This window comes from Massilia sp. IC2-476, from assembly GCF_020707295.1.
Classification (GTDB): Bacteria; Pseudomonadota; Gammaproteobacteria; order Burkholderiales; family Burkholderiaceae_D; genus Telluria.
In genome coordinates, this window is the sequence record NZ_JAJFER010000009.1 from 1 (window position 1) to 55,234 (window position 55,234).

56 protein-coding genes and 1 pseudogene (1 of these 57 cut by a window edge) are annotated in these 55,234 nt (G+C 66.2%); 30 read left to right on the forward strand and 27 right to left on the reverse strand.

The genetic code is table 11. The annotated features are described in order from the left end of the window. Positions 1-203: 203 nt before the first annotated feature. Positions 204-1,325 carry a glycosyltransferase gene (locus tag LK539_RS20625; RefSeq protein WP_227802942.1) on the forward strand — a complete coding sequence of 374 codons (1,122 nt, stop codon included), beginning with the start codon at positions 204-206 and terminating at the stop codon, positions 1,323-1,325. A gap of 296 nt (positions 1,326-1,621) precedes the next feature. On the opposite strand, the gene LK539_RS20630 is transcribed toward LK539_RS20625, so the two are convergent. After that, positions 1,622-1,999 carry a KGG domain-containing protein gene (locus LK539_RS20630; protein ID WP_267877538.1) on the reverse strand — a complete coding sequence of 126 codons (378 nt, stop codon included), beginning with the start codon at positions 1,997-1,999 and terminating at the stop codon, positions 1,622-1,624. 174 nt (positions 2,000-2,173) lie between these two features. After that, positions 2,174-3,253, reverse strand: coding sequence for a mechanosensitive ion channel family protein (locus LK539_RS20635; RefSeq protein WP_227802943.1), 1,080 nt, complete (start codon positions 3,251-3,253; stop codon positions 2,174-2,176). Between the two features lie 152 nt (positions 3,254-3,405). Between LK539_RS20635 and LK539_RS20640 the strand changes: the two genes are divergently transcribed. Next, on the forward strand, positions 3,406-3,831 hold the full coding sequence (locus tag LK539_RS20640; RefSeq protein ID WP_227802944.1) for an NUDIX hydrolase: 426 nt from the start codon (positions 3,406-3,408) through the stop codon (positions 3,829-3,831). 125 nt (positions 3,832-3,956) lie between these two features. Here LK539_RS20640 and LK539_RS20645 read toward each other — a convergent pair whose 3' ends face one another. Next, a complete protein-coding gene (locus LK539_RS20645) occupies positions 3,957-6,278 on the reverse strand; it encodes an ATP-binding protein (RefSeq protein ID WP_227802945.1) in 2,322 nt (773 codons plus the stop codon). Between the two features lie 211 nt (positions 6,279-6,489). Here LK539_RS20645 and LK539_RS20650 point away from each other — a divergent pair, with 211 nt between their 5' ends. Next, positions 6,490-7,323, forward strand: a complete 834-nt coding sequence (locus LK539_RS20650) for a phytanoyl-CoA dioxygenase family protein (protein WP_227802946.1) — start codon at positions 6,490-6,492, stop codon at positions 7,321-7,323. 34 nt (positions 7,324-7,357) lie between these two features. Here LK539_RS20650 and LK539_RS20655 read toward each other — a convergent pair whose 3' ends face one another. From LK539_RS20655 to LK539_RS20670, 4 genes are all read right to left on the reverse strand, one after another. Further along, complete coding sequence (locus LK539_RS20655) at positions 7,358-7,630, reverse strand: hypothetical protein (RefSeq protein ID WP_227802947.1); 273 nt, start codon at positions 7,628-7,630, stop codon at positions 7,358-7,360. Between the two features lie 65 nt (positions 7,631-7,695). After that, positions 7,696-7,965, reverse strand: coding sequence for a DUF5985 family protein (locus tag LK539_RS20660; protein WP_227802948.1), 270 nt, complete (start codon positions 7,963-7,965; stop codon positions 7,696-7,698). 4 nt (positions 7,966-7,969) lie between these two features. After that, positions 7,970-8,227 carry a DUF5985 family protein gene (locus LK539_RS20665; RefSeq protein WP_027864053.1) on the reverse strand — a complete coding sequence of 86 codons (258 nt, stop codon included), beginning with the start codon at positions 8,225-8,227 and terminating at the stop codon, positions 7,970-7,972. Further along, the gene (locus LK539_RS20670; RefSeq protein WP_227802949.1) at positions 8,228-8,620 is read right to left on the reverse strand and encodes a hypothetical protein; all 393 of its coding nucleotides are present in this window, start codon (positions 8,618-8,620) and stop codon (positions 8,228-8,230) included. Between the two features lie 173 nt (positions 8,621-8,793). Between LK539_RS20670 and LK539_RS20675 the strand changes: the two genes are divergently transcribed. The 5 genes from LK539_RS20675 to LK539_RS20695 all read left to right on the forward strand — a co-directional run bounded on the left by LK539_RS20675 (position 8,794) and on the right by LK539_RS20695 (position 13,735). Further along, the gene (locus LK539_RS20675; RefSeq protein ID WP_227802950.1) at positions 8,794-9,591 is read left to right on the forward strand and encodes a DNA/RNA non-specific endonuclease; all 798 of its coding nucleotides are present in this window, start codon (positions 8,794-8,796) and stop codon (positions 9,589-9,591) included. Positions 9,592-9,602: 11 nt separating this feature from the next. Continuing rightward, entirely contained in the window at positions 9,603-9,860 is a 258-nt protein-coding gene (locus tag LK539_RS20680; RefSeq protein WP_227802951.1) for a hypothetical protein, read from the forward strand. Positions 9,861-9,965: 105 nt separating this feature from the next. Then, positions 9,966-10,391, forward strand: a complete 426-nt coding sequence (locus LK539_RS20685) for a DUF2382 domain-containing protein (protein WP_227802952.1) — start codon at positions 9,966-9,968, stop codon at positions 10,389-10,391. Positions 10,392-10,419: 28 nt separating this feature from the next. Beyond that, entirely contained in the window at positions 10,420-11,634 is a 1,215-nt protein-coding gene (locus LK539_RS20690; RefSeq protein WP_227802953.1) for a YsnF/AvaK domain-containing protein, read from the forward strand. Positions 11,635-11,869: 235 nt separating this feature from the next. Then, complete coding sequence (locus LK539_RS20695; RefSeq protein ID WP_227802954.1) at positions 11,870-13,735, forward strand: hypothetical protein; 1,866 nt, start codon at positions 11,870-11,872, stop codon at positions 13,733-13,735. Between the two features lie 84 nt (positions 13,736-13,819). On the opposite strand, the gene LK539_RS20700 is transcribed toward LK539_RS20695, so the two are convergent. Further along, a complete protein-coding gene (locus tag LK539_RS20700) occupies positions 13,820-14,809 on the reverse strand; it encodes a diguanylate cyclase (RefSeq protein WP_227802955.1) in 990 nt (329 codons plus the stop codon). 138 nt (positions 14,810-14,947) lie between these two features. Continuing rightward, positions 14,948-15,847: a sensor histidine kinase gene (locus tag LK539_RS20705; RefSeq protein WP_227802956.1), complete on the reverse strand. Its 900-nt coding sequence runs from the start codon at positions 15,845-15,847 to the stop codon at positions 14,948-14,950. 214 nt (positions 15,848-16,061) lie between these two features. Between LK539_RS20705 and queE the strand changes: the two genes are divergently transcribed. From queE to LK539_RS20750, 9 genes are all read left to right on the forward strand, one after another. Next, positions 16,062-16,697 (forward strand): 7-carboxy-7-deazaguanine synthase, encoded by a 636-nt coding sequence (gene queE / locus LK539_RS20710; RefSeq protein WP_227802957.1) that lies wholly within the window; start codon positions 16,062-16,064, stop codon positions 16,695-16,697. A 24-nt stretch (positions 16,698-16,721) separates the two neighbouring features. Further along, positions 16,722-17,171, forward strand: coding sequence for a 6-carboxytetrahydropterin synthase QueD (gene queD, locus LK539_RS20715; protein ID WP_227802958.1), 450 nt, complete (start codon positions 16,722-16,724; stop codon positions 17,169-17,171). Beyond that, positions 17,161-17,655 (forward strand): tRNA adenosine(34) deaminase TadA, encoded by a 495-nt coding sequence (gene tadA, locus LK539_RS20720; RefSeq protein ID WP_227802959.1) that lies wholly within the window; start codon positions 17,161-17,163, stop codon positions 17,653-17,655. The genes queD and tadA overlap by 11 nt, the downstream gene beginning before the upstream one ends. A 119-nt stretch (positions 17,656-17,774) precedes the next feature. Beyond that, positions 17,775-18,701 carry an alpha/beta fold hydrolase gene (locus LK539_RS20725; RefSeq protein WP_227802960.1) on the forward strand — a complete coding sequence of 309 codons (927 nt, stop codon included), beginning with the start codon at positions 17,775-17,777 and terminating at the stop codon, positions 18,699-18,701. Then, positions 18,698-19,627, forward strand: coding sequence for a muramoyltetrapeptide carboxypeptidase (ldcA, locus tag LK539_RS20730; protein WP_227802961.1), 930 nt, complete (start codon positions 18,698-18,700; stop codon positions 19,625-19,627). Before LK539_RS20725 ends, ldcA begins: the two co-directional genes overlap by 4 nt. A gap of 142 nt (positions 19,628-19,769) precedes the next feature. Next, on the forward strand, positions 19,770-21,371 hold the full coding sequence (locus tag LK539_RS20735; protein WP_227802962.1) for an ABC-F family ATPase: 1,602 nt from the start codon (positions 19,770-19,772) through the stop codon (positions 21,369-21,371). Between the two features lie 129 nt (positions 21,372-21,500). Further along, entirely contained in the window at positions 21,501-22,646 is a 1,146-nt protein-coding gene (nadA, locus tag LK539_RS20740) for a quinolinate synthase NadA (RefSeq protein WP_227802963.1), read from the forward strand. Beyond that, on the forward strand, positions 22,643-23,515 hold the full coding sequence (nadC, locus tag LK539_RS20745; RefSeq protein WP_227802964.1) for a carboxylating nicotinate-nucleotide diphosphorylase: 873 nt from the start codon (positions 22,643-22,645) through the stop codon (positions 23,513-23,515). The genes nadA and nadC overlap by 4 nt, the downstream gene beginning before the upstream one ends. Beyond that, positions 23,512-23,835: a hypothetical protein gene (locus LK539_RS20750; RefSeq protein ID WP_227802965.1), complete on the forward strand. Its 324-nt coding sequence runs from the start codon at positions 23,512-23,514 to the stop codon at positions 23,833-23,835. Before nadC ends, LK539_RS20750 begins: the two co-directional genes overlap by 4 nt. 10 nt (positions 23,836-23,845) lie before the next feature. Here the strand turns inward: LK539_RS20750 and LK539_RS20755 are convergent, their stop codons facing one another. The 4 genes from LK539_RS20755 to nadB all read right to left on the reverse strand — a co-directional run bounded on the left by LK539_RS20755 (position 23,846) and on the right by nadB (position 28,396). Then, a complete protein-coding gene (locus LK539_RS20755) occupies positions 23,846-24,853 on the reverse strand; it encodes an alpha/beta fold hydrolase (RefSeq protein ID WP_227802966.1) in 1,008 nt (335 codons plus the stop codon). After that, positions 24,850-25,743: an NAD-dependent protein deacetylase gene (locus LK539_RS20760; RefSeq protein WP_227802967.1), complete on the reverse strand. Its 894-nt coding sequence runs from the start codon at positions 25,741-25,743 to the stop codon at positions 24,850-24,852. The genes LK539_RS20755 and LK539_RS20760 overlap by 4 nt, the downstream gene beginning before the upstream one ends. 84 nt (positions 25,744-25,827) lie before the next feature. Next, entirely contained in the window at positions 25,828-26,727 is a 900-nt protein-coding gene (locus LK539_RS20765) for a DMT family transporter (RefSeq protein WP_227802968.1), read from the reverse strand. Positions 26,728-26,767: 40 nt separating this feature from the next. Further along, positions 26,768-28,396: an L-aspartate oxidase gene (nadB, locus tag LK539_RS20770; RefSeq protein ID WP_227802969.1), complete on the reverse strand. Its 1,629-nt coding sequence runs from the start codon at positions 28,394-28,396 to the stop codon at positions 26,768-26,770. A gap of 159 nt (positions 28,397-28,555) precedes the next feature. Here nadB and LK539_RS20775 point away from each other — a divergent pair, with 159 nt between their 5' ends. Together LK539_RS20775 and pnuC are read left to right on the forward strand one after the other, a co-directional pair. Beyond that, the gene (locus LK539_RS20775) at positions 28,556-29,056 is read left to right on the forward strand and encodes a pyridoxamine 5'-phosphate oxidase family protein (RefSeq protein WP_227802970.1); all 501 of its coding nucleotides are present in this window, start codon (positions 28,556-28,558) and stop codon (positions 29,054-29,056) included. A 62-nt stretch (positions 29,057-29,118) separates the two neighbouring features. After that, on the forward strand, positions 29,119-29,712 hold the full coding sequence (pnuC, locus tag LK539_RS20780) for a nicotinamide riboside transporter PnuC (protein ID WP_227802971.1): 594 nt from the start codon (positions 29,119-29,121) through the stop codon (positions 29,710-29,712). Here the strand turns inward: pnuC and LK539_RS20785 are convergent. Then, on the reverse strand, positions 29,709-30,059 hold the full coding sequence (locus LK539_RS20785; RefSeq protein WP_227802972.1) for a hypothetical protein: 351 nt from the start codon (positions 30,057-30,059) through the stop codon (positions 29,709-29,711). The two genes, pnuC and LK539_RS20785, sit on opposite strands and share 4 nt — an antisense overlap. Positions 30,060-30,120: 61 nt before the next feature. After that, a complete protein-coding gene (locus tag LK539_RS20790) occupies positions 30,121-30,564 on the reverse strand; it encodes a DUF411 domain-containing protein (protein WP_227802973.1) in 444 nt (147 codons plus the stop codon). A gap of 107 nt (positions 30,565-30,671) precedes the next feature. On the opposite strand from LK539_RS20790, the gene LK539_RS20795 reads away from it, so the two are divergent. Next, positions 30,672-31,844, forward strand: coding sequence for a tyrosine-type recombinase/integrase (locus LK539_RS20795; protein WP_227802974.1), 1,173 nt, complete (start codon positions 30,672-30,674; stop codon positions 31,842-31,844). A 12-nt stretch (positions 31,845-31,856) separates the two neighbouring features. Here the strand turns inward: LK539_RS20795 and LK539_RS20800 are convergent, their stop codons facing one another. After that, the gene (locus LK539_RS20800) at positions 31,857-32,135 is read right to left on the reverse strand and encodes a hypothetical protein (protein ID WP_227802975.1); all 279 of its coding nucleotides are present in this window, start codon (positions 32,133-32,135) and stop codon (positions 31,857-31,859) included. Positions 32,136-32,210: 75 nt separating this feature from the next. Then, entirely contained in the window at positions 32,211-33,716 is a 1,506-nt protein-coding gene (locus LK539_RS20805; protein ID WP_227802976.1) for a hypothetical protein, read from the reverse strand. Positions 33,717-34,041: 325 nt separating this feature from the next. Between LK539_RS20805 and LK539_RS20810 the strand changes: the two genes are divergently transcribed. Further along, a complete protein-coding gene (locus LK539_RS20810; protein WP_227802977.1) occupies positions 34,042-34,911 on the forward strand; it encodes a protein phosphatase 2C domain-containing protein in 870 nt (289 codons plus the stop codon). 181 nt (positions 34,912-35,092) lie between these two features. Here LK539_RS20810 and LK539_RS20815 read toward each other — a convergent pair whose 3' ends face one another. Then, positions 35,093-35,521 (reverse strand): hypothetical protein, encoded by a 429-nt coding sequence (locus tag LK539_RS20815; RefSeq protein WP_227802978.1) that lies wholly within the window; start codon positions 35,519-35,521, stop codon positions 35,093-35,095. Positions 35,522-36,252: 731 nt separating this feature from the next. On the opposite strand from LK539_RS20815, the gene LK539_RS20820 reads away from it, so the two are divergent. Continuing rightward, entirely contained in the window at positions 36,253-37,251 is a 999-nt protein-coding gene (locus LK539_RS20820) for a tyrosine-type recombinase/integrase (protein ID WP_227802979.1), read from the forward strand. Between the two features lie 21 nt (positions 37,252-37,272). Here LK539_RS20820 and LK539_RS20825 read toward each other — a convergent pair whose 3' ends face one another. The 6 genes and pseudogenes from LK539_RS20825 to LK539_RS20850 all read right to left on the reverse strand — a co-directional run bounded on the left by LK539_RS20825 (position 37,273) and on the right by LK539_RS20850 (position 43,825). Beyond that, on the reverse strand, positions 37,273-38,421 hold the full coding sequence (locus LK539_RS20825; RefSeq protein WP_227802980.1) for an NADH:flavin oxidoreductase/NADH oxidase: 1,149 nt from the start codon (positions 38,419-38,421) through the stop codon (positions 37,273-37,275). A gap of 114 nt (positions 38,422-38,535) precedes the next feature. Next, positions 38,536-39,126 (reverse strand): hypothetical protein, encoded by a 591-nt coding sequence (locus tag LK539_RS20830; protein WP_227802981.1) that lies wholly within the window; start codon positions 39,124-39,126, stop codon positions 38,536-38,538. A 10-nt stretch (positions 39,127-39,136) separates the two neighbouring features. After that, a complete protein-coding gene (locus tag LK539_RS20835) occupies positions 39,137-40,321 on the reverse strand; it encodes a zinc-dependent alcohol dehydrogenase (protein WP_227802982.1) in 1,185 nt (394 codons plus the stop codon). 130 nt (positions 40,322-40,451) lie between these two features. Then, positions 40,452-41,270, reverse strand: a pseudogene (locus tag LK539_RS20840) (zinc-binding dehydrogenase); the annotation flags it as partial. Next, positions 41,174-41,488 (reverse strand): PAS domain-containing protein, encoded by a 315-nt coding sequence (locus LK539_RS24505; RefSeq protein ID WP_227802983.1) that lies wholly within the window; start codon positions 41,486-41,488, stop codon positions 41,174-41,176. The pseudogene LK539_RS20840 and the gene LK539_RS24505, both read right to left, overlap by 97 nt. Before the next feature lie 141 nt (positions 41,489-41,629). Continuing rightward, positions 41,630-43,825, reverse strand: coding sequence for an OsmC domain/YcaO domain-containing protein (locus tag LK539_RS20850; RefSeq protein WP_227802984.1), 2,196 nt, complete (start codon positions 43,823-43,825; stop codon positions 41,630-41,632). Positions 43,826-44,145: 320 nt separating this feature from the next. Here LK539_RS20850 and LK539_RS20855 point away from each other — a divergent pair, with 320 nt between their 5' ends. Together LK539_RS20855 and LK539_RS20860 are read left to right on the forward strand one after the other, a co-directional pair. Next, on the forward strand, positions 44,146-44,997 hold the full coding sequence (locus LK539_RS20855; RefSeq protein WP_227802985.1) for a flagellin: 852 nt from the start codon (positions 44,146-44,148) through the stop codon (positions 44,995-44,997). Between the two features lie 210 nt (positions 44,998-45,207). Next, entirely contained in the window at positions 45,208-46,848 is a 1,641-nt protein-coding gene (locus LK539_RS20860; RefSeq protein WP_227802986.1) for a DUF4394 domain-containing protein, read from the forward strand. A gap of 18 nt (positions 46,849-46,866) precedes the next feature. Here the strand turns inward: LK539_RS20860 and LK539_RS20865 are convergent, their stop codons facing one another. Next, on the reverse strand, positions 46,867-47,577 hold the full coding sequence (locus LK539_RS20865; protein ID WP_227802987.1) for an anti-sigma factor domain-containing protein: 711 nt from the start codon (positions 47,575-47,577) through the stop codon (positions 46,867-46,869). Next, positions 47,574-48,134: a sigma-70 family RNA polymerase sigma factor gene (locus LK539_RS20870; protein ID WP_227802988.1), complete on the reverse strand. Its 561-nt coding sequence runs from the start codon at positions 48,132-48,134 to the stop codon at positions 47,574-47,576. Before LK539_RS20870 ends, LK539_RS20865 begins: the two co-directional genes overlap by 4 nt. A gap of 206 nt (positions 48,135-48,340) precedes the next feature. Here LK539_RS20870 and LK539_RS20875 point away from each other — a divergent pair, with 206 nt between their 5' ends. The 4 genes from LK539_RS20875 (at position 48,341) to LK539_RS20890 (ending at position 52,338) form a co-directional block, all read left to right on the forward strand. Next, on the forward strand, positions 48,341-50,227 hold the full coding sequence (locus tag LK539_RS20875) for an AI-2E family transporter (RefSeq protein WP_227802989.1): 1,887 nt from the start codon (positions 48,341-48,343) through the stop codon (positions 50,225-50,227). Positions 50,228-50,366: 139 nt separating this feature from the next. Continuing rightward, on the forward strand, positions 50,367-51,326 hold the full coding sequence (locus LK539_RS20880) for a chemotaxis protein (protein ID WP_227802990.1): 960 nt from the start codon (positions 50,367-50,369) through the stop codon (positions 51,324-51,326). A gap of 197 nt (positions 51,327-51,523) precedes the next feature. Then, a complete protein-coding gene (locus tag LK539_RS20885; RefSeq protein WP_227802991.1) occupies positions 51,524-51,721 on the forward strand; it encodes a hypothetical protein in 198 nt (65 codons plus the stop codon). A gap of 65 nt (positions 51,722-51,786) precedes the next feature. Continuing rightward, complete coding sequence (locus tag LK539_RS20890; protein ID WP_227802992.1) at positions 51,787-52,338, forward strand: putative glycolipid-binding domain-containing protein; 552 nt, start codon at positions 51,787-51,789, stop codon at positions 52,336-52,338. Here the strand turns inward: LK539_RS20890 and LK539_RS20895 are convergent. Continuing rightward, on the reverse strand, positions 52,302-52,745 hold the full coding sequence (locus LK539_RS20895) for a MarR family transcriptional regulator (RefSeq protein ID WP_227802993.1): 444 nt from the start codon (positions 52,743-52,745) through the stop codon (positions 52,302-52,304). The genes LK539_RS20890 and LK539_RS20895 overlap by 37 nt on opposite strands. A gap of 84 nt (positions 52,746-52,829) precedes the next feature. Between LK539_RS20895 and LK539_RS20900 the strand changes: the two genes are divergently transcribed. Next, positions 52,830-53,558, forward strand: coding sequence for a siderophore-interacting protein (locus LK539_RS20900; RefSeq protein WP_227802994.1), 729 nt, complete (start codon positions 52,830-52,832; stop codon positions 53,556-53,558). Between the two features lie 90 nt (positions 53,559-53,648). Further along, positions 53,649-55,234, forward strand: partial view of a U32 family peptidase gene (locus LK539_RS20905; protein ID WP_227802995.1) — the 5' portion only. Its footprint extends 385 nt past the window's final position; only the first 1,586 of its 1,971 coding nucleotides appear in the window; its start codon is at positions 53,649-53,651; the stop codon falls past the right edge of the window.

The following is a 55,234-nucleotide window of genomic DNA, read 5'->3' on the forward strand; positions in this document are numbered from 1 at the left end:
GAAAATATTGGGAAATTTGCATGTTACGATTCGGGGGTCCGGTGCGCTGATACGCGTTTCCGGGGACTGGCACTGAGAGAAAAACCTGCCAGGCTTTGCCAACAACTATAGCGCCCCGAAGGCGAAATGAATTGAATATGCCGACCTTGATCGTGTTTTGCCACCTCCGTTGGGACTTCGTTTTCCAGCGCCCACAGCACCTGATGACCCGTCTGGCGGAACACTACGATATCCTGTTTGTCGAGGAACCGGTGTACAGCGAAGGAGAGGCATACCTGAAGAAGACGGCGGTGGCGCCGAACATCACGGTGTGCCGTCCGCATACCGCGATCCATGCGCCAGGCTTCCATGACGACCAGCTCCCGACCCTGCAGACCCTGCTGGCCGACCTGGTGCCCGCCGGCGAACAGCCGATCGTCTGGTTCTACACCCCGATGGCCCTGCCGCTGCTGCAAGGCCTGAACCCGTCCAAGATCGTGTACGACTGCATGGACGAACTGGCGATGTTCAAGAACGCACCGAAGCAGCTGCTGCAACGCGAAAGCGCGCTGCTGAACATGGCCGATGTGGTCTTCACCGGCGGCCCGAGCCTGTACCAATCCAAGCGCGACCGCCACGCCAACGCCCACTGCTTCTCGAGCAGCGTCGACGCCAAGCACTTCCGCCAGGCCCAGGACCGCGATATCTCGCATCCGGACCAGGAACACATCCCCCATCCACGCCTGGGCTTCTACGGCGTGATCGACGAGCGCCTCGACGTCGAGCTGGTCTCGAAGATGGCCGACGCCCATCCTGAATGGCAGATCGTGATGGTCGGCCCGGTCGTGAAGATCGACCCGGCCTCGCTGCCGAAGCAGCCGAACGTGCACTACATGGGCCAGCGCGGCTACGACCAGCTGCCGCAGTTCCTGGCCGGCTGGGATGTCTGCCTGCTGCCGTTCGCCATGAACGACTCGACCAAGTTCATCTCGCCGACCAAGGTGCTGGAGTATATGGCAGCCGAACTGCCGGCTGTCTCGACCCCGATCACCGACGTCAAGGTCCCGTACGGCGACGTGGTGGCCGTGGCCGCGACCGCGGAAGAATTCATCGCCGCCTGCGAACGCCAGCTCGCGCTCACCGAAGCCGAGCGCCAGGCGATGGCCAAGCGCATGCGCGAAGTGGTCGCCGGCACCTCCTGGGACCTGACCGCATCCCGCATGCACGAGCTGATCGAACAGGCCGTCCCGGGCCGCCACGCGCGCCTGCCGGCCGCCCCGGACGCCGCCCGCGCGGACGTGCTGCCGGTGAAATCGGCCAAGGTGCCGGTCGCGAAGACGGCCTGACAGGGTAAGCGGCCAGCGCACGGGTGACCGGGCGCTGGCTGGCGACGGCGCGGCGGCGGTTCCCTCGGGGGCCGCCGCCGTGTTCTTTTCTGCTCCATCTTGTCGTAGGGTGGTCGGCTATGCCGACCGCGCGTCCAAAACAAGCCAGCATCACGGCTGCTCATACCCTTGCTGCACGCACGGTCGGCAAGCGTGATCTGGTCCACTGGACCAGATCACCCCTACAAAAACAACCGGCGGAGCATCCTGAGATGCTCCGCCGGCCTTGATGGTGCTGCGACGTTCAGGCGATCCGCTTAGCGGTTACCGCCACGTCCGCCGCCGTTGCCGCCGCCATTGCCACGATTGCCGCTCTGCTGGTTGCCGTCATTCTTGTGGCTCATGCGGCCGGCCTCGCGCGCTTCTTCCGAAGTGAACTCGTGTGCATTGCCCGATGCGTGGGCCGCGCGGCCGCCCTGCGAAGCGATTTCGCGCTGGCGCTGCGGGTCCATCGAGGCGAAGCCGCGGTTGCTGGAGCCGCCGCTTTGCGAATTGCCGCCGCTGCCGCTCTGCGCGCTGCCACGGTTGCCGCCGCCGGATGCGCGGCCGCCCTGCGAGGCGACTTCACGCTGCTCCTGCTTGTCCATGGAGGCGAAGCCGCGCTTGCTGTTGTTTCCCTGGTTGTTCGATGCCATGATTGATCTCCTTTATCGATGACAGGGTTGGTAGGTAGCCCTTCCGCCTGCGCCCCGCGTCCTGCGTGGCGTGTTCCGGAAGAGGTGAGACCATCATAGGCCAGCGGTCTCGGCCGGGGTATAGGACTGTCCGGCCCGGCGCTGTAGGACCGCTCCGGCGCATACGAACGGGGCCTAATGCTTTGTCAGAACGCCAGCGGCATCGGCCGGCGGCCAGCCTCCGGCCGGGTCGCGGTGGTCGGCCACGCGCACCACCGACAGCGGGTGCGCGAACTGGATGCCCTCGCGCTGGAAGGCGCGGTAGATGTGCAGCAGGATGTCCTGCTGGGCGTCCATGTGCAGGATGTAGTCCGGGCTCTTGAAGTGGTAGACCACCTCGAAGTCGAGCGACCAGTCGCCGTAGCGGAAGAAGTGGGCGCGCTCGAAGTTGACGTCGCTGCGCGCCGCGACGATCTCGCGGATCATGGCCGGGATGGCCGTCACCTGGGCTTCGCTGGTGCCGTAGGCCACGCGCAGCACAAAGGCGACGCGGCGCGATTCCATGCGCTTGTGGTTGTGGATCCGGCTCCTGAGCAGCTCCCCGTTGGAGAACACGATCTGCTCGCCGCCCAGGCCGCGCAGGCGTGTCGTCTTCAGGCCGATGTATTCGACCGCGCCCAGGGCGTCGCCGACGATGATGAAGTCGCCGACTTCGAAGGGCTTGTCGAGCATGATCGAGAGCGAGGCGAACAGGTCGCCGAGGATGTTCTGGGTGGCCAGGGCCACCGCGATGCCGCCGATGCCCAGGCTCGCTACCAGGGTGGTGATGTTGAAGCCGAAGTTATCCAGCATCATGAGGAAGGCCACGGTCCACACCAACAGGCGCAGCATGAAGAACAGGATCGTGCTGGAAGCCTTGCGCGCGCCGTCGCCCGGGGTGGCAAGCAGCTGGCTGCGCCAGCCGCGCAGTGCGGTGTCGCCCCAGATGCCCAGCTGCAGGACCAGTCCGGCCACCGCGATGCGCGACACCACCAGGCGCCAGCTTTCCGGCATCACCAGGAAGATGCTGCCGAGGTAGATGCCGATCGCCAGTTGCGGCGTGATGAAGGTGCGGCGCAGCATCTTGACTACCAGGTCGTCGACCCGGGTGACGGTGCGCTGCGACAGGTCGCCCAGGCGGCGCAGGACGATCATGCGCAAGAAGAACATTGCCGCGGTCGCGCCGATGCAGACGCCGAGGGCCAGCGCCCAGTTTTCCAGATCATTATTGTGCAACAAGAATTCCATCCGCTACCCCATCTGCATGACAGCCAAAAGGGGACAGTGTGCGGTCCGGGCGGCTTGCGGCGCGCACAATTGACAGTGCCCGTGGCAGGCCGATACAGTAAGTCCACCACATTACCCAAGCTGCCCGCGGGCGGCATCGCATGGCCAAACATACCGTCTCCTGCGGCACCCTGATCGTCAACCCGCGGCGCGAGCTGCTGCTGTGCCACGTGACCCACACACCGAAATGGGATATCCCGAAGGGCATGCGCGACCCCGGCGAGACCGAGCTGGAAGCGGCGATGCGCGAACTGCGCGAAGAAACCGGCCTGCTGTTCGAGGCCGCGGCCTTTCGCGAGCTCGGCCCCTTCGCTTACCGCCGCGACAAGCGCCTGCACCTGTTCATGGTCGAATCCGGGCCCGGCCTCGACAGCCTTGCGCACCTGCACTCCAGCACGAGCTTCCCGCACCACGTGACGGGCGTGCCGACGCCCGAGATGGACGGCTACCGCTGGGCGAGGCGGGACGAAGTGGGCGGCCTGTGCTGGCCGCGCATGGGCGAAGTGCTGCTGTCGATCGACTGGTGAAACATCGCCGTTCGTAGGGTGGGCGGATCTTCCGCCCACGCGGTCAAGCAGCAAAGTCCTCTACCGCGTGGGCGGAGAATCCGCCCACCCTACATCAAGGCAGGTGCCCGAATCTCAGCCCAATCTCAGGCCAGCACTTCCTCGATCGCCGCCGTGGTGGCGGGCTTGGTGAGGTGGTGGTCAAAGCCGGCGCGGGCGGTGCGCTCGCGGTCGGCCACGCCGCCCCAGCCGGTCAGCGCTACCAGGCGCACCCCGGCGTAGGCCGGTTCGCTGCGGATCGCGCCGGCCACGTCGTAACCGGACATCCCCGGCATGCCAAGGTCGAGGAACACGACTTCGGGCTGGAACCCGGCCATCATGCGCAGCGCCTGGTGGCCATCGTTGGCGACCAGTGCCTGGTGCCCGAGCTGGCCCAGCACGGCCGCCAGGGTCTCGGCGGCGTCGCGGTTGTCGTCCACCACTAGCACACGCCGCACGGGGCGCTCCTCGGCAGTGCCGGCTGATGGCCCGCTCGCGACGGGAGCCTGCTGTGGCGCAGGCGCCAGCGGCAGGCGCACCGTGAACACGCTGCCGGCATTGGTGCCGGCGCTGGCCGCGTGCACGCTGCCGCCGTGCAGCTCGACCAGGCTGCGCACCAGCGACAGCCCGATTCCGAGCCCGCCGGCGGCGTGGCGGCGGCCTTCGCCGATCTGGGTGAACATGGTGAATACGTCTTCCAGACGCGCCGGATCGATGCCGATGCCGTTGTCCGACACCGCAATCACCGCATCGACGCCGTCACGCTCGGCCGCCAGCACGATGCTGCCGCCGCGCGGCGTGTAGCGGGCCGCGTTGTTGAGCAGGTTCGACACCACCTGGGTCAGGCGGGTGGCGTCGGCGTCCACCACCAGCGCTTCGTGCGGCAGGCGCAGGTCGATGTGGTGGCGCGCCGCCTCGATCAGCGGCATGCTGGTCTCGACCGCCGCCGACAGTACGCCGGCCAGGTCGATGCGCTCGCGCTTGAGCGCGATCTGGCCGCGCGTGATGCGGGCCACGTCGAGCAGGTCGTCGACCAGGTGGACCAGCTGGCCGAGCTGGCGGTCCATGATCTCGTGGATGCGCGCCACCGCGGCTGGATCGGCCTGGTGGCCGCCTTCGCTGCGGATGAACTGCAGGCCGCTGCGCAGCGGGGCCAGCGGATTGCGCAGCTCGTGGGCGAGGGTGGCCAGGAACTCGGTCTTGATCCGGTTGGCTTCCTCCAGGTCGGCCGCCATCTTGCGCAGCGCTTCCTCACTCCTGCGGCGCTCGGTGATGTCGTTGAATACCACCGCCACGCGGTGCTGCTCGGGCGGGCCGATGCGGGCGGCATACACGTCGAACCAGCGCCCCAGCTCGCGCGCCTCGTTCATGTAGCGCACGGGCTCGCCGGTGGCGACCACGCGGGCGTACAGCTCGAACCAGTGGCGTTCCAGGCGCGGCGCCAGCTGGCGGATCGTGCGGCCGACCGCGTCGACCAGGCCGGTATGCTTCTCGAAGGCCGGGTTGGTCTCCACGAAGCGGTAGTCGCAGGGTTGTCCGGCGCTGTCGTACAGCATCTCGATCACGCACACGGCCTCGTCGATCGAGTCGAACAGGGTACGGTAGCGTTCTTCGCTCAGGCGCAGCTGCTGTTCGGCTTCGAACTGGCGCGAGGCATCGATCACCACGCCCCGCATCCGCGTGACGCTGCCGGCGGCGCTGCGGACCACGTTGCCGCGCGCGATCACCCAGCGCCAGCCGCCTTCGGCGCGCACCCGGAAGGTGGCGTCATAGGGCTTGCCGCTCGCCACCGTATCGGCCAGGAGGGCCTGCACCACAGGCAGGTCGTCCGGGTGCACGGTCTCGAAGCAGCGCGCTGCCGATGCACCCTCCTTCAGAACATCGGGGATGCTGAACAGCTCGGCCATGCGGGTGTCGCCGATGACGCGGTCGGCCTCCAGGTCCCAGGACCAGATCGCCAGCTCAGCCTCCGCGATGATGGCTTCCAGGCGCGCACGGGCGTCGATGAGGGCCGCCTCGGCGCGGCGTCGCTCGGCCGTCGCCACGAAGGCGTCGATGTAGAAGCGCAGCTTGGCGCGCAGGATGACGGGGGACAGCGGTTCGGTCAGCACCGCGACGGCGCCGGCCTCATACAGGGACTCGACCGGGAAGGCGGTGTCGCCTGGTACCCCGATCGCCACCAGCGGCGTATGGGCTGAGCGCCGCGTGGCGCGCACCTGGCGCACGGTGGCGGCTTGCGCCGCGGCGTCGCCGGCATAGCCGACCAGCACCAGGGCGAAGTCCTGGCGTGCTAGCCGCGCCAAGCCCTCGACCGGCGACCGGACATGCTCGATCGTTTCGCCGAGTTCGCTGGCGACGCGCTCCAGGACCTGGTCCGGCAGCGGGCGTTCGCAAATGAACAGCACGCTGGCGTGGCCAGGCGCCGTCAAGGGTGTCCCCAGCGGTAGGTTGATCGTCGCATGCGTGCTTCCTCCTCGGTCTGGGCGTCAATCTACGGTCCCGATGCCTTCCTGTCAACGCCCGCGGGATGGGTAGCGCCGGGCTCGCGACGCGCCTTGGCGATTGCCAGTAGTATTTGCGCTCTCAGGGCAGCACGCCGGCCAGGCGCGCGGCCATAGGCCAGACAGAGGAGGAAAAAACATGGACAGCGGAGCAGCCGCACAATACGACGTGGCCGACATCATGCGCGGCATCTATGGGGACGGGATCATCGCCTGCCGCGGCGCCTTCAGCCGCGAGCTGATCGGCGAACTGCGCGCCGACATCGACCGCCTGTTCGAGGAAGCGCTGGGGCGCGAGGGCGGGGCGCTGAACCGCGGCCCGAACCGCTACTACGTCGAGGTGCATCCGGAGCGCCTACGCTCCTTCGTGACGATCGCCGCCCACCCCTGGATCCACGCGGTGTGCAGCGCGGTGCTGGGGCCGGAGTGGCGCATCGTCGAAGTCGGCTTCGACGTGCCGGGCCCGGGCGCCATGCACCAGCCCTGGCACCGCGATTTCGCCTCGCCGCCCGAAACCGTGCAGGGCCGGCGCCTCAGTTCGCTCGCCTTCAATCTCACCACGGTCGACGTGACCGAGGACATGGGACCGTTCGAGATCGCGCCCGGCACCCAGTGGGACCTGTATGAGGGCGACCCGATGTTCCCGGACAAGTCCCTATACCCGCGCTACGAAGCGCTGGCCCAGCGCAAGCTGCCGAAGGTAGGCGACATCTCGGCGCGCTCCGCGCTGACCATCCACCGCGGCACCGCCAACCGTTCGAACCTGTCGCGTCCGGTGCTGGTGGTGGGCGCCGACGCGCCGGACGCCACCAACGCCATCAAGCACGACCTGCAGATGTCGCGCGCCTATTACGACAGCCTGCCGGACGGGGTGCGCCGCCACCTGAACTGCCGCGTGGTCGACCAGCTCGAGCCGATCTACCAGGCGCATACGATCGAGGGCCTGAAGATGGGCGTGACGATGGGGGGGTGAAGTGGGGAAGGGCCGCTGCCGGCGGCCCAAGGGATTACTCTTTGTCCGGCACGCCCTGCGAGGGCACCGGGGTCTTGAGCGCGTCAGGCACGGCGTCGGCAATGCCGTTCTCGGGCAGTTGGCCGACGCGGCGCGCTTCGTCGGAATGCTGGTCGAGGCTCACTTCTTCGGCCACGTCGAAGCGGCCGTCCTCGGCGCCTTCTTCACCGGGAAGCAGGTTCTCGGAACGCTGGTCCTGGCCGCCGCCGGCGATCGGGTTGTCGTTTGGCTTGGCCGGGTTCTGTCCTGGCTGGGTGGGTGGGGCCATGCTGTCCTCCTGTTGACGGTTTATCATGGCCCATTATCGCGCCGCCCTCCGGCGGCGGGCGCACGCTAGTCGCGCCAGTCCTTGGGCGGCAGGTTCTTCTCCACGATCGCCCACACGATCAGCCCGTAGGCCAGCACCCGGATCAGGTAGTGCGCCGGCGAATCCTCGCCCGCCTCGTTCAGTACCGCCGAATACACGCGGTGCAGGCCTTCGATGAAGAAGGACAGGGCGAAGTACAGGAAGAAGCGGTCGCCGGTGTTGCGCCAGAAGCGCAGGAAGAACAGGGCGATGGTGAGCGAAGCCATCGAGATCGCGCCATACATCATCTGGATCATCGCTTCACTCCTTCTCGTAGATCAGGCCGTAGAGCAGCAGCAGGCAGGCGACCAGGGCGCTGATTACGCGCAGCGGCATGAAATCGACATTCGGGAACACGATCTTGTCGAAAATCAGGAACAGATTGTTGAACGTCATCACTGCGAAGCACAGCCCGCTCCAGAACAGGAGGCGGTAGCGCGTCCGCCGGTAGCTGGCAAAGAGCAGCCAGGTACAGGCCAGCGAGGTCAGCATGCACAAGGTATAGATGAGTTCGCCCATTTAATGTTCCTTACGCAGGCGGAAGGCGTCGGCGAACTGCTGCGCCTTCCGGTCCAGTGTGGAGTGGATCAGGTTGGTGATGTCTACCAGGTGGCGCGAATACAGCTCGGCCAGGTTGTCGACGCGCTCGCGCAGGGCCTCGCTCGCCGGGGCGTAGCAATAGCGTTGCGCCTGTGGCCCGGGGCAGGGCGCGGCCATGCCGGCCCGGCACAGCTCATCGAGAAGGCCCTGGGCCGTGCGTTCGCTAGTGTACAGGCGGCCGGCGAGCATCTCCCCGGTCCATTCCTGGCCAGGATTTGCACGCAGCAGCAGCAGCGCTTCGAGGAAGGGCACGGAGGGCACGCTCGTCAAGACGAAACGGCGCAGGTCCTCTGGGATCGGCTGACGATTCATTCGCTTCGGGTGAAATTTCCCAAAAGGAATCTTTTGTTGAGAAAGGCAAAAGTCTAACGTATTCTTGCTGGAAACGCATTTCCAATCGTGCGCATGTATTTTTGCGGTTGTGTTTGACGGCCCTCAAGGACGCTCGGCTACAATGCGCTATCGATAGTTTTGATTAGCTCAACATGTTCCACGCCTTACTGGCCCGTCTTGCGCGCTTCTCCTTTGCGGGCGCACTGCTGGCCGCCGGCGCCGTCCAGGCCGCCGGTTGTCCTTCCCACTACCTGGATGGCCGTGCGCCTGAAATCCGCAACCCGAAGCTGGGCGCCGCCACCCGCGAACTCTGTTACAGCGAATTCGGCGTCATGCATTCGGGCGTGACCCGCACCGCGCTGTGGTCGGCCGAACACCTCGCGCCGAGCCAGCTGGAGGCCGCCGAGGGCCTGGACCGCGACAATGCCTTCCATCCCGAGCCGCGCCTGCCGCGCGGCCAGCGCGCCGAGCTGTCCGACTATGCCCGCAGCGGCTTCGACCGCGGCCACCTGGCGCCGAACGGCGACATGCCGGACCGGCGCGCCCAGCGCGAGAGCTTCTCGCTGGCGAACATGGTGCCGCAGGACCGCGAGCACAACCGCCACATCTGGGCGCCGATCGAAGGCGCGGTGCGCAAGATGGCCAAGCGCGAAGGCTCGCTGTACGTGATCACCGGCCCGGCCTTCCTCGGCAACAGCCTGCAAAAGGTCGGCAACGTACTCGTGCCTACCCACCTGTACAAGGTGGTGTACAGTCCCCGCCAGAAGGCGGCCGCCGCCTGGTTCGTGGAGAACCGCGGCGACGCGCCGATCCAGGTGATCCCGGTGGCGGAGCTCGAACGCATCGTCGGCATCGAACTGCTGCCCTCCCTGAGCCGGCAGCAAAAGGAGCGCATGCTCGCGCTGCCGAAGATCCGCCAGGGCAAGAGCCGCGACCGGAACCGCTACTGACCGGAGAAGCCATGAGCAGGAAAAAAAGTTTTACCCCCTACGCCAACGAAGCCGACGTGCTGGAGATCGGCAATCTGATGCTGGAAAACCGTCTCGACCGCATCACCATCTCGGGCGACCTCGACCTGACCGCCGACCAGGCCGGCCTGGAAGCGGCGCGCCGCCTGCACGCGCAGCTGGGCGAGATCGTCGCCGCCCTCGAGGCGCGCGAGCTGCCGGAACAGCTGCCGCCGCCCGCCGTCAAGACGGTCGACAATCCCTTCTCCTGACCCTGCCGCCCCGGCCGGCATGCCGCCCGTCAAGGGTGTGCGCTGCCGGCGATGTTTGGAGTACGCTGGTCCGCTCTCGCATTTGCGATACCGAGGAGGCGGCAGATGTCCAGCAATTCCCACGAATCCATAGGCCAGGACGGTCTGCGGATCCCCGTGATCGAGGAGCAGCTCGCAGTCGGCACCCGCGTGGTCGACACCGGCCGCGGCGTGCGCATCCATAAGACCGTTACCGAACAGCCGGTCACCATCGACGAGCGCCTCATGCGCGACGAGATGGAGGTCCGGCGGGTGGCGGTCGACCGTGTGGTGGACGCCGGCGAAACGCCGGCGCCACGCTACGAGGGCGACACCCTGGTCGTCCCCGTGCTCGAGGAAGTGCTGGTGGTGGAACGCCGCCTGCGCATCAAGGAAGAGCTGCACATCACCCGCATCCAGCGCGAAGAGCGCTACCACGACACCGTCCCGCTCAAGGCCGAGCGGGTCGAGGTCGAGCGCTTCGACGACGCCGGCGCGCCACCTTCACCTTGACTCAACCCCTGTTTCCGGAGGTCTTACCATGCAACACACGCTTGTAGCTGTCTTCGACAACCGTACCGACGCCCAGAATGCCCTGAACGAACTGCTGTCCTCGGGCTTTTCCAGCACTGACGCGCGCCTCTCCGGCGGCGACGCCGGCAGCACCACGGCGGCATCGTCCGGCGCCGATGACGACGTCGGTATCGGCGGTGGCATCAAGAGCTTCTTCAGCAACCTGTTCGGCACCGACAACAGCGATCACGCCAACCGCTACGAAGGCGCCGTGACCCGCGGCCAGCACGTGCTGACCGTGACCGCGGACTCCTTGCCGGAAGTCGAGCGTGCGGCCGATCTGATCGAGCGCTACGGCCCGACCGACATCGACGAGCATTCCGACGGGGTCGGCTCTATGGGTGCGGGCGCGCTGCTCGCCGGCAGCGGCAGTGGCATGAGCTCGTCCTCGATGTCGTCCCAGTCGTCCGGCCTGCAGTCGGACACGCTGCAGTCCGGCTCGCAACAGGGGCTCGCCGGCGGCGCCTCGCTGCAGCGCGATACCGCGATGCAGACCGGCGCGACCGGCGCCAACATCGCCGCCACCCAGTCGATCCCGGTGGTGGAAGAACAGCTGAAGGTCGGCAAGCGCGAAGTGCAGCGCGGCGGCGTGCGCATCTATTCGCGCATCGTCGAGACCCCGGTCAATGAAAGCATCGGCCTGCGCGAAGAGCATGTGGACGTGCAGCGGCGCGTGGTCGACCAGCCGATCAGCCCGGCCGACGCCACCGCCTTCAAGGAGCAGACCATCGAGATGCGCGAAACCGCCGAGGAAGCCGTGGTCGAGAAATCGGCCCGCATCGTCGAGGAAGTCACGATCGGCAAGCAGGTCAATGAACGCCAGGAGCAGATCACTGACACCGTGCGCCACACCGAAGTGGACGTGCAGCGCGTGGGCGGCACCATGGCGCAATCCGACCTGCGCGACGACGACAGCTATTTCCGCAACCACTTCACCAGCAACTACGGCAGCTCGGGTGCTTCCTATGACGACTATGCGCCGGCCTACAGCTACGGCTCGCAGATGGCCAGCAGCGGCCGCTACAGCGGACGCCAGTGGGACGATGTCGAATCTGACCTGCGTACCGACTGGGAATCGCGCGGCGGCGCCGGCGGCGCCTCGACCTGGGAAAAGATGAAGGCGGCAGTGCGTCATGGCTGGGATCGGATGACCGGCGACACCGGCAGCAACCGGACTTACTGATCGCACAGGCAGGACAAGACGGCGCCTCCGGGCGCCGTTTTTACGTCGTTCCCACTGTCCGGTCAGCCGCGCGCGGGTACTGCCGGGTTTGGAGTAATCTGGTTCCGTGCACATGCGCGCCCCGGGTGCCATGAGCCGTCGCGACCTCGCCCCATTCGCCAGAGCGGGCCGGGGTCGGACTGTTCTGCTGCACCCCGCGCGTGCTTCGACATTCACCCCTTACGGAGGAACGACCATGCAACATACTCTTGTAGCCGTGTTCGACAACCGGACCGACGCACAGAATGCGATGAACGAGCTGATGTCCTCGGGCTTTTCGCGCGACGAGGTCAAGCTTTCCAACGCCGACCCGACCGGCATGACGGACAGCGTCACCGGACAGCCGTCCACCAGCCATGATTCCAGCTCCGACACGCTGGCCGACGGCACCGGCCTGGGCATCGGCGCCAGCATCAAGCACTTCTTTACCGACCTGTTCGGCGCAGACAACAGCCCCCATGTCAGCAAATACGAAGGCGCCGTCACCCGCGGCCACCACGTGCTGACCGTGCGCGCCGATTCGCTGCCGGAAGTCGAACGCGCCGCCGACATCGTCGAGCGCTACGGCCCGACCGATATCGACGAGCAGGCATCCGGCGCTGGCGCCGACATGGGCACCCTGGGCGCCTCGGGCGGCCTGTCCGAATCGATGCGCATGAGCGGCGCCGGCGGCATGCAGCAGTCGTCGCAGATGTCGGCGCAGTCCGATACCGGCTCCAGCCAGGGCGGCATGACTGCCACCGGCGCGGCGATCTCGTCCACGGGCGTCGGCGCCAGCATGGGCGCGGGATCGGGCCCGAACGCGATCCAGCAGCTCGACAATCCGGGCGACCGCAAGCTGTTCCAGCAGCAGTCGCTCAACCAAGCCGAGCCGATGGGCACGACCTACCAGGAGCCGCAGGGCAAGAGCGGCCTGACCGCAACCGGCGGCACCTCGCTCCAGGCCTCCACGCTGCAGGAAAACTCGGTGCAGGCGTCCGCACTCGAAGGCACCCAAAGCGACCGCAGCCTGCACAGCTCGGGCATCCAGGGCGGCACCCTGCAAGGCTCCTCGCTGGACGGCTCGGCCATGCAGGGCACCAGCGGTTCGATGCAGCGCGACACGGCCATGGGTTCCGGCAGCACCGGCTACAACGAAACCCAGCGCGGCAAGTCGCGCATCTATTCGCGTTCGCAGGATGCCGGCACGGGCGGCGGCAGCGGCCTGGCTATCGGCAGCAATTTCTTCGGCGACGATGACGACGCCTACCGCAACCACTTCCTCGCCAATTACAGCGGCGACGATTACGATCGCGTCAAGCCGGCCTATGCCTATGGCTCGGAAATGGCACGTAGCGACAAGTACCGCGGCCGCAAGTGGGACGAAGTCGAGAACGACCTGCGCAGCGACTGGAGCACCCGCAATGGCGGCAGCGCCGCCGGCGATACCTGGGACCGCATGAAGGCCGCCGTCCAACGCGGCTGGGATCGCATGACCATGGACCGCGACGACGACACGTACTATCGTAGCCACTACGACACCAACCTGAGCAATTCTGGCATGGACTACGACAGCGTCAAGCCCGCGTATTCCTATGGTTCCGAGATGCGCAAGAGCGAGATGTACCGCAACCGGCCGTGGGACGACATCGAAGGCGACCTGGCGCGCGGCTGGGATTCCCGCGTCACCGGCACCACCGGCACCACGGGCATGTCGACGTCTAGCACCACCGGTACCGGCGCAGGCGCAGCCGTCAGCGGCGCCTGGGACAAGATGAAAACCGCCGTCCGTCATGGCTGGGATCGCATGACCGACGACGAGGACGACGACCGCGAGTACCGCAGCCACTGGAACGCCACCTACAGCACCGCCACCGGCGCTGGCAGCTACGACGACTACAAGCCGGCCTACAGCTACGGTTCCGAGATGGCGCGCAACGAGAAATACCGCGGCCGCCAGTGGGGCGAGGTCGAGAACGACCTGCGCACCGACTGGGATTCGCGCTACGGCAGCGGCGACCAGTCGACCTGGGAGAAGATGAAGTCGGCCGTGCGCCACGGCTGGGATCGCATGACTTCCTGATCCACACGCTGTAGAAAAGAATCGGCGCCTGCGGGCGCCGATTTCATTTCCACATCTATCGAAGCGTCATGGACAGCCGAAGTCTTACGCGGCCTCGCTCAGCGGCAGGCTGATGCGGTTGCGCCCCATGTGCTTGGCCCGGTACAGGGCGGCGTCGGCGGTCGCGACCAGCTGGCTGGCGTTGTTGTCGGGCCCGGCAAGGGCGGTAGCGGCGCCGATCGACACCGTCACGTGGCGGGTCGGCGCGGTGGAGGGCAGCTGCAGCGCCTCGACCCGGCAGCGGATGCGCTCGGCGACGATGGCTGCGCCCTTGAGCGACTGGTTGGGCAGGATCACGGCGAACTCCTCGCCGCCGTAACGCGCCACCAGGTCATTGGCCCGCATTTCGCTGGCGACGGCGCGGGCGATGCGCTTCAGGCATTCGTCGCCGCCGAGGTGGCCGTTGGCGTCGTTATAGGCCTTGAAGTTGTCGACGTCGACCATCAGGAGCGATAGTGGCTGCTGCTGACGCAGGGCGCGCGCCCATTCCGCATGCAGGGTGTCGTCGAAACAGCGCCGGTTGGCGAGGCCCGTCAGCCCGTCGCGGGTAGCCAATTGCTCGAGCGCCACCTGGGCCATTTTCTCATCGGTGAGATCGCGCAGGGTCTCGACCACGGCTGCCAGCGCGCCGTCGGCCCCGAAAATCGGGCTGGCGTCGGCGGCAAGATAGCGCCGGCGCCCGGCGCGCGGCATGTCGAACCAGCTCTCCAGGCACAGGCTGTTAGGGGCGCTCTCGTTGGCGCAGCGCGGCAGGATGCGGCGTACGTCCTCGCTGCGGTTCTGCAGCACCAGGTCGGCCAGGGTAGGGCGGCGGTGGTCATAAAAGCTGCGCCAGTGCTCGCTCGTGCCGAGCACCTCATGGGCCGGCACGCCGGTGAGCAGTTCGCAGGCACGGTTCCAGATCATCACCCGGCCGTCCGTGTCCAGTACGAACACGGGGATCGACAGGGACGCCACCAGCTGACCGACGAAGGCCCCGTCTTTCACGAGTGTGGTCGGGGCGGGCGGGGTGCTGGGGCTTGCTGGACTGATCATGGTCTTCCTCTGCGGTTCCGGTCGTCGATTAACTGCCAACAGGAAACGATTCTGCTACCGCGAAGGTGCAACCTTATTGATTTGCAGCAAGACTCCAGCGCAAGCCAGTGGCGCGCCCGCCACGCAGGCGAAGAGCTGCTAGGCTGGCGCCGGCGTTCGGTACAGGGGCAGCGTTGCGCACAGCACCGTGCCGCCGCGCCGCCCCGGCGCCAGGGTCAGCGTGCCGCCATAGGCTTGGGTGCGCTCGCGCATGCCGTCCACACCATGGCCGGCGCTGCTCTGCCGCGATGCGAACGGACCGATGCCGTCGTCCTCGACCGTCAGCACCGCCTCGCCGGCTGCTTCGAGCAGGCTCACGCAGACCGTGGTGGCCCGGGCGTGGCGCGCCACGTTCGACAGCGATTCCTGCAGTACGCGAAACAGCACGGCGTCCCGCTCGCCGTCGCGCTCGGTGTCAGGCGCCGGGTCCTGGCTGGCGTCGAAGCGGTAGTCGAGCCCGTGCAGGCGGGCGAAGTCGGCCAGGTGGCGCTCCGCCGCCTGGCGCAGGCTCTGGCCGGCGGTGATCGGCCGCAGGCCGCCGACGAGGGCGCGCACGGCGCGGATTGCCCCATCGAGACTGGCGATCGCCGTGCTCAGCCTGTCGTGGGCGCCGGGGGAGGTGCCGCGCAGTGCGGCCTGCTGCAGGGCCAGCTCGGCCCGCAGCGACAGCAGCCGGTGGCCCAGCTCGTCGTGCAGGTCGCGCGCGATCCGGCTGCGCTCGGCTTCGCGCAGGCTTTCCTGCTGCCGTACCAGCCGGCACAGCACTTCGTGGCTCCCGGCCAGCGCGTTCTCGGATTCGGCATGGGCGCCACGCGCGGCCTGCAGCTGGCGTTCGAGCACGTTACCGCGCTCCAGCGCCGCCTGCGAACGGCGTCCGAGCAGCAGGGCCAGGGCCAGGGCCGCCAGCGTGACCAGGGCGGCGCCGGCCAGTTCCGGCGCCGCGCTCGGCTGCAGCAGCGGGAAGGGCAGGACCGCGGCGGCCGGCGCAGAGACGGCCATAGCGGCAAATGCTGACAAACATACTAGGAATGATGTGAGCTTGTTCATAGCGTCCTTCTGACGGGCATTCGGAACATTCCGTATGAAGGTACACCTTATTCCGACAGGAAATGTTGCTCATCCTCAATGCATACGAAGCAGCATGAGCGGGGCCCCTGCCATACCACCAGCCGGGCGGCGCGGGGTATAATGGAAGGTTGACGAGAGGCTTACCGTGACTTACAGCATCAAAGAGATCTTCTACACCCTGCAGGGCGAAGGCGCCCATGCCGGGCGCCCGGCCGTGTTCTGCCGCTTTTCCGGCTGCAACCTGTGGACCGGCCGTGAGGCCGACCGCGCCACCGCGGTCTGCCAGTTCTGCGACACCGATTTCGTCGGCACCGACGGCGAGCGCGGCGGCAAGTTCCGCGATCCGGATGCGCTGGCTGCCGAGATCGACGGCCTGTGGCCGGAGCTTCATCCCGCCAGCAAGTACGTGGTGTTCACCGGCGGCGAGCCGCTGCTGCAGCTGGACCGCCCGCTGATCGACGCGATGCATGCGCGCGGTTTCACGATCGCGATCGAGACCAACGGCACGCTGCCGGTGCCGGAAGGCGTGGACTGGGTCTGCGTCAGCCCGAAGATGGGATCGACGCTGGTGGTCGGGAAGGGCAACGAGATCAAGGTCGTCATCCCGCAGCTTGGCCAGGACCTGGCCGCCTACGAGCAGCTCGACTTCGAAAACTTCTACGTGCAGCCGATGGACGGCCCGCTCGCCGCGCACAACACGCGCCTGGCGATCGAGACCTGCCGCCGCAATCCCAAGTGGAAGCTCAGCCTCCAAACCCACAAACTCCTCCAGATTCCTTAAGAGATTTACAAGATCGCCCCCGCAATGTTGACCATTACCCGCAAGCTGGAATTCGATGCCGGCCACCGCATTCCCGACCACAACAGCCAGTGCCGCAACCTGCACGGCCACCGCTACACCCTCGAGATCACCCTGACCGGCGACGTGATCGACGTTGAAGGAAATTCCGACAACGGCATGATCATGGACTTCTCGGACGTCAAGACGCTGGCCAAGGAACACTTGGTCGACGTGTGGGACCATGCCTTCCTCGTGTACGAAAAGGATGACAAGGTGCGCGAGTTCCTGGCCTCGCTGCCCGGCCACAAGACCGTGGTGATCGACTGTATCCCGACGGTCGAGAACCTGGCGCGCGTCGCCTTCAACATCCTGAAATCGGTGTTCACCGACCGCTTCGGCACCGGCCTGCGCCTGCACAAGCTGGTCCTGCACGAGACCCCGAACTGCTGGGCCGAAGTCACCGATGCACGATAAGTACATGGGGCTGGCCCTGGAACAGGCGCGCCTGGCCTGGGCCGAGGGCGAGGTGCCGGTGGGCGCGGTGGTGGTCAAGGATGGCGAAGTGATCGCCACCGGCTACAACCAGCCGATCGGCCGCCACGACCCCACCGCCCACGCCGAGATCGTCGCGCTGCGCGCCGCCGCCGACAAGCTGGGCAACTACCGGCTGCCCGGCTGCGAACTCTACGTCACGCTGGAACCCTGCATCATGTGCTCGGGGGCGATGATGCACGCGCGCCTGGCGCGCGTCGTGTACGCGGCGGTCGACCCCAAGACCGGCGCCTGCGGCTCGGTGCTCGACCTGTTCCAGGAAGAGCGCCTGAATCACCACACGGTCGTCGAAGGCGGCGTCATGGCGGAGGAGTCGAGCAGCCTGCTCAAGGCCTTCTTTGCCGAACGCCGCGCCGCCGCGCGCAAGTTGCCGACCGCTGACGAAGCGCCTGCAACGGGCGCTTGAGGCTCTGCGCGGTGCGCAGTCGAGCGTAAGATAAATCGTACGCCCGCACGAGCGCACTGCCAGGATTGAAAGTGGTATGCTGGCCGCATGCCGCTGATGCGCCGAAACGACAAGCCGCCATGCCCACGCTGAATGCCAACGGAATCCGCATCGCCTTCGATACCGCAGGCGACAGAAAGTCACCGCCCCTGCTGCTGGTGCACGGACTCGGCATGCAGCTGACCGCCTGGCCCGACGAATTCGTCGAAGGCCTCGTCGAGCTCGGCTTCTACGTGATCCGCTTCGACAACCGCGACTGCGGACTCTCCACCAAATTCGAACAGGCCGGCGTGCCCAACCTGGGCCTGGCCTGGCTCAAGTCGAAGCTCGGCTGGCCGCTGCGCGCCGCCTACCGGCTGGAAGACATGGCCGAAGACGCGATCGGCGTGCTGTCGGCCCTGGGCCTGGCGCGCGCCCACGTGGTGGGCGTCTCGATGGGCGGCATGATCGCGCAAATCCTCGCGGCCCGTTACCCGCAGCGCATCCTGAGCCTGACCTCGATCATGTCCAGTTCCTGCCGCCGCGGCCTGCCCGGGCCGGCGCGCAAGCTGGGCAAGCTGCTGTCCAGCCGTCCTGCCGACCCCGGCAACATCGACAGCATCATCGAACACGGCGTGGGCATCCTGCGCGCGATCGGCAGCCCGTCCTATCCGACGCCGGACAAGCAGCTGCACAAGCGGGTGGCCCGCTCGGTGCGCCGCAGCTACTGCCCGGGAGGCATGGCGCGCCAGATGATGGCGATCGCGGCCTCGGGCGACCGCTGCGCGCAGCTCTCGACCATCACCGCGCCTTCGCTCGTGATCCACGGCGCCGCCGACCCGCTAGTGCCGGTCGCCTGCGGCGAAGACACCGCCAGCCGCATTCCGAACGCCCGCCTCGAGATCATCGAGGGCATGGGCCACGACCTGCCGCCGCAGCTGGTCGAGCGGATTCTCGCCTTGATCGACGCCCATGCCAGGGGTAAGATGTTGCCAGACTCAACACCCCGGCTCTTCGTCAAACAGTGATCACCCAACAACTCGGCATCGCCATCGTGGCCCCGGCCGGCCAGGCGCTCGACCCGTGCGCGGTCGACCGCGGCATCGCCCGCCTCGAGCAGCACGGCTGTCTCGTCCATAACTACTACGACCACAACGCCATCCACGAACGCTTCGGCGGCACCGACGAAGGGCGCCTGGCGCAGCTGCGCGCCGCCATCGAGGATCCGGACGTGCAGATCATCATGGCCCTGCGCGGCGGCTACGGCGCCACGCGCCTGCTGCCGCACATCGATTTCGAAGCGATCGCCGCCAGCGGCAAGCTGTTCGTGGGCTTTTCCGACATCACCGCCATCCACATGGGCCTCATGGCCCGTACTGGCGCGCTCAGCTACGCCGGCCCGATGATCGCGGGCGACTTCGGTTGCAGGGAGCCGGTCCAGTTCACGCTGGACAACTTCTGGCAGTGCCTGGCGGGCCCGACCCACACCATTACCGAGCGGGTGCGCGGCAATCCCTGCATCGAAGAAGCCGGCACCGTCTGGGGCGGCAACCTGGCCATGATCGTGTCGCTGCTAGGCACGCCGTACTTCCCGCAAATCGACGGCGGCATCCTGTACCTGGAAGACATCGCCGAGCACCCGTACCGGGTCGAGCGCATGCTGCTGCAACTGCACCAGGCCGGCGTGCTGGCGCGCCAGCGCGCCATCGTCCTGGGCGACTTCTCCGGCTACAAGCTGGCGCCGAACGACAATGGCTATGATTTTGACACCATGCTGGCCCACCTGCGCGCCACGCTGCCGGTACCGATCCTCACCGGACTGAGTTTCGGCCATATCCCGCGCCGGGTCACGATCCCCTTCGGCGCGCAGGGCAGGCTGGTCTCGCATGAAGAAGGTTTCACGCTCAGCCTGTCGGATTATCCGACGCTGCGCAGCGCCGCAAGCTGCAGCTGAGCCCGGTACGACACCCCTGGACGGCGCGCGCAAGTGCGCCGTTTGTATTTCTGCCCCTGGTGTCGCCCTGCGGCCCCCGCGATGGTAAAATCGCGGGTTATCCGGCAACTTCGTTGCTAACTTCGCTTTCAAAGGTTTCCTAGTGCTATCTACTGCCAATATCACGATGCAATTCGGCGCCAAGCCGCTGTTCGAGAACATCTCCGTCAAGTTCGGTGAAGGCAACCGTTACGGCCTGATTGGCGCGAACGGTTGCGGCAAGTCGACTTTCATGAAGATCCTCGGCGGCGACCTGGAGCCGTCGGCCGGCAACGTCAGCCTCGACCCGGGCGAGCGCCTGGGCAAGCTGCGCCAGGACCAGTTCGCGTACGAAGACGTGCGCGTGCTCGACGTCGTCATGATGGGCCACACCGAGCTGTGGAACGCCATCTCCGAGCGTGATGCGATCTACGCGAACCCGGAAGCGACCGACGAAGACTACATGAAGGCCGCCGAGCTCGAAGGCAAGGTCGCCGAATACGACGGCTACTCGGCCGAAGCGCGCGCCGGCGAACTGCTGCTGGGCCTGGACATCGCCAGCGACCTGCACCAGGGCCCGATGAGCGCCGTGGCGCCGGGCTGGAAGCTGCGCGTGCTGCTGGCCCAGGCGCTGTTCTCGAACCCGGACATCCTGCTGCTCGACGAACCGACCAACAACCTGGACATCAACACGATCCGCTGGCTGGAAGACATCCTCAACCAGCGCAACTCGACGATGATCATCATCTCGCACGATCGTCACTTCCTGAACCAGGTCTGCACCCACGTGGCCGACATGGACTACGGCACCCTCAAGGTCTACCCCGGCAACTACGACGACTACATGCTGGCCTCGACCCAGGCGCGCAACCAGCAGCTGGCCAACAACGCCAAGGCCAAGGAAAAGGTCGCCGAACTGCAGGACTTCGTGCGCCGCTTCTCGGCCAACAAATCCAAGGCGCGCCAGGCGACTTCGCGCGCCAAGCAGATCGACAAGATCAAGATTGAGGAATTCAAGCCGTCTTCGCGCGCCTATCCGTTCGTGCGCTTCGAAGGCGAGAAGAAGCTGCACCGCCTGGCCGTGGAAACCGAGGGCCTGTCGAAAGCCTACGACCGCCAGCTGTTCAAGAACTTCTCGATCATGGTCGAGGCGGGCGAGCGCATCGCGATCATCGGCGCCAACGGTGCCGGTAAAACCACGCTGCTGCGCTGCATCGGCGGCCAGGAGATTACCGGGCTCGCGGCCGACCAGGGCCGCGTGAAGTGGGCCGAGAACGCCAACGTCGGCTACATGCCGCAGGATCCGACCGAGGAATTCGCCGGCGGCGAAAACCTGACCGACTGGATGGGCCAGTGGACGCAGGAGGGCGACGACGACCAGGCCGTGCGTTCGATCCTGGGCCGCCTGCTGTTCGGCGGCGACGAAGTCAAGAAGTCGGTCAAGGTGCTGTCCGGTGGCGAGAAGGGCCGCATGATGTACGGTAAGCTGATGCTGGGCCGTCACAACGTGCTGCTGCTCGACGAACCGACCAATCACATGGACATGGAATCGATCGAGTCGCTCAACATCGCGCTCGACAAGTACGCCGGCACCATGATCTTCGTGTCGCACGACCGCGAATTCGTGTCCTCGCTGGCCACCCGCATTCTCGAGGTACGCGAAAACGAAGTCGTCGACTTCCGCGGCAGCTATGAAGAGTACCTGACCAGCCAGGGTATCGATTAATTTGTAGGGTGGGCGGGTCTCCCGCCCACGCGGTGATCGCTCAAGGCTCCGCTCCCGTGCCGGATGAACTTGATGCTACGTATCACCGCGTGGGCGGCGAAGCCGACCACCCCACAGGAGACTAGCTGAATGAACGCACCAGTCAAAATATACGAATACGACCACCCGCAGGTGGGCGAGTCCTGCAGCATCAACCCGGCGACCGCCGAAGCCTGGGCGCGCGTGCCCGCGGTCCCGAGCGCCGCCGAGAAGGCGGAGCTGAAGGAACGCATCAAGCACCTCCTCAAGGAGCGCAGTGCGGTGCTGGTTGCCCACTACTACGTCGACGCCGACCTGCAGGACCTGGCCGAGGAAACCGGCGGCTGCGTGTCCGATTCGCTCGAGATGGCGCGCTTCGGCCGCGACCACCCGGCTTCAACCCTGGTGGTCGCCGGCGTGCGCTTCATGGGCGAATCGGCCAAGATCCTGAGCCCGGAAAAGACGATCCTGATGCCGGACCTGGACGCGACCTGCTCGCTCGACCTGGGCTGCCCGGCCGACGAATTCGCCGCCTTCTGCGACCAGCATCCGGACCGCACCGTGGTCGTCTACGCGAATACCTCTGCCGCCGTGAAGGCGCGTGCCGACTGGATGGTGACCTCGTCGATCGGCCTGGACATCGTCAAGCACCTGCACGAGCAGGGCAAGAAGATCCTGTGGGCGCCCGATCGCCACCTGGGTTCCTACATCCAGAAGCAGACCGGCGCCGACATGCTGCTGTGGCAGGGTTCCTGCCTGGTGCACGACGAATTCAAGGGCGTCGAACTGGACCTGCTCAAGGCCGAATACCCGGACGCCAAGGTGCTGGTGCACCCGGAGTCGCCGTCATCGGTCGTGGCCCAGGCCGACGTGGTCGGCTCAACCACCCAGCTGATCAACGCCGCCGTCAATCTGCCGGCGGATACTTTTATCGTTGCCACCGACAACGGCATCCTGCACAAGATGCGCGCCGCCGCGCCGGGCAAACGCTTCATCGAAGCGCCGACCGCCGGCAACAGCGCCACCTGCAAGAGCTGCGCCCACTGCCCGTGGATGGCCATGAACGGCCTGAAGAACCTGGCCGAAGTGCTGGAGAACGGCGCGAATGAAGTGCACGTCGATCCGGAAATCGGCCGCCAGGCCAAGCGCGCGATCGACCGCATGCTCGATTTCGCCGCCGCCAAGAAGGCGCAAGCCCTGCCGAGCGGTGCGCTCGAGCAGAACGCGACACTGTTCAATGGAGTAGGTCCCGCATGACGACACTGCGCAATCCGCACGACGAATTCGACGAAAAGCTGCAGTCGGCTTACGAGGCCAATATCCTGGCCGCGCTGCTGGAAGACGTCGGCACCGGCGACCTGACCGGCATGCTGGTGCCGAACGATACCCGCGTCCAGGCGCGCGTGATCGTGCGCGAACAGGCCGTGCTGTGTGGAGCGCCCTGGTTGGAAGGCGTGATGCTGGCAATCGACCCGGATACCGAGATCGATTGGCAATACGCCGAGGGCGAGCTGATGGCGGCCGATTCGACCGTTTGCACCATCGAAGCCAACCCGCGCTCGCTGCTCACCGCCGAACGCGCGGCCCTGAATTTCATGCAGCTGCTGTCGGGCGTGGCGACCGCCACCCGCAAGTACGTCGACGTGATTGCCGGCACGAAGGCGGCGATCCTCGACACCCGCAAGACCCTGCCGGGCCTGCGCTTGGCCCAGAAGTACGCGGTGCGCGTCGGTGGCGGCAAGAACCAGCGCATGGCGCTGTATGACGGCATCCTGATCAAGGAAAACCACATCGCCGCGGCGGGCGGCGTGAGCAAGGCCCTGGCTGCGGCCGACGCGCTCGGCTCGGGCGCGCCGGTGCAGATCGAAGTCGAGACCATCGCCCAGCTGGAAGAAGCGCTGGCGGCAGGCGTGAAGTCGGTCCTGCTGGACAACTTCGACCTCGGCATGATGCGCGAGGCCGTGCGTGTAAACGCAGGCCGGGCGCTGCTCGAAGCCTCGGGCGGCATCAACATGCAGACCGTGCGCGCGATCGCCGAGACCGGCGTGGACCGCATCTCGATCGGCAGCCTGACCAAGGACGTGCGCGCGACCGACTACTCCCTTCGCATCGTGGGGGCCGCATGATGGACTGGAGCAGACTGCGCATTTCGACCGGCGCCCGCGTCCTGTGGCTGGCCCTCGGCCTGCTGCTGGGCGGCCCGACCTTTGTGAACGGCATCCAGACCGGCAGCACCGCCGACCTGTGTTTCGGCATCGGCATGCTGCTGGTCGGCGTGCGCGGCTTCCTGCGGCCCGTCATGTTCGGCAAGGCCGTACGCATGGAGATGGATCCGCGCACGTCGCAGGTGTCGATCGGCTCGCCGATGCTGCATGGCGGCCTGTCGCTGGTGATCTTCGCCGCGCTGACGGCCGGGATCGTCATCAAGTACGTCATCAAGGACTGACTCGCCCCGCTTACACCCCGCTCTCGCTGGCCCGTGCCAGCGCCTCCGCTTCCGGTGTGCGCACGTGCACCGGTTCTCCCACACGCGCCGCGATTCCGTCGATCGCCTCCAGGACCTCGTCCGGATGCGCATAGTGGGTCATGTGTCCCACGCCCGGCTCCAGTCGCAGCTGGCTGTCCGGCAGCCGCTCATGCAGGCGCTCCGAGTTGTGGCCGCAGTCGACGATCTTGTCCTGCGTGCCCGCCACGATCGCCACCGGCACCTTCAGCTCCGGATAGCGCTTGGCCAGCGACATCGCTGCCGGCACCATGAGCGCGCTCTCCGCGGCGCTCGCGCGCAGCTGTTTCGGCCGCAGGGCCATCCAGACCGGGAAGCGATTGAAACGTTCGGACACCGGCATGGGCGCGAACACGCGCTTGGTCGCGCCAGGCCACAGGAGGCGCGCCGCCAGGGGCGAGACCGTGTAGCGCAGCAGGTCCCCGATCACGGGAACCGCGGGCGGCGCGAGCGCTGCGACGTCCATGCGCACACTCGGATAGTAGTAACCGGACAGCAGCACCAGCCCGCGCACGGCGTTCGGCGCCTGCAGGCCCATCGCCAACGCCACCATGGTGCCCCACGAGTGGCCAAGCACGATGGCGGATTCCACGCCCAGCTGTTCCAGTGCGCGCTGCAGCAGGGCCGCCTGCTTGTCCGGCGTCCAGACCGTCGTGCGCGGACGGTCGCTGTAGCCGAAGCCCGGGCGGTCGAAGGCGATCACGCGGTAGTGCTTCGCAGCCGCTTCGATCAGGCCGCTCGTTTCGAAATCTTTCGAATAGACGCCGTTCCCGTGCAGGAGTACCAGCACCGGACCGGCGCCGCGCTCCAGGTAGTGCAGGCGAACGCCGTCAATGTCGACAAACTTGCCCTGCGGCGGGTTCTCCTGTTCCGCCTGCCGCGTTTTGGCGCGAACGTAAAAGAACGAGGCGGCCAGGCCAATGCCGGCCAGGATTGCGGTAGTACGGTAGCGCTTGGTCACAAAATCCCCCTGTGGTCGAGTAGTGGATGTGACTCCTCCGGCTCCTCCGCGTGGAGCAGGTCGGCGACGCGCGGCAGCAGCCGCTCGGCCGACTCTTCTATTTTGAGTGCGATCAGGTGGTCGGCGCGGGTCAACCCGAGGTTGACGGCCGCGATCGGCTTGCCCGCTTCCTGGGCCATACGGCAGAAGCGAAAACCCGAATACACCATCAGCGACGATCCGACCACCAACAGCGCATCCGCCGCCTCCATCTGCGCCAGGGCGCAGGCGGTCCGCGCCGGCGGGATGCCGTCGCCGAAGAATACGACATCCGGCGCCAGGGCGCCGCCACAATGGACGCAGAAGGGCACATGGAAATCCTCGATCGCATCCGGTTCGATCGCGGCATCGCCGTCGGGCAGCGGCGTGGCCAGCACGTTCGCCAGCTCGGGATTGGCCTCGTTCAGCAGGGTTTGCACGAAAGCGCGGGGAAACTGCGCCTTGCAGTGCATGCAGACCACGCTGTGGACGTTGCCGTGCAATTCGAGTACGGCAAGACTGCCGGCCTGCTGGTGCAGCCCGTCGACGTTCTGGGTCAGCAGGTACTTGATGCGGCCGTGTTTTTCCAGCCGCGAGAGGGCGCGGTGCCCATGGTTCGGCCGCGCCTGGGCCATGATCGGCCACCCGATCATGCTGCGCGCCCAGTAGCGGCGCTGGATCTCGGGCGAGCGCCGGAATTCCGGCCCCTGGATCGGTGTGCGCCCGCGGCGGGTGCCGTCGCGGTCGCGGTAATCGGGAATGCCCGATGCGGTGGACAGGCCTGCGCCTGTCAGCACGAGAGCGCGCGGATACCGTTCCAGGAATTCCGCCAGCGCCTCGGCCTGGTCTTGAACGGTGAAGCCTTCAGCCATGTTGCATACCTCCATTGGCTGGGATCGTAACATCCCGGCCGGAGGGCTTCTCACACCTTTCCGGCCTGAATTTCGGCTTGAACGTCAGCGCGCCGAGACGGCGATGCCCCCGACGATCATGCCGAAGGCAAGCACATGGTAGAGATGCGGCGCCTCGCCCAGGAAGGCCGACGACAGCAGTGCCGTGAACAGGGGCGTGAGGTTGATGAAGAAAGCGCCGATACTGGGTCCGGCGCGCTGCACGCCGGCGCCCCAGCAGCGCATGGCCAGGATGGCCGGGCCGATCGCCACGTACAGCAGGGCTGCCGCGAGCGGCCAGCTCCAGGCGATGTGCACCTCCCGCAGCGCCCATTCGCCGCCCGCCAGCGCGGCCGACCACAGCACCCCGTAGCCGACCTGGGCCAGCAGGAACGCGGCCCAGTCGGCACGCAGGCCAGGGACGTCCTTCTGCTGCATCAGCATCCAGCTGTAGAAGGACCAGGCGATGGTGGCCAGGATCATGTACAGGTCGCCGGTCACCAGGCGCAGCTGCAGCAGGCCGTGGATGTCGCCCCGGCACAGCACCACCAGCACGCCCAGGATCGACAGCACCGCCCCCACGATCTGCTTGCGCTTGACCGGGACGCCATGGAACAGGCGCCCGACCAGCAGCATCCACACCGGCACGCCCGAGGCGACCAGGGTGACGTTGATCGGGGTGGAGCTCTGCAGGGCCAGGTATTGCAGCGAATTGTAGAGTCCCACCCCCAGCAGCCCGAGCATGGCGTAGCGGCGCCAGTTGGCCAGCACGCCGCTGCCCTCCCTGAACGCCGCACGCCCGAGCGGCACCAGCACCAGCAGCGCGATCGACCAGCGGATCAGGTTCAGGGTCATCGGCGGCACGGCGTCGCGCACCAGGCGACCGACGACGGCGTTACCGGCCCACAGCACGGGCGGGACGGTCAGGAGCAGGATGGTGGAAGGTGTGAGGGCAGGGCGGTTCATGAGGCATCCGACCCGCTCGCGCGGGCCGGTCAAGCAGGGATCAGCGGCGTTCCGGCGTCAGCACGCTCGGCAGCGCCTTCGGCAGGGTGTCCGGGAAGTCCCGAGAATAATGCAGGCCGCGGCTTTCGTGGCGCGAGAGTGCGCTGTTGACGATCAAGGAGGCCACCTCGACCAGGTTGCGCAGTTCCAGCAGGTCGTGGGTGATGCGGAAGTTGCGGTAGTACTCGTCGATCTCTTCTTTCAGCAGCGCGATGCGGTGCTGCGCCCGCTCCAGGCGCTTGGTGGTGCGCACGATGCCGACGTAGTTCCACATGAAGCGGCGCAGCTCGTCCCAGTTGTGGGCGATGACGACTTCTTCGTCGGCATTCGTCACGCGCGACTCGTCCCAGGGCGGCAGCAGCGGATTGTCGATCTTCGGTGCGGCTGCGATCTGGTGCGCGCAGGAGCGTCCGATCACCACGCATTCCAGCAGCGAATTGCTGGCCAGGCGGTTGGCGCCGTGCAGGCCGGTGCAGGCGGTCTCGCCGACGGCGTACAGGCCCGGGATGTCGGTGCGGCCGGCGAGATCCGTCACGATGCCGCCGCAGGTGAAGTGCACCGCCGGCACCACGGGGATCGGCTCCTGCGTGATGTCGATGCCCAGCTCCAGGCAGCGCGCATAAATGGTCGGGAAGTGCTCCTTGAGGAATTCCGGGCTCTGGTGGCTGATGTCCAGGTGGACGTAGTCCAGGCCGCGCTTTTTCATCTCGAAGTCGATCGCGCGCGCCACCACGTCGCGCGGGGCCAGTTCGCCGCGCTCGTCGTGGGCCGGCATGAAGCGGGTGCCGGCTGCGGGACCGGCTTCCGGCGGGAGTTTCAACAGGCCGCCTTCGCCGCGGATCGCCTCCGTGATCAGGAAGGATTTCGCATACGGGTGATACAGGCAGGTTGGGTGGAACTGGATGAACTCCATGTTCGACACCCGGCACCCGGCGCGCCAGGCCATCGCGATGCCGTCGCCGGTGGCGGTGTCGGGGTTGGTGGTGTACAGATAGACCTTGCCGGCGCCGCCGGTCGCCAGCACCGTGTGCTCGGCTTCAAAGGTCAGTACCTTGCCGCTCTCTTCGTCCTGCACGTACAGGCCGTAGCAGCGCGGCTGGCCCACCAGGTGCGGCGCGCCACCGTGGACGCCTTTGCCGGTCAGCTTGTCGGAGGTGATGACGTCGATCGCGCAGTGGTGTTCGAACAGGGAGATGTTCGGGTGCGCGCGCACCTTCTGTTCCAGCGTCACCTGCACCGCGTGGCCGGTCGCGTCGGCCGCGTGGATGATGCGGCGCTGGCTGTGGCCGCCCTCGCGGGTCAGGTGAAAGCCCAGTTCCGCCGACGCGTCCCGGGTGAAGGGCACGCCCTGTTCGATCAGCCATTCGATCGCGGCGCGGCCGTTTTCGACGATGTAGCGGGTGGCCGCTTCTTCGCACAGGCCGGCGCCGGCCACCAGGGTGTCGGCGATGTGCTGGTCGTGACTGTCGCTGGAATCGAGCACGGCGGCGATACCGCCCTGGGCCCAGTTGCTGGCGCCGTCCAGCAGGGCGCGTTTGGAAATGATCGCAACCTTGCGCGTCTGCGCCAGGTGGAGGGCCACCGACAGGCCGGCCAGACCGCTGCCGACAATAGCGACGTCAAATTTCATGGCATGTTCAGTTTTGTACAGAGGCATCACTATAGACGATTTGGCCAGACCGCGTGAGGGCCGGCCGCGAGGACAAGGCCGGGTCAGTGTACGCAGGCGCACGGATGGGCGACAGCCCGCGCGCTAGGATCGGCATTCAATCAAACAGCGAGGAATGCCATGCCAGCTCATAACGCCCAGGCGCACGCGGCCGCCCTATCGGAGAAAATCGGTTCGATGCGCTTCGCCATGTTCACGACGCGCGACGCCAACGGCCACCTGATCAGCCAGCCGATGACCAAGCAGCAGGTCGACGCCGAAGGCGGCCTGTGGTTCTACACCCGCAGCACCACCGAACTGTGGGACAACATCGCCCACGAACCCGAAGTCAACGTCAGCTTCGCCGACAACGACAACAGCACCTATGTGTCGGTCAGCGGCACGGCGGAACGCGTGGTCGACCGCAACCAGATCCACGCCCTGTGGAACCCGATGGTCCAGGCCTGGTTCCCGTCCGGCCCCGAGGACGAGCACGTGGTGCTGGTGCGGGTGATGCCGCATGCGGCCGAATACTGGGATTCGAACGACAGCAAGATGGTGCGCATGTTCGCCATGGCCAAGGCGGCCGTCACCGGCTCCACGCCGGACGTCGACGCCGAGCACGGCACCATCCGCATGTAAGGACAAGCTTGCCGGCGCCGTCCGGCTCGCTTAGAGTGCTGGCTTCACGCAAGGGAGCCCGCATGACTCCGCTCGAAATCGCGGCCAACGCCTTTACCGCCGTGGCGATTTTCCTCGCCGGGCGCAACAGCGTCCACACCTGGTGGACCGGGATCATCGGCTGCAGCCTGTTCGGCATCCTGTTCGCGCAGAACCGCCTGTATGCAGACGTGGTCCTGCAGGTCTTCTTCGTGGCCACCAGCCTGCTCGGCTGGTGGCGCTGGCTGCGCGGCAGGCAGGGCGCGCCGCTACCCGTGACCCATGCGGGCTGGCGTACGCTGGCCTGGATGGTGCCCGCAGGCGTCGCCGCCACCGCCGCCTATGGTGCGATCCTCCATTACTACACCAATGCCTATGCGCCCTTCGTCGATTCGGCGGTGCTGGTGTTCAGCGTGATCGCCCAACTCCTGATGATGGGGCGCCGGATCGAGAACTGGCCGGTCTGGCTGCTGGTGAACAGCATCGCCGTGCCGCTCTACGCCAGCCGCGGGCTGTACCTGACGGCGGTGCTGTACGCGGCATTCTGGGTGAATGCGGTCGTGTCGTGGATCTGGTGGCGCAAGCTGGCCGCGCGCGAGTCGGGCGCAGCCGTGGCGCCAGTGGCGCACACGCTCTAGCGGCCTGGGGGCAGGTCGCTCTCGTCCTGGTTGCCGCCGGTCTCCGGTGTGCCCAGGCCTGTGCCGGTCGGGCTGGCCTGGTTGGGACGGGTGTCCTGCGGACCGCGCCCGACCTTCGTCATCGCGCTGCCTTCCGCCTCCACCTGACGGCCGCCGCCTTCTGTCCCTTCCGCGCCGCCCGGTGCATTGGCCGTTTCGCCGGACTGGTTGCGGGTGAGGCCATCGCCGCCGCTGCCGCCGGTTTCCTGCTGCGTTTCATGGGTGGGCGTCGCGCCCTGCTGGCCGCTGGTGGCGCCGCCGACGCCGAGCGTCGTCGAGGGATCGTTCTGTTGTCCTGGATTGCTCATGTCGGGCTCCATCGCTACGGAGAACCCATTATGCCGACGATCCCCGTGGATGGGCGCGAGCTTACTGGTAGCGCTTGTAGACGCTAGTCTTGCCACCGTCCTTCACCAAGAGCACGTCGTACGCGTCCTTGCGCGGACCTTCCATGCCGGGAGACCCCATCGGCATGCCGGGCACAGCCAGCCCTCGCGCCTTCGGCTTCTCGCTCAGCAGGCGCTTGATCTCGCTGGCCGGGACGTGGCCCTCGAGCGCATAGCCGTTCACGCGGCCGGTGTGGCAGGAACCGTACTCGTTCGGGATGCCGAACTTTTCGCGGTAGTCGGACGTGTTCTCGACGTCCTGGGCCTTGACCTTGAAGCCGTTCGCTTCCAGGTGCTTGACCCACTCCTTGCAGCAGCCGCAGGTGGCGGCTTTATAGACCTCGATGACCGGTTGGGCGGCGCTGGCCGCGAGGGGCAGGGCGAGCAGGGCGGCGAACCCCGCCTGGGTGAGAAAACGCAGAAGCATGGAAGCTCCAAAGGCGACAGGAAAAATCGCATTATGCCGCAAGCACAGGCTTGGTGGCCCTTGTCGAAGCTGCTATACTGTATAAAAACACAGTATTAGAAAGCAACATGGTCACCTTCCTCCCGATCGACCTCGATCCGCTGCCCGAAGATTCACCCCAGCGCCTGGCGGCCAGCGCCCGCGGCGCGGTGTTCCGTGGCATGGCGGACGAGCCGGTTACCGACGCCAGGAGCGACGCCGAGCTGGCGCGCGAATACATCGGACAGGGAGAGCTGAGCCCGAAATCGGTGGCCAATACCCAGAAGGAGCTGTACCGCTTCCTCACCTGGTGCCGGGAAGAGGCGCGCAAGACCTTCCGGCAACTGACAGTGGCCGACCTGAACGCCTACAAGGAATTCATCCGCAATCCGCCGCCCGAATGGATCTCCAGCACCAAGTGGCCGCGCAACGATCCGCGCTACCGGCCCTTTTCCGGCCCCTTGTCGGACGCCAGCCGGCGCCAGGCGATGATCGCGGTAAAGGGCCTGCTGGGCTACGCCGAACAGACCGGCTACCTGCGCCGCAACCCGGCACGCCTGGTGCGCAATGTACGTGCCGGCCAGGCCAGCCGCATCACGCGCTACCTGAGCCCGCAGGCGGTCGCGCATGCGATCGAGGCGGTGTCGAACCGCGTGGCCGACACCCCGGCGGCGCTGCGCCAGCGCGAACGCGACCGCTTCCTGCTGATCGCCTTTGCCCAGACCGGCGCGCGCCTGAACGAGATCGTCGGCGCCAGCATGGGCGCGATCTACAGCGAAGGGGACGGGCGCTGGTGGCTGGACGTGATGGGCAAGGGCGCCAAGCCGCGCCGGCTGCCGGTGCCGCCCGCGATGCTGGCCGCCTTGCGCGACTACCGCCAGGCCTTCGGGCTGCTGCCCCAGGCCAGCCGCGCCGACCGCACCCCGCTGGTGCTGTCCAGCCGCAGCAAGGAAGCGGTGCGCATCACGGACGAAGCGGCGTCCGAAGCCCTGAAGGCGGTCTTTCTGGCAGCAAGCGAGCGCGCCGAAGCGCTGGGCGACGGCGACAGCGCGGCCGCGCTGCGCCAGGCCTCGACGCACTGGCTGCGCCACAGCATGCTGACCAAGCACGCCAATAGCGGCGTCCAGCTCAAGACGCTGCAGGACACCGCGGGCCACGCCAACATCGCCACGACCGCGGCCTACCTGCACAAGCAGGACCACGAACGCCACGATGAAATCCTGGGTTCGGGCCCCGGCCTGGTGCCGGACGAGCCGGATTGACGCAACAGGCGTTCAGATCGGCAGTTCGGAGGTGCCGCCGGCCGAGCTGCCGAAGTTTTGCAGTTCGTCGATCGACAGGCGCCGCTCGTTGAGGGCGGTGACGATCGCCTCGAGCTGCTCCGGGTCCGGGTGCAGGTAAACGATGCGCTGCTCGAGTTCGTTGTCCCAGTACTTCGTGTACGGTACGTCGGTCTCCGCCATCACCTTGGCGTCGAAGCTCCCATCCATCATTTCTCCCACCAGGACGACCCTGGCCGTGTCCGGCGTCGTGTTCTTCACAGTGATGCCCATGCTCTTCCTTTCGAGTGATCAGTTCGCATAGTGCATTTTTACCTCCCTAAGCCCAGGGACGCAAACGGCTGGACGTCAGTCGTGCGCGCCTTGCGTGCACAGCGGTGGGCCGTCGACGTAGATCCAGGTGCCGGCACCGGTCGCGACCCGGCCGCCGGCGCCGCACAGCTCCGTGTGCGCCGCGTCGCTGGCCGCGTTGAACAGGATCTTTACCGGCGCCTGCCGCGATGGATAGGCCGCCACCACGTCCGCGTGCACGGCGCCATCGCGGTGCAGGCTGCGTTCGATGAAGATTTCCGGCTCCGGCGCGTAGAGGGCGGGGAAGCGCGCGAGCATGAAGCGCGCGGCCGGGCTGAACTCGAGGTAGTCGTAGCTGCGCGCGAACTTCATGGCGCCGGCTTGCGCCAGCAGGATCGCAGCGACCAGGGCAAGCGGCCAGCGCGGCAGGCGCTGCAGGTGAACCAGGGCGAGGTAGAGCAGCGGCATGCCACCCCACATGGCGTAGCGCATCATGCCGTCCGCGCCCGAGTTCCAGTTGACGGTCGACAGCGAAGGAAGCGCCATCATGACGCTGAACAGGATCGCAGCCGCCAGGTGCGGCAGCCAGCGCAGACGGTCCCTGGCGGCGAGCTGTGCCAGCACCAGCAGCATCGCCACCGGCAGGCCGACGATCGCGCCCTGGTTCAGGTCGAAGAAGAAGGACAGCAGGCGTGCCGGCGTGACAAGGGTGGGGTCGGTCGACAGTAGCGCGATGATGCTCGGGACGTCGAATTTCGCGAGACTGAACAGCACCGGAAGGCAGGCCAGCGCCGCCTGCAGCATCGACGCCAGCACCGTGTGGCGCGTGACGACCTTGCGCCATGCGGCGCCGAAGTCCAGGCCTTGGTGTGCATGCACGTAGGCGATCCGGATCAGGGGCGCGAATACCGAGAACAGGATCAGCGGCGGATTCTGCATCGCCGCGACGCCCGCCAGCAAGGCGGCGGCGTAGGGGCGCCCGAGCAGGACCAGCAACAGCGCGGACAGCAGGGCGCAGGCACTGAAGAATTCGGGGCTGCACCAGTTGGCGTACAGCGCGCCGCCCGACAGCAGGAACAGCACGGTGCCGAAGACCGCGCGCCGCGGCGAGCCCGTGAAGCGATACAGGGCGATCGTCAGCACCGCGAGCGCCGCCAGGTTCACCAGTTGGAAAGCCTTGAACGGTTTGTTGCCCATGGCGTCGATCAGTTTGAAGGGGATCGCCGCCAGCGCCGGATAGGCGAAGAAGTGGATGGCATAGTAGCCGCCGTCCTTGCCGCGCACGAAGCCGGGGAAGGGATCGGAGGCGCCGGCCTGCATGCCGGCGCGCAGTCGATCGTGGATCGCGGCGAAGCCCGGTTCGGGCGAGAGGCGGGCGGCGGTGTCGATGTCGGACAGGCGGATGTCGGGCGTACCGTGGCTGGCAAGGGCGATTGTCATCAGGGCGTATTCCTGGAAGTCGCCGCTCTTCGAAGGGCGGCTCAGGAGCAGGGTCGCCAGAGACAGCAGGGCGATGAACAGGGCAATGCGGGCCGCGGGCCGGGCAGGGAGAAAGCGCTGCATGGTGAATGAGGCCGCATCCGCAGCGGACGAGCGGCCTCGCATCCTTCGACTGTATGGAAACGGGCGTGATTCTAGCTTGCTATTCCTGCAATAGGAATGCTTGGGTCAGCTTTATCCGACCTGGATGGGATGCGGGCAGCTGCTGATGTCATCCGGGACGCGTAGCACATTCATTCCACCTGTTGTCACAGGAAGGAAAATACTGTCTAAATGTCACTCGACATTAGCATATATAATGTCGAGTTCAATTTGAACCGGCGGCTTGGCCGGGACTTCGGCCGTTTCAAGGTGAGTGGTCGCGACAATATCGTTTGGAAGAATGCCAATGCAGACACAGCTGGTTTCATCGGGCGCCACGGCGCAGCACAACGAAGACTGGGCCGGATCGTTCCCGCGGCACGACGGCGCCGAACTGGTGATGATCGACGGCGGCACCTCCATGGCCGAACGCGATTACGTCGATCCGGTCAACGGCGACGTGGTCTGGTTCGTGCACCGTTTTGCCACGGCACTCAAGGCGCGCATCGAAGCGGACCTGGACCAGCAAACGGCGGTGCACGCGGCGATCGACGCCGTGTTCGACGAATTCCGCGCGCGCAGCGCCGGCCAGGACGTGCCCGTATATGCCTGGCCGATCGCGGCCTTGACCTGGGTGCGGGCGCGCCAGGTGGGCAATGGCTTCCGCCTCGAACTGTACTGCCTGGGAGACTGCAAAGCCCTGATGCGCACGCCCGACGGCGTGGTGCACGACCTGGATCCTTTTGTGAATCCCCAGGAAGCGATCCTGCGCGCCGAGATCGCGAAACTGCAGGCCGAAGGCCTCAGCGACCCTGCAGCGCGCCAGGCGCGGCTGCTGCCGATGCTGCGTGCGCGGCGCGAATTCCAGAACACGGTTGCCGGCACCAATTCGCTGTGCCTGCGTCCGAACGGCCCCCTGGGCGCGCGCACGTACGCCGTCGACGCGCCGCCAGGTTCCTGCGTGCTCGCCATGACGGACGGCTTTTACCGGCTGGTGGACACCTACGGGCTGCACACGCCGGAGAGCCTGTTCACGCTGTGCCGGGAAGCCGGCGTGCATGCGGCGCTGGAGCAACTGCGCCAGTTCGAAGCGGTGCAGGCCGCTTCGGCGCAAACCCTGAAACGGGCGGACGACGCGTCGGCGATCCTGTGGTGCGCCGACGGCGTGCAGGATTGAGCCGGGCGGGCGTGCCGGAAAATCCGTCCGTCCGTGCGCCTGGTCTGGCGAATCGATTGAAGCCTGCTGAGCTGGCTGCCTGGACGGGAGAGTGGACCAACTTGGTGTAACCCCGCTGCGGCCCATCACGGCTCAATAGCGCATTTAACATAATATATATTATGCGACGATTTGCATCGTCTCAGTGTTGCAGGCCGCGCGGCAATTGGTACACCGGACAATACCGATAATCCACGCTGCGCCCCCTGATCGTCTGCGTGAAGCTGAGCGCATCGCGCACCACGATCTGCTGGCGCACCGTATGTCGGGCGGCGGTCCCGCCGCGCGCATCGATGCACGATTGGTCGACCGTATACCGGCTTCCCTTGCGCGCGAAGACACGCGTCCGGCACCCGCGGTCGCGCAAGGAGCTGATGTTTCGTCCGTCATATTCCCGGATGTCCGGATTGGCCGGGGCTTCGCAGCGCACGCTTTCCGCAACGAATACACCGGGCTTGAGCTTGTAGATGCCACCCGGCTTCGGCGAGGTATCGACGCTGGCCGCAGCGTCCCTGTCGCACACGAATGCGGCAAGGCTCAGCACGAGGTATAAAGGCCATCGCATGGTCATGATTGTCTTCTTCCTTCATTTGCAGTTGATCGTGGCCGCCATCATAGTCGGTGATGCATGGAACCTATTTCCCGTTACATAAGAAGGAGAAATTGCGGTACTTGTGAAGGCAACAGTCCTGCGCAGGCCGCCGAGGGACGACTGATGGGTAGCGCACGGAGCGGCCGCCGGCGCGAGCGCTTGCCACTAGATCAAAGCGCGGGATCCTGGCCGTTTTCTGCACGCCGGATGGGAAGCTGCACTCCAGAATTCTTCTGTTCCGGGACAACTCAACGGCGCGGGATGTTACTGGCCAAGCTGTCGTCGAGCTTACGTCGGTCAACCGGCATCTGCCTCAGCTATGGGAGCGTGTGATCGCGCTTGCCGACATGGGCAAGAGTGAGATCGGTCCGACGCTTCTCCGTCATGACACATCTCTCGGCGATTTCGATCTTCCGGCAAGTGTACAAACAAGTCGAACGGCGGTAAGCGGGGACTGGAGGTCCACAGAAATTGGCTCATCGGAGTCACCGGTGCCCAGGCGAACGATCGGCATTGCCCTACCCTGCCTTCACAGCCGCCGCGCCGCCTGCGCGCCCGTTGCCGATCACTGTCTTGTCGGCCGCAGTGGGCCGGTGCAGGTCGTCCCCGCCCCGGTCCTTGGTGGCTGGTTTTTTGGGGTTTCGTCGAACCTCGTGGGTTAGTTACATTTTTGGTGATATAGTAGCGCATCCCATACCGATATTTCCGCCATGGCCAAGCGATCATCCTGGGACAAGAATCCCACCAAGGCATTCGACGCCTTCATCGTCAGCCTCGATTTCGCCGAAACGGCCAAGCGCCTGCCCACCGACGGCCAGTTCAAGACCATCTCGAAACAGTCCGTCGAGATCTATACCTATATGTTCCGGAACTTCTGCAACTGGCTGGCAGAACAAGGCAAGGCGTTTTCCGAGGTCGACCGGGCCGATCTCAAGCGCTTTATCGACCGCGCCGACGAGCATGGGCGCGTCATCAACAGCAAGATCGCTTACCGTTACCTGCGCCTGCTCGATCGCTGCTACCAGCATCTGGAGCTCGATCCGAACCCGGCGCGCGAGGCCATCCTGGCCACCGGCCAGGCCGAGTTCCTGCGCGATGATCCGACCCGGGCCTTGTCGGAGGACCAGCTGCGCCGCTTCTTCGACGCCCTTCCCTCGGCGCCGGCACGCGTGCGCCAGCTGACGCCGTTCGACGGCTGGAAGCGCCGGCGCGACCGGGCCATGCAGCTGGTCATTGCACTGGCCGGGCTGCGCGTTGCCGAGGCGATCGGCCTGCTGCTCGCAGAGGTTGGGCAGCAGACCGATATCGAGGGCGGCATCGACATCACCATCACGCCGAGCGAGAAGCACCAGACGAGTCACGAACACGTCACGACGCTCCCGCGGGAAGGCGCCGTCGAGCTGCAGGCCTGGCTGCGGGAGCGCGCGGCGATGGGTATTCCGGGCGACTTCGTCTTCCCCGCCAATACCGAGGGTCGCAAGATGATCAAGAAGACCGTGTACATGCAGGTCCGGGCCACCTTCGAGCGCGCCGGCATCGACCTGTCGCGGGCAGGCGGGCGCACCTTGCGCAACACCTTCGCCCAGCGCAAGCTGGCCGAGGGCGCGACGCCGGACAAGCTCAAGGACACGCTCGGCCTGGCGCTCGAGCGCTCCGCCGCCGACTACCAGTTCGCGCGTGTCAAGCCGGATCCCGAGGAGGGAGCCTGAGCGCCAAGCCGACGAGGCGGGCTACTTCGCGCGCCGCTTCACCGCATAGCCATACTGCACCGGCCAGCTCGGCTCTTCCTCGAACGCATGCTGGGCCTTCAGGGCCCAGTACGGCTCGCGCAGGAGTTCGCGTCCGAGCAGCACAAGGTCGGCGTCGCCGCCGGTGACGATTTCGTCGGCCTCCTTCGGGTCGGTGATCAGGCCGACCGCACCGGTCAGGATCCCGGCGTCGTCGCGGATGCGGCGGCTGCAGGGCACCTGGTAGCGCTTGGCCACAGGAATGCGCGCGGTCGGCAGGTTGCCCCCTGTGGACACGTCGATGAGATCGACGCCCAGCTCCTTGAGGCGCCGCGACAGTTCGACCGACTGCTCGATGTCCCAGCCGCCGGCGGCCCAGTCGGTAGCGGATATGCGCACGAACAGCGGCAGCTCGGCGGGGACGACGGCGCGCAGGCGTTCAGTCACGCGCAACACCAGGCGCATCCGGTTTTCCAGGCTGCCGCCGTATCCGTCATTGCGCTGGTTACTGTGCGGCGACAGGAACTGGTGCAGCAGGTAGCCGTGCGCGGCATGGATTTCCAGCACCTGGAATCCGGCCGTGAGGGCGCGCCTGGCGCCGGCCTCGAAGGCGTCGATAACGGCGTCGATACCCGTTTCATCGAGCGCGGTCGGGATCGGGTCGCCGGGGTTGAAGGGAATCGGACTCGGCGCCACCACCGGCCACCCACCCTCGCCCGCCGTCTTGAGTGTGGCGCCGCCGGTCCAGGGCGCGGCCGTGATGGCCTTGCGTCCCGCGTGTGCCAGCTGGATGCTGGCGATCGCGCCCTGGCTGCGCACGAAGCGGGCGATGCGCGCCAGGGGTTCGATGTGCTCGTCGCTCCAGATACCCAGGTCGCCCGGGGTAATGCGGCCGTCCCAGGTAACGCCGGTGGCCTCGACGATCACCAGCCCGGCGCCGCCCACCGCACGGCTGCCCAGGTGCACCAGATGCCAGTCGTCGGCCATGCCTTCCTCGGCCGAATACTGGCACATCGGCGCCATGGCGATGCGGTTGCGCAAAGTGAGACTGCGCAGGGCGAGCGGACTGAGAAGATCGACTTCCGGCACTTCCTGGTCATGGGCGGCGCCGGCCATCGCGCCGTGTGTGGCTTGGATACTATCCGGGCTCATTGCTTACCTCCGGGTGCAAGACAAACGTGAATGTGGATCGCAAGCGCGTGCGCCGGCACCCGTAGGTGCCGTCCACGACGCCCCGGCGCCCGGATGATCCCGGGCCCTGGGGGATCAGTAAGACCTGCGGCGCTTGCGCAAGGCCATGAATCCGCCCACCACCACGGTGGCGATGAGCGCCTTGCGCACCAGGCCGGCCGGGTTATGGCGCAGCTCGGAGCGGATGCCCATCTCCCCGAGCACATTCGGCACATGACCCTGCGCCAGGTCTTCGACGATGCCCTCGACCATGTTGACGCGGTCGGCGGCGATCAGCATCAGCCAGTGGCGCAGGTCGTTCTCCGGCAGCTTGTAGGCGAGGCGCCGGATCGCACCGGACAGCCACTTGGGCGGTTCCGCCGTGCCGAAGATCGGCGTGATGCCGGGACGCTCCGGCGAGCAGAACACTTCGACGGTCTGCGCCTGCTGGACCGGCTGCCCCTGCGGCACGTGGATGAAGCGTGGCGGTGTGCGTTCCATCGGCACGGCCGGCCGGTTCTTCTTGTCGAGATCCGAGCCCCAGCCGGGGATGCGCTGCAACTGCTCGACCGGCGGGCTATGCCGGTTCAGGTCGTAGTCCATCTGGCGCTCGTAGCCCACGTGGCCGTGGTGATGTGGGTCGCGCCGTTGCTCGGCAAGATCGCGCTTGGCGATTTCGGTGTCCATGGCCTCTCCTTCAGTGGATGACGCTGCGCGCCGTCGCGCGCGCCGAGCCTGCGCGCGGTGGGATCAGCACGGTTTTGATGCAGTTGTCGTACTTGCTGGAGAAGATGTGGTAGGCATCCGAAACCTCCTCCAGCGGCACCCGGTGGGTGATGATTTCCTTCGGGTTCAGGTGCCCCTGGCGGATGTGCTCGATCAGGTGCGGGACGTGGCGCTTGACGGCGGCCTGGTTCATGCGCAAGGTGAGACCCTTGTTCAGCGCGTTGCCGATCGGGACCGCGTTGAAGGTCGGTCCGTACACGCCGACGATCGACACGTTGCCGCCCTTGCGCACCGAATTGATGGCCCAGAACAGCGCGGTGGCCGCCCCCGCCTGCAGCATGGTCCAGCGCCCGGTCAGGGTCTGGGTCAGGCTGCCCGAGGCCTCGCAGCCGACGGCATCGATGCACACGTCCGCGCCCAGCCAGTCCGTCATCTTCTTGATGTGCAGGGCGACGTCGCTCACTTCGCGGAAGTTGATGATCTCGCAGGGCGCGTAGCGGCGCACGAAGTCTAGCCGGTAGTCGACATGGTCGACCACGATGACACGGCAGGCCCCGAACAGCCAGGCGGACCTGGCGGCGAAAATGCCGACCGGCCCGGCGCCGAACACGACCACGGTGTCGCCTTGCTGGATGTCGCCCATCTCGGCGGCCTGGTAGCCGGTCGGCAGCGCGTCCGTGAGCAGCACCGCGTCGTCATCCACAATGTCTTCGGGGATCTTGTATGGCCCCACGTCGGCCATCGGTACGCGGACGTACTCGGCCTGGCCGCCGTCGTAGCCACCGGTGGTGTGCGAGTAACCGTAGATGCCGCCCACCGCGGTCGCTTCGGGATTCGTGTTGTGGCAGTTGCTGTACAACTCCTTCTGACAGAAGAAGCAGCTGCCGCAGAACAGGTTGAACGGCACCAGCACGCGGTCGCCCGGCTTGAGCGTCTCGACCGCCGAGCCGACTTCCTCGACGATGCCGACGAACTCATGGCCGAAGGTGTGCCCGATGCGTGTATCGGGCACCAGGCCGTGGTACAGGTGCAGGTCCGAGCCGCAGATGCAGGCGCGTGTCACCCGGACGATGGCGTCGCCCGGGTGCTCGATCACGGGATCCGGCTTTTGCGACGCCCGGATCCGGTATGGTCCACGATAGTTAGTTGCTAGCATAAAAAACCTCCCGTCAAGATTGTCGTCGTGCTCCCGCAGCCGCCATCGGGCGGAAAAGTTGGACACCGTCGATGGCGGCACGTTCATCATTCATGCGCGGGCGTGTCGCTCGCATACGCGCCCTGCCCGGCTAGGATCCCGGGTGCAGGACCACCTTGGTCCAGCCGTGGTCGCGCGCGTCGAAGTGCTGGTAGGCGTCCGGCGCCTGGTCCAGTTTCAGCTCATGGGAAACGATGAACGAGGGCTTGGCGCGGCCCGCGTGGATCAGGTCGCGCAGTTGCCGGTTGTAGGCCTTGACGGGGCACTGGCCGGTGGCGACACGCTGTCCCTTGAACCAGAGCATGCCCCAATCGAGAGCGATCTTGCCCTCTTTCTCGAGCTCGTCCGGGCCGCCCGGGTCCTGCGGAACGAACACGCCGACCACCCCGATGCCGCCGGTGAACTTGACGGAATTGACCAGGTTGTTCATCGTGAGGTTCGGACGCTCCTGCCGGTGGTGATGATGGTCGTGGCACTGGTAGCCGACGCATTCGCACCCGACATCGGCACCCAACCCGTGGGTCAGGTCCATGACGCGCTGCACCGGGTCTTCCGTGGAATAATCGATAGGGATCGCGCCGAACGACTCGGCCAGCTTGAGGCGGTCGGCATGGCAGTCGACCACCATCACGCTGCAGGCCCCCTTGACCATCGCCGAGAGCGCGGCCATCAGGCCCACCGGCCCGGCGCCGTAGATCGCGACCGCGTCGCCCGGCTTCATGCCGGCCAGTTCGGTTGCGTGCCAGCCGGTCGGGAAGATGTCGGCGCACATCACGTAATCGGTCTGCTTCTGGTCGGCATCCGGCGGCAGTTTCAGGGCGTTGAAATCGGCCCAGGGCACCCGCAGGAATTCGGCCTGGCCGCCCTGGTGGCGGCCGCCACCACGACGCGGTCGTCCGGATGAACCAGGGACAGGAAGGTTTCGATCCTGCCGTCAAAGCCGCTTCTACCGACCCCCATGATGCGGCAGGTTTCGTCGGACCAGACAAGCTTTTCGGAAGGCGGATGGAATTCCCAGGTACCGACGTGACCAATAGCCTGGACCTCGGCCAGCTGCCATGCGACCAACTGTTGGCGGTTCAAGGCGCCCGGCTGTCCGCCGCTTGCCGATCTCGTCTCCGTCGTCATGCTGTCGTTCCGCGATGTGCGGCGGCCGGGCCGCTCGTATTGCCGCCTGCAATTGCTTGCAGGCGGTATCAGGCATAGCGTTAGTGCAGCAATGAATAAGACGGGAAGTGCAGAGCGAAGTTCCTCGATGCGGCGCGTGTCTCAGCGTGCAGCTTTGGCGCGCGCCGCGTGCAGTTTGCGGTAGCTGTCGAGCAAACGCGCGTGGCGCTCGAGGCCTTCGAGCTTCATGCTGGTTGGCGTCAGGCCGTAGAAGCGCACGCTGCCGTCCACCGAGCCGACCACCGCATCCATGCGCTCGTCGCCGAACATGCGGCGGAAATTGACGATGTAGTCGTCCAGTTCCATTTCGTCGTCCAGCTCCACTTCCAGCACCGCGCTCACGGCCTGGTAGAACAAGCCGCGCTCGACCGTATTGTCGTTGTACTGCAGGAAGGCGCCCACCAGTTCCTGCGCGTCCTCGAGGTCGCCCAGGGCGAGGCGGATCAGAAGCTTGAGTTCCAGGACCGTCAATTGCCCCCAGACCGTGTTCTCGTCGAATTCGATGCCGATCAGGGTGGCGACGTCGCCGTATTCGTCGAGCTCGTTGTTCTCCAGGCGTTCCAGCAGGGCCTCCAGCCGCTCTTCATCCAGGCCATGAATGTTGAGGATATCGCTGCGGAACAGCAGCGCCTTGTTGGTGTTGTCCCAGATGAGGTCCTCGACCGGGTAGATTTCGGAATAGCCCGGCACCAGGATCCGGCATGCGGTGGCGCCCAGATCCTCGTACACCGCCATGTAGGCCTCCTTGCCCATCTCTTCCAGGATGCCGAACAGGGCGGCCGCTTCCTGGGCGTTCGAATTTTCGCCTTGGCCCGAGAAATCCCATTCCACGAACTCGTACTCGGATCTGGCGCTAAAGAAGCGCCAGGACACGATGCCACTGGAATCGATGAAGTGCTCGACGAAGTTATACGGCTCCGTCACGGCTTCGCTGGCGAAGGTCGGGCGCGGCAGATCGTTCAGGCCTTCGAAACTGCGGCCCTGCAGCAGTTCGGTCAGGCTGCGCTCGAGTGCGACCTGGAAGCTCGGGTGCGCACCAAAGGAAGCGAACACGCCGCCCGTGCGCGGGTTCATCAGGGTCACGCACATCACCGGATAGCTGCCGCCCAGCGAGGCGTCCTTGACCAGTACCGGGAAACCCTGCTCTTCCAGGCCCTTGATGCCCGCGACGATGCCAGGATATTTGTCCAGCACTTCCTGCGGCACGTCAGGCAAGGCGATCTCGCCTTCGAGGATTTCGCGCTTGACCGCCCGCTCGAAAATCTCCGACAGGCACTGCACCTGCGCTTCGGCCAGGGTGTTCCCGGCGCTCATGCCGTTGCTGACAAACAGGTTCTCGACCAGATTGACCGGGAAGTACACGGTTTCGCCGTCGGACTGGCGCACGAAGGGCAGCGAACAGATGCCACGCTCGCTGTTGCCGGAATTGGTGTCGACCAGGTGCGAAGCGCGCAGTTCGCGCTCCGGATCGTAGATCTCGCGGGTGTAAGCGTCGAGGATGTCGCCCGGCAGCGCATCCTTCTTGCCCGGCTTGAACCAGCGCTCGTTCGGATAATGGACAAAGGGCGCCCCGGCAAATTCCTCGCCCCAGAATGCGCCGGCGTAGAAGTGATTGCAGTTGATGCGCTCGATGTATTCGCCCAGGGCGGAGGCCAGCGCGCTTTCCTTGGTCGATCCTTTGCCGTTGGTGAAGCACATCGGCGAATGGGCGTCGCGGATATGCAGCGACCACACGTTCGGCACGATGTTGCGCCAGGAAGCGATCTCGATCTTGATGCCCAGGTCGGCCAGCACCTTCGACATATTGGCGATGGTCTGCTCGAGCGGCAGGTCCTTGCCCTGGATATAAGTACTGTGCGAGGCATCCGGGCTGGCCAGCAGCAGGCCTTGGGCGTCGGCATCGATGTTCTCGACTTCCTCGATCACGAATTCGGGCCCGGTCTGCACGACCTTCTTGACGGTGCAACGGTCGATCGAACGCAGGATGCCCTGGCGGTCCTTTTCCGAAATATCGGCCGGCAGCTCGACCTGGATCTTGAAGATCTGCTTGTAGCGGTTTTCCGGATCGACAATATTATTCTGCGACAGGCGGATGTTTTCGGTCGGAATATCCCTGGTCGAGCAGTACAGCTTTACAAAATAGGCGGCGCACAAGGCGGACGAGGCCAGGAAATAGTCAAAGGGCCCCGGGGCCGAACCGTCGCCCTTGTAGCGGATCGGCTGGTCCGCGATGACCGTGAAGTCGTCGAATTTGGCTTCCAGACGAAGCTTGTCGAGAAAATTGACCTTGATTTCCATAGGGGTTCCAACCAGTGCTCTGTGAATGACCCGCCATTATCCTTGCTTTCGTCCGAACCCGAAAGGCGCAGCGCCGGCTGCCGTTTGTCCCGACTGGCCGACTTCCGCCTGCAACTGCGCAAAATCGGCATGTTCTTTCTCGAGAACTATGGTGAAACCATATAAAAAGGCGCATTTCCATGATGTGTCCGACAACTTCTCAGAATTTTTAAAAAAATTTCCGTACGGCACTTAATGAAGCCGGCGCTCGGGTCGCCTTGTACCAGTGAGCGCGAGTCAGACGCTCGCCACCAGAACAACCCCTTAATGGAATAGACACCATGCTGAGCCTCCACACTAACAACGCCGCACTGTCCGCCCAGACCTCGATCAACCGTACCCAGAACTCGCTGTCGACCTCGATGACCCGTCTGTCGACCGGTTATCGCATCAACTCGGCAATGGACGACGCTGCCGGCCTGCAGATCGCTTCGCGCCTGAAAGCGCAAACCTCGGGTATGGCCGTCGCCATGCGCAACACCCAGAACTCGACCTCGATGCTGCAGACCGCCGAAGGCGCGCTGGACGAAGTCGGCAACATGCTGGTCCGTATGAAGGATCTGGCAACCCAGGCCGCTGACGCTTCGTCGACCGACGACGACAAGAAAGCCATGCAGTCGGAATTCGACGCACTGGGCTTGGAACTGAAGAACGTCCTGCAGAACACCACCTTCGGCGGCACCAAGCTGCTGGTCGGCGGCACCGTCGCTTCGTCGATGACCTTCCAGATCGGCGCTTCGTCGAGCGAAACCATGGCTGTCGACCTGTCGGCTGACATGACCCAGATGGCGTCGGACGTGAGCACCGCCACCGCCAACTACACCAGCACCACCACCGGCACCGAACTGACCTCGAGCGCCAACGCCACCATCGCTTCGCTGGAAACCGCGCTGAACTCGGTGAACAAGGTGCGTTCGGGCCTGGGCGCTGCCGCCAACCGCCTCGAGCACGTGTACAACAACCTGTCCAACATCAGCACCAACAGCAAGGCTGCTACCGGCCTGATCATGGACGTGGACTTCGCGACCGAAAGCGCGAACATGACCTCGAACCAGATGCTGCTGCAAGCCGGCACCGCGATGCTGAAGCAGTCGAACAGCATGTCCTCGATGGTCATGTCCCTGCTGCAGTAATCAGATTCAGTTCCCGCTCCACCCTGAAAGCCAGTCCCGCGGGACTGGCTTTTTTCGTTATGCAGTAGCGACATGCCAAAAAATATTTAGCGAAAGTGCATCCAAATACGTTCGGGCAGCGTAGAGCGCGTATCCACCCCGTTTCGGCTACATCCGGCTGCGACGGTAATGGTTACGGCATCCATTCAACCTCTACGACAGGAACTGACCATGAACAAACGTATCCCCGGGCTTCTTCTGGCTTCCACTCTCGCCTTCGTCCTGGCCGGCTGCGGCGGCGACGACGATCCGGTGGCAAGCGTCCCCGTGACCACGCCGCCGCCCATCGCCGTGACTGCAGGAGATTTGGTCGTGCTCACGACCGGCAACCGTCTGGTGTCCTTCAATCGCGATACGCCGGGCACGGCCCGCACTTCGGCGGCGGTGACCGGCCTGCAGGCGGGTGAAAACCTGGTCGGGATCGATTACCGCCCCGCCGACGGCCAGTTGTACGGCGTCGGCAGCAGCGGCCGCATTTATATCCTGAATCCGGAAACCGGCGCGGCAAGCCTGAAGGCCACCCTGAGCGCCGACGCGGCCGACACCACGGCCCCATATACCGCCCTTGGCGGCAGCGAGTTCGGCGTCGACTTCAATCCGGTCGCAGACCGCCTGCGCGTCGTCAGCAACACGGGCCAGAGCCTGCGCATCAACGTCGACACCGGCGCCACCACCACGGACGGAAGCATCAATGGCGGAGCGGCTGGCAGCACGATCACGGCGTCCGCCTATACCAATTCCTTTGCCGGCACGACCAGCACCACGCTGTACGCGCTGGACAGCGCGACCGACACCCTGTACGTGCAGAATCCTCCGAATGACGGCACGCTGGCGACCCCTGTGAGCCTCGGCCTGGATGCAGGCGCGGCCAACGGCTTCGACATCGACGCCCGCACCAACATGGGCTACGTCGTGGTCAACGCGGGCGGCACCCGGACCCTCTACACTGTCAACCTCGGCGCAACCGCCAACGCCGCAACCTCGGCCGGCGCGCTGGCCCTGAGCGAAGACGCGCGCGGCCTGGCCTTGCGCGCGGGACCGGCGCCGGTGGTGCTTGCCCTGACCGATGCCGGCCGTATCGTCGCCTTCCGTCCAGCCTCGCCCAACGTCTTGACTGCCGATATCGGGCTCGCCGGACTGAATGCGAACGAAACCGTCGTGGGCTTCGATATCCGTCCGCGCGACGGCCTGTTATATGGAATCACCTCCGCCGCGCGCATCGTGACCATCGACGCGGCCACCGGCGTCACCACGGTCAAGGCCACGCTGGCCGCCGATCCTGCCGATACCACGCTGCCGTTTGCCGGCATCGTCGGCAGCATGTTCGCGGTCGACTTCAACCCGGTGGCGGACCGGCTGCGCGTGATCAGCGACCGCGGCCAGAGCCTGCGCATCAACGTCGACACCGGCGCCACCACGACCGATGGCGCGATCAACCGGGCAGGCGCTGCGCCTGTCGTGACAGCTGCCGCCTACACCAACAGCATCCCGTCAGCCACCGCGACCCAGCTGTTCGACATCGATACCGACAGCGACAGCCTGGCGCTGCAAAATCCGCCGAATGAGGGCACGCTGGCGAATGTCGGCATGCTCGGCGTGGCGGTAGCGGGCGATGCGGCCTTCGACATTGCGGGCGGCGCCAATGGCATCGCGCTCGCCGCGCTGCGCACCACGGCAGGCGGTCCGTCCTCGCTGTACCGGATCGATTTGGCAAGCGGTGCGGCGACGCTTGTCGCCGGCAGTGCGGCGCCCGCGACCTCGGTCGCAGGCGCGGGCCTCGGACTGCGCGACATCGCGATTTCGCTGCGCTGACCGGGCGGCGCGCCGGTCCTAGGTCATCTTGACGGCGCGCCCGATGAACAGGATCGGACCGGTCGGCCGGCCGAGCGGCGAGCCGGCCGGCGGTTCGAGCGTGATCTCGAACAGCTGGTTCGGTTGCAGCGGGGGCAGCTTTCCGAGCGGGACCTCGACGGTCTTGCCCGGTTCGACCAGGCCGAGCGACACCGGGCCGGACCAGCCGTCGGCCTTGGTCCAGAGCTGCAGCGCGCGCGCGGCCGGCACCGCGTCCGCCCGCAGCGGCTGCAGACGCAGGCGCCCCTCATCCACCGACTGCAGTATCCAGCCCGGCGCCATGTTCCCGGGCGCGGCAAGCACCACCATGTAGCGTGCGGGTGGCGCCGGCGTCGGCTGCAGTGGAACGGTCGCCAGGACGATTGCCGCCGCGACGCCGGTTGCGGCGACGACGCGCCAGAGCGCCAGGCTGTCCCACCAGCGCGCCCGTGGCGCACTGCGCCCGGCCTTGCCACCGGCGTGGGCCGCTACCGAACGCGCGATACGAGGCCACAGTTGGGACGAGGGTTCTTCCGGCTCCACCAACCCCGTCAGCGGCAACAGCCGGGCCTCCCATGCCTGCACGGCGGCCCGCAGCGCCGCATCCCGCGGCAGCGCCTGCTCGACGGCGCGCCGGCTTTCGGCGGACAAGGTCCCCAGCACGTATTGCCCGGCCAGGTCCTGTGGATCTTCCTTGCTCGGACTGTTCATCCCATGCACTCCCTTAATGCCGACAAGCCGCGCTTGATCCAGGCCTTGACGGTGCCGAGGGGCGACTGCAGGCGCTCGGCGATCTCGCTGTGCGAGCAGCCGTCGATATAGGCATACAGGATGCTGTTGCGCTTGCCGGCATCGAGCCCGACCAGGCAGTCGTGCAGACGGCCAATATCCTGGCGCAGTGCGATCGTCTCGTCGAGTCCGCCTGCCAGCCCAAGGGTGCCCGCATCCAGCTCCTCCAGCATGCTGTCTTCCACCGCGACCTCGCGTTCGCCGCTGCGCACCAGGCTCAGGGCCTGGTTGCGCACCACGCTGTAGATCCAGCCACGACCGGCGCCGCGCGCCGGATCGAAAGTTGCGGCGCGGGTCCAGATATTCAGGAAAGCATCGTGCAGCACTTCTTCGGCAATCTGCCGGTGGCGCACGATGCGCAGCGCCACGCCCAGCAGGCGGCGGCTGTCCTGGTCGTAGATCCGGCGCAGCGCCAGCTGGTCGCCGCGCGCGCACGCCGCGAGGGCTGCTTCATAGTCGAATTCGGCCACAGCGTTCACGCCGCACCTGCCTGGCTCATGGGCACTCCAATGTCGGTTTTGTTGCTATCATGCCAATGTAACACAAGCATATAACTTACGGACCAGCTCGTTCTGGCTGGTGACGCCAGTGCCGCAGGCGTTTCGCCGCCTATTGCACTTGGCGAATACGGTTTTTTCCTTTATACATACCCGGTTCTCAATTCTCTCCCCGACCAACGTCCTGCATGAATCTCCAGCCACCTTCCCTGCGCATGACGGCCGGTACCGTCGTCAGCGCCACCTGCGTCGTCGCCCTGCTGTATTTCGGTCGTGAAGTACTCGAGCCGCTGGCGCTCGCGCTGATCCTGAGCCTGGTGCTGGCTCCGCTGGTGCGCAGCATGACCCGGGTCGGCCTGGCGCGCATGCCGGCCGTGCTGCTGTCGGTGGCCCTGGTCGCGACCGCCGTCGGCGGGGTCGGCGCGGTGCTGTTCGACCAGCTGGTGACGATCACGCGCGACCTGCCGCAGTACCGGGCCGCGATCAAGACCAAGGTGGCCAAGGTGCGCGAACTGGTGGAGCGCCCGATCACCCGCATCGAGCAGGAGCTGAGCGCCGTGGCGCCGGTGCCGGCGGTCGAGGCCGCGCGCGTCCGGCGCGGCAATCTGGTGGTCAATCCGAACCAGCCGCTGCCGGTGGAAGTGCGCACGCCGCGCACCATGAAGGACACGCTGGGGCGCGTCATCAACCTGGTGTGGGGGCCGATCGGCGAGGCCGGCGTGGTGCTGATCCTGCTGGTCTTCATCCTGCTCGAACAGGGTTCGCTGCGCGACCGCCTGGTGCGCCTGGCGGGCCAGGCCGAGGTGAGCCGCACCATCCGCACCCTGGGCGACGCGGCGCAGGGCGTGTCGCGCTTCTTCTTCTCGCAGTTCATCGTCAACGCCACCTTCGGGGTGGTGATTGGCCTGTCCTTGTGGCTGGCGGGAATCCCGCATGCGGTGCTGTGGGGCGTGCTCTCCGGCGCGCTGCGCTTCGTGCCCTACCTGGGCGTGCTGCTGGCCGGCGCCATCATCGCCGTGTTCGTGGCGGCGATCGATCCCGGCTGGTCGCTGGCCGTCACCTGCATGGCGATCTTCCTTGCTTTCGAGCTGGTGCTGGCCAACTTCATTGAACCCAAGGTGTATGGCCACAGTTCCGGGCTCTCGCCGCTGGCGGTGATCGTCTCGGCCCTGTTCTGGGGTGCGCTGTGGGGCCCGGTCGGCCTGCTGCTGTCGACCCCGCTGACCCTGTGCCTGGTGGTGGCCGGGCGCCACGTGCGGGCGCTGGCGCCGATCACGATCCTGCTGGGCGACGCGCCCAACATGTCGGACGCCGAGCGCTTCCACCAGCGCGTGCTGGCCGGCGAGGCCGACGAGCTGACCAAGGACGCGCGCGCCTACGTGCGCCGCTACAGCTTCGCGCGCTATTGCGACCACGTGCTGCTGCCGGGCCTGCGCATGGCGGTGTCCGACCTCGGCACCGGCACCATCGACAAGGCCCAGGAAACGCGCATGCGCGCGGTGATCGCCAACATCGCGGAAACCGTGGCCTGTGCCTCGGACGGCGGTGCGCGCAACCGGCGCAAACCGGTGCCGCTGCTAGACGCCAACATCGGCGCCCACCTGCGCCAGATGCGCGAGGCGCGTTTCGGCCGCTGGCAGGGCTCGCTCGACGTACCGCACGGCTCGATCGTGCTGTGCGCCGGCCTGCCCTCGGAGCGCGACGAATTCCTGACCGAACTGCTGGTGCGCGCACTGCGCGAGGGCGACGTCGACGCCCGCAGCCTGGTGGTGGGCACCCCACTGGAACGACCTGAGGGCAGCACCCCGGAACTGGTGTCCACGGTTTTCATCACCTACCCGCGCCAGGACAACTTCGATGCCTGGCGCGCGGCCGTCGCCGAGCTGCGCCACGACCTGCCGGAAGCGCTGATGGTGACCGTGCTGCTGCCGTATGACGAGCAGCTACCCAAGCGGGCGCTGGTCGAGGCCTATGTCGACATGATCCTGCGCTCGTTTGAAGAAGGCCTCGCCTTTGTGGCGCCGGACCGTAGCGCGCCGGCGAAAACGACCGCTACCCCGGAGCTTGTGCGTTGATCGTTCGAAATCGTCAAATTTGTTGTTTTTCCGCCTTGCTAGTGTGAAAAATCACGGCTTTTTGCCCCAGTCTTTACGGTTCATGATGTTTCGCACGTAAAATGCTTTCCTATCGGCATTACTTTTATAACGGCGGAATATGAAATCGGTTCAACAAGAAGTCGACGAGCGCAGCAACCTCACCAGCAACAACAAGTTCGAACTGCTCCTGTTCCGCCTTGGCGGCGATGAAAACGGCGAGCGCAGCGAACTGTTCGGCATCAACGTATTCAAGATCCGCGAAATCGTGGCCATGCCCGAAATCACCGCCGTGGCCGGCTCGATGCCGCACGTGCTGGGCGTGGTCAACCTGCGCGGCCAGATCATCCAGGTGCTGGACCTGCCGGCGATCGCCGGCGTCAAGCCCAAGACCGGCCTGAACATCATGCTGGTGACGGAATTCGCCCGCACCACCCAGGCGTTTGCCGTCGAAAGCGTCGAGGAAATCGTGCGCCTGGACTGGAACCAGGTGATGTCGGCCGAGCGCACCGCCGCCAGCGGCATGGTCACCAGCATCGCACGCCTGCCGGAAGAAAACGGCCAGCCGGGCCGCCTGGCCCAGGTGCTCGACGTCGAGACCATCCTGCGCGACATGAACCCGGATTCCGGTCCCGAGATCAACCAGCAGACGGTCGGCTCGAAGATCCAGATCAAACCGGGCTCGGTCGTGCTGGCGGCCGACGATTCGGTGGTTGCCCGCGCGCTGATCGAACAGGGCTTCGAAGCCATGGGCCTGCCCTTCATCATGGCCAAGAGCGGCAAGGAAGCCTGGGACCAGCTCAACAGCATCGCCAGCACCGCCGAAGCCGAAGGCAAGTCGGTGCACGACAAGGTCGCCCTGGTGCTGACCGACCTCGAGATGCCGGAAATGGACGGCTTCACCCTGACCCGCCACATCAAGAAGAGCGCGCGCTTTTCCGGCCTGCCGGTGATCATCCATTCCTCGCTGTCGGGCACCACGAACGAAGAACATGTCAAGAACGTCCAGGCCGACGCCTACGTGGCGAAGTTCTCGGCCGAAGACCTGGCGACCACGATCCGCCGCGTCCTGCGCCAGTAAGGCGGCGCACGCTCGCGTCAACCCGGCGCGCACGGAATCCGTTGTGATGTAACAAACGCTAACACAATCACCCGTGTGCGCGCCGGCAGTCGATATACTATTGACAACAAGCCGGTACGCAATCGGGGGTACCTGCCAGGCGGAGGGCGACTTCCGCCGACCGGACACGCGGGGGTCTCCTCCGCAGAGAGCGAACCATGGCGCAACGACGACGCGACGACGATACCGCAGTGACAGCCGAGTATGCCTTCTTCCTGGCGGAAACCCGGGGCCTGCGCTTCGCGCTCGATTACCTGGACAACTGCCACATCCCGCGCGACATCCTGCTGCGCGCGCTCGACCAGCCCGAGCAACGCCGGCGCATCGAACGGCGCCGCTATCCCCGCAACGATTGACCTCTGAAACGCGCTGCGCGCCGGCGCGCGGCGTGCTACCGTAGCTGCTGGAACGAGGAATCGCCATGCAGCGCAGCTACCGTTGGCGCCCCACGGAGGGCATCGGGCTCGAACACCTGATCCTGGATCACCGCGAGGACGTGATCGTCGCCGACGGCGTCGTGATCGGCGACCGCGGCGACGGCCCATTCGGCTGCAGCTACCGGATCTGCTGCGATACCGGCTGGCGCGTGCGCTCGCTCGAAGTGCACACCGCCGGCGGCCGTTTCCTGGTGCTCACCAGCGACGGCGACGGCCACTGGCGCGACAGCGACGGCCGCGCCTTGCCCCGACTCGACGGCTGCATCGATGTCGACCTCGCCGCCACTCCGTTTACGAATACCCTCCCGATCCGTCGCCTCGGCGAGGCGCTGCACCAGCGCACCGGCATCGCAGTCGCCTGGGTCGCCGTCCCCTCGCTCGAGGTGCGGCGCCTTGATCAGGCCTATACGCGCCTGGCCGACGGGCGCTGCCTGTACGAGGGACCGATCGGCGAATTCCAGGCCGAGCTCGAGCTCGACGCCGACGGCCTGGTGCTGCACTACCCTTCGCTGTTCACCCGGGTCAATGCGCCCTGAGCGCGCAGCCGCTCCTCGACCCGGCCCAGCAGGGCCTCCAGCTGGGCGCGCTCAGTCCCGTCCAGCCCGGCCAGCGCCTGCGCCGCCAGCTGCTCGCCGTGGCGGCGCACCTCCGCGTATACCACCGCGCCCGCCGGCGTGAGATGCAGGCGCGTGCTGCGGCGATCGAGCTCGTCCGCACGCACCTCGACCAGGCCCTTTTCGCGCAGCCCCTGCACCAGCCGCGTCACCTGGGCCTTGTCGCGCCCCGAACGTTCGGCCAGGTCGCGCTGAGTCGCGCCGGGATGGCGCGCGATATAGCCGAGCGCCCGGTTTTCCATATGGCTCAGCTCGTGCTCGGTCGCCCGCAAGGAGCGGTATTGCTGCGCCCGGAACAGATGCATGATCTCGTGGATCGCCTCGAACACACCGTCTCCGCCCGCAGGCGGATGGTTGACATCATCAACTAAATTTTCCATAATAGGTGACATTATCAACCAATTTGGACCAACATGGAACAGCCAAACCGCAAGGGCGTACAGCGTGTGCGCCACGAACTGCGCATTCGCGACGTAGCGGTCAGCCGCGTCGACCCGCTGGGCGACAGTTTTCTCGCCATCAGCTTCCAGGGCGAGGCACTGGAAGGCTTCGTCTCCGCGTCTTTCGATGACCACGTCAAGTTCATGTTCGAGATCGAGGGCAAGCAGCTGCGGCGCGACTACACGCCGCTGTGGTACGACGCCGACAAGCGCGAGCTGACCCTCGAATTCGCCCTCCACGAAGGCGGCGGCGCGTCCGACTGGGCGAAAAGCGCGGCGGTCGGCCAGCAGGCCGTCATCGGCGGCCCGCGCGGGTCGATGATCATTCCGATGGAGTACGACTGGTACCTGCTGGCGGGCGACCGCAGCGCCCTGCCCGCCATCCGGCGCCGCCTTGCCGAACTGCCGCCCGGCAGCCGCGCGATTGTGGTCGCGGCCGCCGGCGGAGCCGATCGCCTGCCGCTGCCGACCCAGGCGCAACTGGATCTCACCTGGGTCGAGGACGACCAGAGCCTGCTCGCCACTTTGCGCCACCTGGCGCTGCCGCCCGGTGAGGGGTTCGCGTGGTTTGCCGGCGAAGCCGCGACGGCCAAGCAGGTCCGGTCTCTGCTCGGCGACGGGAAAGGCATTGCCAAAGAAGCCATGCGGGTGTCCGCTTACTGGAAGCAGGGCGTGGCCGACCACCACGAGAATCTGGAGTAAAGGGTCAAAAAGCAGCGATGCTGCTACCCAGGCAATGACTTAAGGCCTTGATCTGGCTATAATTTCGGCCTTCGCATCAAGGATCCCGCCATGTCACTGCTCGACCACCAGCTTGAACTGCTGTCGCCCGCCAAAACCGCCGAGATCGGCCGCGAGGCCATCCTCCACGGCGCCGATGCGGTGTACATCGGCGGCCCCGCCTTCGGCGCGCGCCACAACGCCAGCAATCCGCTGGAAGACATCGCCAGCCTGGTCGAGTTCGCGCACCGCTACCGCTCGCGCATCTTCGTGACCATGAACACGATCATGCACGACAGCGAGCTCGAGCTCGCGCGCAAGCAGATCTGGCAGCTGTACGAAGCAGGCGTGGACGCCCTGATCATCCAGGACATGGGCCTGCTCGAAATGGACCTGCCGCCGATCCAGCTGCACGCCAGCACCCAGTGCGACATCCGCACGGTGGAAAAGGCGCGTTTTCTTGGCGACGTCGGCTTCTCGCAGCTGGTGCTGGCGCGCGAACTCACGGTCGAGCAGATCCGCAAGATCAAGGCCGAAGTCGACACCCCGCTCGAATACTTCGTGCACGGCGCCCTGTGCGTGGCCTTCTCGGGCCAGTGCTATATCTCGCACGCCGATACCGGCCGCAGCGCTAACCGCGGCGACTGCTCGCAGGCCTGCCGCCTGCCCTACACCCTGAGCGACGGCCAGGGCCGCGTGGTAGCCTACGAAAAGCACCTGCTGTCGATGAAGGACAACGACCAGAGCCGCAACCTGGAAGCCCTGGTCGACGCCGGCATCCGCTCCTTCAAGATCGAAGGCCGCTACAAGGACATGGGCTACGTGAAGAACATCACCGCCCACTACCGCCTGCTGCTCGACGAACTGCTCGAGCGCCGTCCGGAATTCGCGCGCGCCGCCAGCGGTTCGACTCGTGTGCTGTTCACCCCGGACGTCGACAAGAACTTCCACCGCGGCCATACCGATTACTTCGCGCTCGGCCGCCAGGACGACATCGGCGCTTTCGACTCGCCGAAGTACATCGGCGTCGAGCTGGGCACCGTGACGCGCATCGGTCCGGATTTCATCGAGCTGGCGACGAATGCGGCCATGGCCAATGGCGACGGCCTGAACTACATGAACAAGCGCGACACGGTCGGCATCCAGGCCAACACGGTGGAGAAGCTGGGCGAAGACGAGGACACCCAGCGCTGGCGCGTGTTCCCGAACGAAATGGTGAAGAGCCTGGCTGGCCTGAAGGTCGGCACCATCGTTCACCGGAACCGCGACCACCAGTGGGAATCGGCGCTGAGCAAGAAGTCGTCCGAGCGCAAGGTGCGCGTCGACATCGTGCTCGGCGAGCAGCCGGGCGGCCTGCGCCTCACCCTGGTCGATGAAGACGGCATCCAGACCGTGACCGGCGCCGACATCGCCCTGCAGCCGGCCCAGCAGGCGGCGCAGGCGGACAGCGCGTTGCGCACCAACATCGCCAAGCTGGGCAACACGATGTTCGAGGCCGGCGCGGTGGAGCTGCAACTGTCGCAGCCCTGGTTCGTGGCCGCCAGCGCGATCAATGCGCTGCGCCGCGACGCCATCGCCGCGCACGAAGCGGCGCGCCTGGCCGCATGGGACCGTCCGGAGCGCAAGGCGCCCGCCGAGCCGCCGGCGATCTACCCGGA

What these genes read in the sequence shown, in the direction of transcription:
- LK539_RS20785 (WP_227802972.1), bottom strand. Translation starts at nt 30,059, where the DNA reads ATGAGCAATCCAGGACAACAGAACGATCCCTCGACGACGCTCGGCGTC.
- LK539_RS20900 (WP_227802994.1), top strand. Translation starts at nt 52,830, where the DNA reads ATGGAACAGCCAAACCGCAAGGGCGTACAGCGTGTGCGCCACGAACTG.
- LK539_RS20835 (WP_227802982.1), bottom strand. Translation starts at nt 40,321, where the DNA reads ATGCTAGCAACTAACTATCGTGGACCATACCGGATCCGGGCGTCGCAA.
- LK539_RS20665 (WP_027864053.1), bottom strand. Translation starts at nt 8,227, where the DNA reads ATGGGCGAACTCATCTATACCTTGTGCATGCTGACCTCGCTGGCCTGT.
- LK539_RS20815 (WP_227802978.1), bottom strand. Translation starts at nt 35,521, where the DNA reads ATGACCATGCGATGGCCTTTATACCTCGTGCTGAGCCTTGCCGCATTC.
- LK539_RS20655 (WP_227802947.1), bottom strand. Translation starts at nt 7,630, where the DNA reads ATGGCCCCACCCACCCAGCCAGGACAGAACCCGGCCAAGCCAAACGAC.
- LK539_RS20660 (WP_227802948.1), bottom strand. Translation starts at nt 7,965, where the DNA reads ATGATCCAGATGATGTATGGCGCGATCTCGATGGCTTCGCTCACCATC.
- LK539_RS20685 (WP_227802952.1), top strand. Translation starts at nt 9,966, where the DNA reads ATGTCCAGCAATTCCCACGAATCCATAGGCCAGGACGGTCTGCGGATC.
- LK539_RS20830 (WP_227802981.1), bottom strand. Translation starts at nt 39,126, where the DNA reads ATGGACACCGAAATCGCCAAGCGCGATCTTGCCGAGCAACGGCGCGAC.
- LK539_RS20805 (WP_227802976.1), bottom strand. Translation starts at nt 33,716, where the DNA reads ATGCAGCGCTTTCTCCCTGCCCGGCCCGCGGCCCGCATTGCCCTGTTC.
- LK539_RS20885 (WP_227802991.1), top strand. Translation starts at nt 51,524, where the DNA reads ATGGCGCAACGACGACGCGACGACGATACCGCAGTGACAGCCGAGTAT.
- tadA (WP_227802959.1), top strand. Translation starts at nt 17,161, where the DNA reads ATGCACGATAAGTACATGGGGCTGGCCCTGGAACAGGCGCGCCTGGCC.
- pnuC (WP_227802971.1), top strand. Translation starts at nt 29,119, where the DNA reads ATGACTCCGCTCGAAATCGCGGCCAACGCCTTTACCGCCGTGGCGATT.
- queD (WP_227802958.1), top strand. Translation starts at nt 16,722, where the DNA reads ATGTTGACCATTACCCGCAAGCTGGAATTCGATGCCGGCCACCGCATT.
- LK539_RS20760 (WP_227802967.1), bottom strand. Translation starts at nt 25,743, where the DNA reads ATGGCTGAAGGCTTCACCGTTCAAGACCAGGCCGAGGCGCTGGCGGAA.
- LK539_RS20690 (WP_227802953.1), top strand. Translation starts at nt 10,420, where the DNA reads ATGCAACACACGCTTGTAGCTGTCTTCGACAACCGTACCGACGCCCAG.
- LK539_RS20820 (WP_227802979.1), top strand. Translation starts at nt 36,253, where the DNA reads ATGGCCAAGCGATCATCCTGGGACAAGAATCCCACCAAGGCATTCGAC.
- LK539_RS20680 (WP_227802951.1), top strand. Translation starts at nt 9,603, where the DNA reads ATGAGCAGGAAAAAAAGTTTTACCCCCTACGCCAACGAAGCCGACGTG.
- LK539_RS20670 (WP_227802949.1), bottom strand. Translation starts at nt 8,620, where the DNA reads ATGAATCGTCAGCCGATCCCAGAGGACCTGCGCCGTTTCGTCTTGACG.
- LK539_RS20700 (WP_227802955.1), bottom strand. Translation starts at nt 14,809, where the DNA reads ATGATCAGTCCAGCAAGCCCCAGCACCCCGCCCGCCCCGACCACACTC.
- nadB (WP_227802969.1), bottom strand. Translation starts at nt 28,396, where the DNA reads ATGAAATTTGACGTCGCTATTGTCGGCAGCGGTCTGGCCGGCCTGTCG.
- nadC (WP_227802964.1), top strand. Translation starts at nt 22,643, where the DNA reads ATGACGACACTGCGCAATCCGCACGACGAATTCGACGAAAAGCTGCAG.
- LK539_RS20675 (WP_227802950.1), top strand. Translation starts at nt 8,794, where the DNA reads ATGTTCCACGCCTTACTGGCCCGTCTTGCGCGCTTCTCCTTTGCGGGC.
- LK539_RS20695 (WP_227802954.1), top strand. Translation starts at nt 11,870, where the DNA reads ATGCAACATACTCTTGTAGCCGTGTTCGACAACCGGACCGACGCACAG.
- LK539_RS20795 (WP_227802974.1), top strand. Translation starts at nt 30,672, where the DNA reads ATGGTCACCTTCCTCCCGATCGACCTCGATCCGCTGCCCGAAGATTCA.
- LK539_RS20650 (WP_227802946.1), top strand. Translation starts at nt 6,490, where the DNA reads ATGGACAGCGGAGCAGCCGCACAATACGACGTGGCCGACATCATGCGC.
- LK539_RS20630 (WP_267877538.1), bottom strand. Translation starts at nt 1,999, where the DNA reads ATGGCATCGAACAACCAGGGAAACAACAGCAAGCGCGGCTTCGCCTCC.
- LK539_RS20725 (WP_227802960.1), top strand. Translation starts at nt 17,775, where the DNA reads ATGCCCACGCTGAATGCCAACGGAATCCGCATCGCCTTCGATACCGCA.
- LK539_RS20640 (WP_227802944.1), top strand. Translation starts at nt 3,406, where the DNA reads ATGGCCAAACATACCGTCTCCTGCGGCACCCTGATCGTCAACCCGCGG.
- LK539_RS20875 (WP_227802989.1), top strand. Translation starts at nt 48,341, where the DNA reads ATGAATCTCCAGCCACCTTCCCTGCGCATGACGGCCGGTACCGTCGTC.
- LK539_RS20855 (WP_227802985.1), top strand. Translation starts at nt 44,146, where the DNA reads ATGCTGAGCCTCCACACTAACAACGCCGCACTGTCCGCCCAGACCTCG.
- nadA (WP_227802963.1), top strand. Translation starts at nt 21,501, where the DNA reads ATGAACGCACCAGTCAAAATATACGAATACGACCACCCGCAGGTGGGC.
- LK539_RS20625 (WP_227802942.1), top strand. Translation starts at nt 204, where the DNA reads ATGACCCGTCTGGCGGAACACTACGATATCCTGTTTGTCGAGGAACCG.
- LK539_RS20765 (WP_227802968.1), bottom strand. Translation starts at nt 26,727, where the DNA reads ATGAACCGCCCTGCCCTCACACCTTCCACCATCCTGCTCCTGACCGTC.
- LK539_RS20850 (WP_227802984.1), bottom strand. Translation starts at nt 43,825, where the DNA reads ATGGAAATCAAGGTCAATTTTCTCGACAAGCTTCGTCTGGAAGCCAAA.
- LK539_RS20865 (WP_227802987.1), bottom strand. Translation starts at nt 47,577, where the DNA reads ATGAACAGTCCGAGCAAGGAAGATCCACAGGACCTGGCCGGGCAATAC.
- LK539_RS20825 (WP_227802980.1), bottom strand. Translation starts at nt 38,421, where the DNA reads ATGAGCCCGGATAGTATCCAAGCCACACACGGCGCGATGGCCGGCGCC.
- LK539_RS20890 (WP_227802992.1), top strand. Translation starts at nt 51,787, where the DNA reads ATGCAGCGCAGCTACCGTTGGCGCCCCACGGAGGGCATCGGGCTCGAA.
- LK539_RS20705 (WP_227802956.1), bottom strand. Translation starts at nt 15,847, where the DNA reads ATGGCCGTCTCTGCGCCGGCCGCCGCGGTCCTGCCCTTCCCGCTGCTG.
- LK539_RS20750 (WP_227802965.1), top strand. Translation starts at nt 23,512, where the DNA reads ATGATGGACTGGAGCAGACTGCGCATTTCGACCGGCGCCCGCGTCCTG.
- LK539_RS20800 (WP_227802975.1), bottom strand. Translation starts at nt 32,135, where the DNA reads ATGGGCATCACTGTGAAGAACACGACGCCGGACACGGCCAGGGTCGTC.
- LK539_RS20880 (WP_227802990.1), top strand. Translation starts at nt 50,367, where the DNA reads ATGAAATCGGTTCAACAAGAAGTCGACGAGCGCAGCAACCTCACCAGC.
- LK539_RS20790 (WP_227802973.1), bottom strand. Translation starts at nt 30,564, where the DNA reads ATGCTTCTGCGTTTTCTCACCCAGGCGGGGTTCGCCGCCCTGCTCGCC.
- LK539_RS24505 (WP_227802983.1), bottom strand. Translation starts at nt 41,488, where the DNA reads ATGACGACGGAGACGAGATCGGCAAGCGGCGGACAGCCGGGCGCCTTG.
- LK539_RS20775 (WP_227802970.1), top strand. Translation starts at nt 28,556, where the DNA reads ATGCCAGCTCATAACGCCCAGGCGCACGCGGCCGCCCTATCGGAGAAA.
- LK539_RS20860 (WP_227802986.1), top strand. Translation starts at nt 45,208, where the DNA reads ATGAACAAACGTATCCCCGGGCTTCTTCTGGCTTCCACTCTCGCCTTC.
- LK539_RS20810 (WP_227802977.1), top strand. Translation starts at nt 34,042, where the DNA reads ATGCAGACACAGCTGGTTTCATCGGGCGCCACGGCGCAGCACAACGAA.